The following is a 57,278-nucleotide window of genomic DNA, read 5'->3' on the forward strand; positions in this document are numbered from 1 at the left end:
ACCGTCGGACCCGCCTTCAAATTCGGCGGATCCAACGTCGCCTTCAACGGCCCCATCGACCGATTCGTCGTCACCATGGGCAACCGCATCATCGTCACCACCCAGGACGGCGGCGTATTCGGCCACGACATCAACGGCAACACCGTCGGACCCGCCTTCAAATTCGGCGGATCCAACGTCGCCTTCAACGGCCCCATCGACCGATTCGTCGTCACCATGGGCAACCGCATCATCGTCATCACGAAGGACGGCGGTGTGTTCGGGCACGACATCAACGGGAACACGGTCGGACCGCCCTTCGCCTTCGGCGGATCCAAGGTCGCGTTCAACGGAGCGTTCGACCGCTTCGTCGTCACCATGGGCAACCGCATCATGGTCATCACCCAGGACGGTGGCGTCTTCGGGCACGACATCAACGGCACCACCGTCGGACCGCCCTTCGCCTTCGGCGGATCCAAGGTCGCGTTCAACGGAGCCTTCGACCGATTCGTCGTGACGACGGGCAACCGCATCATCGTCACCACGCAGGACGGTGGCGCATGGGCGCATGACATCAACGGCACCACCGTGGGGCCGCCCTTCCCGATGAACTTCGTCCTCGCGCACTTCACCTTCGCGGGCGACATCTCCGCCGGGAACCGGCAGCGGACGCTCGACCGGCACAGGTTCGCGCTGACGCGCATCGCGGCGTGCGGAAACCTGTCGGCGGACGAGCGGACGAAGCTCCACGGAGCCTACGACCGCGCGATCCACCACACGACCCTCACCACGGCCGGCGTAAACGCGAGCGCGACGGTCGGAGGCTCGAGCCTCAACGTCAACTTCGGGGTGCTGTTCCCGCAGGGCGATGAGGAGATCTCCCAGACCCTCATCCACGAGATGATGCACTGCGCGGGTTTCACCCACCCCAAGCGGCGTGACGCTCCCGCGGGGAGCAGCTGTGCCTCGCCCAACCCGGCCGTGTTCGACTGCCCCGGCGACAACGGCGTGTACTTCGGCACGCCGCCCCTGCGTGCAGAGTTCTGCATCGCGGGTGACCAGAGTGATGTGCGCGCCCGGCTCAGGGACAAGGCGGCCACGGAGAGCTGTGTGATCGACGACGACGGAGTGGCCACCCTCCACACCGAAGCCTCGCGTCAGCCTCTCGGGGCGTCATAGCGTCCGCTTTGCGGGGGATCATCCGGTTATCCGTCCGGTTGTCCAGACGGATAACCGGCCGGACAACCGGCCGATTAGACTCTCCGCCCATGACGACCGCCCCACCGCACGAGCAAGCCGGTGCGAGGCGGTCGCTGGGGCCGCGGTTCGCGCGGTTGTGGGCGGCGTACGCGGTCAGTACGTACGGAACCTGGCTCGGGTTCGGCGCGTTTCCCCTGATCGCGGTCCTGGTGCTGGACTCCGGTCCGGCCCAGGTGGCGGCGCTGGCCGCCACGGGGCGGGCGGTGGGGGCGCTGGTGGCGGTGCCGCTGGGCCCCTGGGTGGAGTTCCGGCGGAAGCGGCCAGTCATGGTCGCCATGGACCTCACCCGGTTCGCGGCGCTGACGAGCGTCCCCGTCGCGTTCGCGCTCGGGTGGCTCGGATTCACCCAGCTCCTCGTCGTCTCGATCGTCGTCGCCGCGGCCGACATCGCCTTCAGGGCGGCCTCCGGCGCGTATCTGAAGGCGCTCGTGCCACCGGAGGACCTGCTCGTCGCGAACGGCCGGTTCGAGTCCACGATGTGGAGCGCGACCATGGTCGGGCCACCGCTCGGAGGCGCCGCGATCGGCGTGTTCGGCCCGGTGACGACCGTGCTGGCCGACGCGGTCAGCTATCTGCTCTCCGCCCTCGGCATCCGCTCGATCGGCGGCACGGAACCGGAGCCCCCGAAGGCGGCCGGACCGCGCCTGCGAGCGCGCGATCTGTTCGAGGGATGGCGTCACATCCTCACCCACCCCACGCTGCGCCCGCTCTTCCTCAACACGATCGTGGTCAACGGCCTGATCATGGCGCCCGAGCCGCTGCTCGCCCTGCTCCTGCTGCGCGAACTCGGCTTCTCGCCGTGGCAGTACGGTCTCGTCTTCGCGGCCCCCTGCCTCGGCGGCCTCGTCGGCGCCCGCCTCGCCCGCCGGCTCGTGGCCCGGTACGGGCAGCGCACGGTGCTCCTCACGGCCGGGACGCTGCGCGCGATCTGGCCCCTGGGGCTGGCGTTCGTCCAGCCGGGCGTCCCCGGGATGGTGCTCGTCATCACCCTCCAGTTCGGCCTGGTGACCTGCTGCGGCCTGTTCAACCCGGTTCTCGCCACCTATCGGCTTCAGCACGCCGACCCCGCACGGCTTGCCCGCACCCTGGCCGCCTGGTCGGTCAGCACGAGCGCCGCCATCGCCGCCCTGACCGCCGCGTGGGGTCTCCTCGCCGCCGTCACCGGCCCCCGCGTCGCGATCGCGGCGGCCGGCGCCCTCCTCCTGGCGACGCCTCTGCTGCTCCCGCGGTCCTCGACGCGCTGAAGCGCCTGATCCGCCCCGGACAGGTCACCCGTACGTGTGCGGGCGAGGCGTGGCGGGCGGCGCGCGGGTCCACAATGCGAGCGTGCAGAGTTGGTTGCAGCCCGGGACCGGCCCCTTCCTCGGGCGGGGCGACGAGGTCGCCGAACTCGTCTCCGTACTGGCGGATCACCGGCTGGTGACCCTGGTCGGGGTCGGCGGGGTCGGCAAGTCCCGCTTGGCGGCGCGGGTGGCGGAGGAAGCGTCCGCCGGCATGTTCGAGACCGTGTACTGGGCTCCGTTGTGGCCCTTGAGCGACCTGGCCCTGTTCGACGCCGTGGTCGCCGACGCGTGCGGGCTCGCCGACCATTCGCCGCGGGATCCGCTCGACGCGCTCTGCGCGTGGATCGGTGCGCGCCGCGTGCTGCTGGTCCTCGATTCGTGCGAGCACGTGGTCGCCGCCTGCGCCACGCTGGTGGCCGAGCTGCTCGCGCGCTGCCCGGGTGTGGCCGTGCTGGCCACGAGCCGGCAGCGGTTGGGGCGGCCCGAGGAGCGGGTGCATCAGGTGGACCCGCTCGATCCGGACACCGACGGGCTGGCCCTGTTCACGGCCGGGGCGGCCGCCGTCGGGGTGCGGTGGGCGGGTCCGGAGGACGTGGTCGTGGCCGTCGAGATCTGCCGGCGCCTCGAGGGCATCCCGCTCGCTCTGCGCCTGGCCGCCGCCCAGTTGCCGCAGCGTCCGGTACGGGTCATGGCGCGGGTGCTCCGCGAGCGGCTGGCGCTCGCGGCCCCCAAGGACGCGGGCGTACGGCCGGAACGGCACCGGACCCTGCGGACGACCATCGGGTGGAGCCACGAACTCTGCGAGCCGGTGGAGCGGTTGCTGTGGGCCCGGCTTTCCGTGTTCCGTGCCGAACCGACCCTGGAGGCGGTCGAGCGGGTGTGTGCGGGCGGTCCACTGACGCCGAAGGGGCTCACCGAGGCGCTCGCCGGTCTTGAGCGGAAGTGCCTGGTGTCCGTGGTCGACGGGCGGGTGCGGATGCTCGACACCGTCCGCGAATACGGGGCGATGTGGCTGGCGCAGCTCGGCGAGGACGACTCCGTGGCCGATCGGCACGCGCGGTACTTCGGCGAGCTGGTGGCCCGGGCGGAGGAGAACTGGTGGGGGCCGGGCCAGGGGGCGGCGTACGCGGCGGTGGCGTCCTCGCACGCGGACCTGTGCGCGGCGATGGAGCGGCTGCTCCTGGTGGAACCGGAGGGCGCGGTGCGCATGGTGGGCCGTGTGGGGTTCTTCTGGGCCTGCTGCGGCCGCCTGCACGAGGCGGGGCACTACCTGAACGAGTTCCTCCAACTGGTCCCGGCGTCACCCTGGGCGCGGGCGAAGGCGCTGTGGGCGCTCGGCGTGGTGCGCTCCCTGCAGGGGGACTACGAAGGGGCGGCGCGGCTCGGCCGGGAGGCGCGGGCCGCCGCGCGGGCCGCGGGCTCCGGTGCGCTGGTCGCGGACGCCGGCTATCTGCAGGGTCTGGTGATGCTGCTACGGGGACGGCCGCTCGCCGCCCTGCACATCGCGGACCGGGAGTTGGCCGCGCGTCCGGGCGACGAGGCGGCGACCGCGCGGTGCCGTCTGGTGCGGGTGTTCGGGCTGACGGGGTCGGGGCACCTGGGCGAGGCGAGGGCGGAGGCGGAGGCGTTGCGGGCCCGGTCGGTGGCGATCGGCGAGCATTGGACGCGCTCGTACACCGAGTACCAGCTCGCGGTGATCGCCCTGTACGAGGACCGCGCCGACGCCGCCGCGGAGCACGCGCGGGCGATGATCCAGGAGAAGCGGACGATCGGGGACGCCTTCGGGATCGCCCTCGGCCTCGACATCATGGCCGCGGCCCTGGCGGCGCGCGGCGACGGCGAGATCTCCGCGCAGGCCTTCGGGGCGGGCCAGTCGTTGTGGGAGAGCGTGGGACACCCCCAGCGCGGGACCCCGGAACTGGCCTCGCTCCGTGCCCGGTCCCAGCGTTCGGCCCGGCAGGCGGCGGGCGACGACGCGTACGACAAGGCGTACACGTGGGGCAGGTTCACGGACCCCGGGGAGACGGTGGAGACCCTCCTGAGCCTGGGCCATTGACAGCGTGCCCGTGTCGAAGGGCGCGACGGCCCCCGACACGGGCGCGGTGTCAGTGCTCGGCCGCCGGCGCGGGCGCGATCTGGCCCATGATTCCCATCAGGTCCGGGGCGACCCACTCCTCGGCGATCTTGTCGCCCTCGAAGCGGTAGATCTCGATGCTCCGGAAGCTCACCGCCCGGCCCGTCGCCGCGACGCCCTGGAAGGTGCCCCCGTGCGTGCCCTGGAAGCGGACCCGGACCACCACCTTGTCGTCGACGCCGAACATCTCCTCGACGGTGATCTTCAGGTCGGGGAACGCCTCCCACATGGCCTGGCTCCCCAGGCGCCAGATCTCCCGGCCGATCAGGGGGTCGGGCAGCCCGGGGAGGTTGGCGATGAAGTTCTCCGTCAGCAGCTCGACGGACGCGTCGAGATCGCCGCTCTCGACCGTCTTGTAGGCGGCGCGCATCAGGGCGAGGTTCTTCTCCGTGGTGGTGTGCGCGGTGGCGGTGTTCGTAGGTGGTGTTCATCTCTGATGACCTCTCCAGGGGGCTTCCCGACGGGCGAGCTGAGCGCTCCGGTCGGCTTGCGGCCCAGTAGAAACCCTGCCGTCGCGTCAAGGTCAAGGTGCGGCGGAGCCACGCCCTCAGGCCCAGCGGCAGCGTGCCGCTGGGCCTGAGGTGTGGTGATGGCTGTCAGTCTCTAGTCGACCAGTTCACGCTCCCGGCGCGGAGTCGCCACCCGCCCGGACGGGGCCATGCGGGAGAGCTTCTCGCCCTCGACGTCGAGGTTGGGAAGCAGCTTGTCGAGCCAGCGCGGCAGCCACCAGGCGCTCTTGCCGAGCAGGGCGAACAGGGCGGGCACGATCGTCATGCGGACGATGACGGCGTCGAAGAGGACCGCGGCGGCGAGGCCGAAGCCGATCATCTTGATGAAGTCGTTGTCCTCCACGATGAAGCCGGAGAAGACGCTGATCATGATCGCGGCGGCCGCGGCCACCACCCGGCCGCCGTAGCGGAAGCCGGTGACGACCGCCTCGGAGGGCCGCGCCCCGTGGACGTACGCCTCCCGCATGCGGGTCACGAGGAACACCTCGTAGTCCATGGCGAGACCGAAGACCACACCGATCATGAAGATCGGCATCGTGCTCATGATCGGGCTCGGCTGGTCGACGCCGAAGACATCGGCGAGCCAGCCCCACTGGAAGACCGCCACCACCGCGCCGAGCGCCGCCGTCACGGAGAGGAGGAAGCCGAGGGCGGCCTTGAGCGGGACGAGGATCGACCGGAAGACGACCATGAGCAGCAGGAACGCCAGGCCGACGACCAGGGCGAGGTAGGGCAGCAGCGCGTCGTTCAGGGTCTGCGAGAAGTCGATGAACATCGCGGTCTGACCGGTGACGAGCACCTCCGCGCCGGTGTCGGCCTGGAAACCGTCGGCGAGGCCGCGGATCGAGCGGACGAGGTCCTCGGTCGCGGCGTCGGTGGGACCGGTGGTCGGGACGACGTTGAGGATCGCGGTGTCGCCGGCCTCGTTGGGCGTGGCCGGGGTGACAACGGCGACGCCGTCCTGCGCGGCGAGGCGCTCGGCGACGGTCTTGGCGGCGGCGGGCGCGTCCGGGCCCTCCACGGTGATCATCAGCGGCCCGTTGAACCCGGCGCCGAAGGACTCCGAGAGCATGTCGTAGGCCTTGCGCTGGGTGGTGTCGGGCGCCATGGTGCCCTCGCCGGGCAGCCCGAGCTCCAGGCTGGCGGCGGGTACGGCGACCGCGCCGAGGCCGACGACGGCCAGGAGCAGGACGGCGATGGGGTGGCGCAGAACGTAACTGGCCCAGCGGGAGCCGAGGTTGGGCTTGCGGCGGGCGTCCTTCTCGGCACGCTTCGCGGCCCTGCGCTGCCGGCGGGGGCTGAGCGGCTTGCCGGAGAACCGTGCCCGGTCGCGGCGGGCGAGCACCTTGACGGGTGCGAGGCCGAGCAGGGCCGGTACGAGGGTGAGGGCAACGAGCACGGCGATGGCGACGGTGCCGGCGGCGGCCATGCCCATCTTGGTGAGCATCGGGATGTTCACGACGGCCAGGCCGGCGAGGGCCACGATGACGGTGAGTCCGGCGAAGACGACCGCGGAGCCCGCGGTGCCGACCGCCCGCCCCGCCGCGTCGGCGCGGTCGCGGCCCTCGGTGAGCTCGGCGCGGTAGCGGGAGACGATGAACAGGGCGTAGTCGATGCCGACGGCGAGGCCGAGCATCATCGCCAGGGTCGAGGTGGTGCTGGACAGACCGAGGGTGGAGCCGAGGGCGGTGATCGCGGAGATGCCGACGCCGACGCCGATGAGGGCCGTGAGCAGCGGCATTCCGGCGGCGATCACGGAACCGAAGGTGAGGACGAGGACGACCGCGGAGACGAGGATGCCGATCTTCTCGCCGGTGCCGCTCATCGCGGCCTCGATCTTGACGGCGTCGCCGCCGGCCTCGGCGGTCAGGCCGTCGGCGCGGGCCTTGGCCAGTGCGTCGTCGAGCGCGTCGTGCGCCCTGTCCCCGACCTCGGTGGCGGAGACCTTGTAGGTGGCGATGGCGTAGGCGGTGGTGCCGTCCTTGCTCACCGCCTGTGTCGTGAAGGGGTCGCTCACCGAGGCGACCTGCGGGGATGCCTTCAACTGCGTGACCAGCGCGGCGACCTTGTCCTTCTGCGCGGGGGCGGAGATCTTCTCGCCCTGCGGCGCGCGGACCACGATGCGCGCACTGGCGCCGTCGGCGCTGGCGGCCGGGAACTTCTCCTCGAGGAGGTCGAAGGCCTTCTGCGACTCCGTGCCCGGCATGGAGAAGGTGTCGGCGGGCGGCATCGGCGCGGAGGAGGCGGCGACGCCCGCACCGCAGAAGATCACCACCCACAGCAGGAGCATCAGCCATCGACGCCGGAAGGCGAGACGGCCGAGTTTGTAGAGGAAGGTAGCCACGGCTGGGACTCCTGTCGGTGGGCCGGAAAAGGAAGAGCGGTACGAAAGCGCTGCGAAGCGGTACGAAGTAGGCCGAGCGGGATCCGGTGACGCGAGGGACACCCTGGGAGATGACACCAACCGGGCGCCCCGATGGCGCCACGTTCGCCGCTGGAGTGGTGCCACCATGACATCACCGCGCCGCCACCGCAAGCCACCTTCCCGCTGCAGCGCCACCACGCCACGCCCCGGAAGCCGGGAAACAGCAGGTCAGCAGCCGATGCGCCACAAAGAATCCACCATGGCTCGCCATAGCGCCACGAGTGTGCCATCATGGCGTCATGGACCTCACCCCCTACGTCGACAACCTCCGGCACGAACTCGCCATCGCGGCGGACGCCGGAGGTGAAGAAGCCCGGGCCCTGGCCGAGCGGCTCACCGCACCTCTGGAGTCCGCCACGCGGCTGACCCTGCTCAACGCGCTGTCCGCGGCCATGGGTGAGGTCACCCGCGAGCTGGCACCCGGCTCGGTCGACGTGCGGCTGCGCGGACTCGACCCCGAGTTCGTCGTGACGCCGCCGCCCGCACCCGAGCCGTTCCAGGAGACACAGGCACCGGTCACGGCCCCCGCCGCGTCCGCGCCGCTCCAGGCACCCTCGGATGCCGACGACGGCACCATGGCGCGGATCAACTTCCGCCTCCCGGCCCACCTCAAGGCGCGCGCCGAGAGCGCCGCGACGGCGGAGGGCCTGTCGGTGAACGCCTGGCTGGTACGGGCGGTCTCCACCGCCCTCGACGGCCGGGAACGCGCGAATCCGCCGGGCCGCGGCAAGGACTCGGGCAGCCGGGGCTTCACCGGCTGGGTCCGCTAACACCAACAGGGCACCGGGTCCGGGCCCACCGGACCCCACCCGACTTCACCGGCGGGTCACCCACCCGCCGACGTCACTCATCACCCGCCCCACCAGCGGGAACACCCACCCGAACCAAGAGGACGGAACAGTCATGCCTACGTACGAGACCCCCGAGCCGATCTCCGCCGTCCTCGAACTGGAGGCCGGCACCGCCCGCATCACCGCGGGCAAGCGCACCGACACGGTCGTCGAGGTCCTGCCGCGCGACGGCTCCGAGGACAACGACGTCCGCGCCGTGCAGCAGACCCAGGTGACCTTCTCGGGCGGCCGTCTGACGGTGAAGACGCCCAAGAAGCGGTCCCCGTGGGGCAAGCCCGGCGCCGTCGAGGTGAGCATCGAACTGCCGGCCGGATCGGACGTCCGCGGCTCCACGGGCATGGGCGGCTTCCACTGCGAGGGCCGCCTCGGTCAGACGGTGCTCAAGACCGGCCTCGGCGACCTCCAGCTCGACGAGGTGGCGGGCGCCAACCTGAGGACCGACACCGGCCACATCCGCCTGACCCGCTCCACCGGGAACATCGAGGTCGTCGGCGCGGGCCGGATCGAGATCGACACGGTCGCCGGCGCGGCGATCGTCAAGAACTCCAACGGCTCGACGTCCATCGGCGAGGTCACCGGCGACCTGAAGACCAACGCGGCCAACGGCGACATCACCGTCCGCGTCGTGCACGGCAACGCCGGCGCCAAGTCCGCCAACGGCCGGATCGACGTCGGCGTCGCCCACGCCGACGTCGAGGCCTCCTGCGCCAACGGCGGCATCCGGGTCGGCGACGTCACGCGCGGCCGGATCGACCTGCGCACCACGGTCGGCGACCTCGAAGTGGGCATCCACGAGGGCACCGCCGCCTGGCTCGACGTGAACGCGAAGTACGGCACGGTACGCAACTCGCTCGGCTCCACCGCCGGACCCGAGGCCTCCGACGAGACCGTCGAGGTGCACGCCCGCACCGGGGCCGGCGACGTCATCATCACCCGCGCCTGAGTCCCGTACCCCGTACCGCTCTCCCCAACTCCCTTGAAAGGAAGCGGCATGACGACCACTCAGACATCCGTGCCGATCGCCGCACACAGGGCGGAAGCGGCGATCACCGCCGTCGGTCTGCGCAAGTCCTACGGCGACAAGGTCGTGCTCGACGGCATCGACCTGAACATCGCCGAAGGCACCGTCTTCGCCCTGCTCGGGCCGAACGGCGCCGGCAAGACCACCACCGTGGAGATCCTCTCCACCCTCATCGACGCCGACGCGGGCGAGGCCTGGGTCGCGGGCCGCCATCTGACCCGGGCCGCCGACGCGGTGCGCTCCGCGATCGGCGTCACCGGCCAGTTCTCGGCCGTCGACAACCTGCTGACCGCCGAGGAGAACCTGCTCCTCATGGCGGACCTGCACCATCTCGACCGCCGCGAAGGCAAGTTCCGGGCCAAGGACCTCCTTCGCCGCTTCGATCTGTCGGACGTGGCGGGCAAGACCGCCGTCACCTTCTCGGGCGGTATGCGCCGCAAGCTGGACCTGGCGATGACCCTGGTCGGCGACCCGCGGATCATCTTCCTCGACGAGCCCACCACCGGACTCGACCCGCGCAGTCGGCGCACCATGTGGGAGATCATCCGCGGTCTGGTCGCCGACGAGGGCGTGACCATCTTCCTCACCACCCAGTACCTCGAAGAGGCCGACCAACTCGCCGACCGAATAGCGGTGTTGGACCACGGCAGGCTGATCGCCGAGGGTACAGCCGACGAGCTGAAGCAGCGCATCCCCGGCGGTCACATCAAGGTCCGGTTCGCCGATGTCCTGAGCCTCGACACCGCCGCGGGCATCTTCGGCGTCGCCACCCGCGACGACGAGTCCCTGACCCTCCAGATCCCCAGCGACGGCTCCATCCCGAACCTGCGGGCCGTCCTCGACACCTTGGAGGCCACCGCCGTCGAGGCCGAGTCGCTGACCGTGCACACCCCGGACCTCGACGACGTCTTCCTGACGCTCACCGGCCAGCCCCGACCGGCCGACGCCGCCGCTTCGACCGCAGCTTCCACCGGCGCTTCGACCGTCGCTGCGACCGGCGCTTCGACCAAGGAGAACGTCTGATGGCCACCGTGTCCTTCGCCGCCAGGGACGCCAGGACGATGCTGCGGCGGAACCTCAAGAAGGCCATGCGCTACCCGTCCCTGACGCTCATGGTCGCCGTCATGCCGATCATGATGCTGCTGCTCTTCAACTACGCCTTCGGTTCCGCCCTGGGCGCCGGCATCAGCGGACTGCCCACCGGCAGCGGCGCGTACATCAACTACCTGGCGCCCGGCATCATCCTGATGGCCGCCACGTCCGGCGCGCTGACCACGGCGATCAGCGTGTGCGTCGACAAGACCGAGGGCATCGTCAACCGCTTCCGTACGATGCCGATCTCGCACGCCTCCTTCCTGACCGGCCATGTCGTGGGCAGCGTGATCCAGACGATGACCAGCATCGTGCTCGTCATCGGCGTCGCGCTCCTGCTGGGCTTCCGCCCGAACGCGACGCCCGTCGAGTGGATCGCCGCCGCCGGCCTGCTGACCCTGCTCACGCTCGCGCTCACCTGGCTCTCCGCCGGCATCGGCCTGGTCGCCAAGACCGTGGAGAGCGCGAGCAACATCCCGATGCCGCTGACGTTCCTGCCGTTCATCGGCAGCGCCATCGTGCCGACCGAATCGATGCCGACCGGCCTGCGCTGGTTCGCCGAGTACCAGCCCTTCACCCCGATCATCGAGACCCTGCGCGGCCTGTGGCTGGGCACCGAGATCGGCTCCAGCGCGGCCATCGGGCTCGCCTGGACGCTGGGGCTCTCCCTGGTCGGCTACGTGTGGGCCCGCCGCTCCTTCAGGACCGGCGGAAAGCGCTGACCGAGGCTCACCCCTCCTCAGCCCGCTTCCCCGACCACCCGCACCATCCCGAGCACGTCCGACGATCGTAGGAGGACCCATGTCCAACGACCCGACACATATCCGCCCGAACACCGACGCAATACCCACCCTCCCCACCGACCGGCGCACCGGCTGCCCCTTCGACCCGCCGGCCGAACTCACCTCGTTAAGCGACCGGCCGATCCGCCGCATGAAGTACGCGGACGGGCACATCGGCTGGCTCGTCACCGGCCACACCGCGGCCCGCGCGATCCTGGCCAACCCTCGCTTCAGCTCGCGGTACGAGCTCATGCACATGCCGATGCCGATGGAGGGCGCGCCGGAGCAGCTGCCCCCGGCGCAGGTCGGCGACATCGTGGGCCTGGACGCCCCGGAGCACACCCGCTACCGGCGCCTGCTCACCGGCAAGTTCACCGTCCGCAGGATGCGCCAACTCACCGAGCGGGTCGAGCAGTTCACCGCCGAGCGGCTCGACGCGATGGAGGAGGCGGGACCCGGGGTCGACCTCGTCGAGGCGTTCGCGCACCCCGTACCCGCGCTCGTGATCTGCGAGCTGCTGGGCGTACCGTACGCCGACCGGGAGCTCTTCCAGGGCCACGTGGCGACGATCTTCGACCAGACCGCGGGCCCCGAGGCCATGGGAGAGGCGTACATGGCGCTCCTCCAGTACCTGAACGAGCTGGTCCTCGCCAAGCGCGCCGAGCCCACCGACGACCTGCTCAGCGATCTGACCACCTCCGACCTCACGGACGAGGAGCTGGCCGGGATCGGCGGGCTGCTCCTCGCCGCCGGGCTCGACACCACCGCGAACATGCTGGGCCTCGGCACCTTCGCCCTGCTGAGCAACCCGGACCAACTCGCCGCTCTGCGCGCCGACCCGGGCCTCGCCGAGCAGGCCGTGGAGGAGCTGCTGCGCTACCTCAGCGTGGCCGACCCGCTGCCCCGCTCGGCCCTGGAGGACGTCGAGGTGGAGGGCCACCTCATCAAGGCGGGCGAGACGGTGACCATCTCCGTCCATGGCACCAACCGCGACCCGCACAAGTTCCCCGAGCCCGACCGGCTCGACATCCACCGCAAGGCCACCGGCCACATCGCCTTCGGGCACGGCGCCCATCAGTGCCTGGGGCAGCAGCTGGCCCGCGTCGAGATGACCGTCGCGTTCCCGGCGCTCTTCGCCCGCTTCCCGACCCTGCGGCTCGCGGTACCGGCGGAGGAGGTTCAACTGCGCGACCGCTCCAACATCTACGGTGTCATCAGCCTGCCCGTCACCTGGGACAAGGAGTAGCCGCATGACCGACACCCGAGAGCCGCTGCACCTCAGCGTCGACCGCGACCGCTGCGCAGGCGCCGGGATGTGCGCCCTGACGGCCCCCGAGGTCTTCGACCAGGACGACGACGAGGGCCTGGTGGTACTCCTCCACCCCGTCCCGGCCCCCGAACAGCGCGCCGCCGCCCGCATGGCCGTGGGCCTCTGCCCCGCCGAAGCCATCACCCTCACCACCCAGGACCCGAAGGACGCGTAGCCACGCGCGCCCTCCCCCGGACCGAGAACCCGCACCGCACAACGGTGGGGGCTCTCGTGTTGTACGGGCGCCAGAAGACTCCCGCGCGCATGTGGTCCATCAGGTCGTCAGCCGCCGGCGCAGCCAAGGGCTGCGGGCGGCCGGCAGCCGGGCCAGGGTCCGCTCGAACACCCGCACGTCGTGACCGAACAGGCTGTGCGCGCGCGGCAAAGGCGGTTCGTCGCGGAGGACGCCGTGGGGCATGCCGCCCGATGCGGGGTTGGGCAGGTGCGGCTCGGGGAGGACGAGCCACCGCCAGACACCGAACGACACCGGCACCAGGTGAGCCGAGGCGCCGGCTCGGCCGGCCGGAGCGGCCAGGTCGGCCGGGGTCCAGGTCTCCCCCGTCTGCGGATGGACGGGCACCAGCAGGATGTCGGCGTCCGCGTCAGGAGCGGGCAGTCCAGGCCCGGCGAGAACGGCGCGCAGGTGCGGTGGGCCCACGGGAAGCAGCGCGTCGAGGGCACGCTGGAACACCTCGTTGGTCAGACCGTCAGGAACCTGCACGGGCCGGCCCTCCGATGCGACCAGCAGGTGGGCCAACGCCCGCCCGGCGGCCGCCTCCCAACGCGGGCTCCAGGACCACCAGTACTGCAACCCGGCCGGCAGTCCCCACGAGGTGATCGGCTCGAACGGAGGCGTGCCCTCCCACTCCGCCATCAGCTCCGCCCAGGAGAGCGGTACGGCCTCCTCGGCACCGTCGACGGGGAGGCGGCGCACGGCGTCCGGGGCGAGCCACACCGCCTGCCAGAGCGAACAGTCGTCGATCCGGCTCGCGACCGGCAGCCCGCAGGCCTCGCAGGCCATGTTGGGACCGTCGGCCCCGTCGAGGCCGCAGCAGTAGCCGCCCGCCTGCTCCGGGATCAACACGGTTCCGCGCACATCACCGGGGGCGATCACGATCGCGCCGGGCGCGCCGTAGGAGAGGGCGAAGACCGGCGCGTAGAACCCTCGGGCGAGCGCCTCGTCCGGATCGACGTCCTCCCATCGCCGCCACGGCGGCCCCCAGGGCTCCGGGTCGACGGCGAACGTTCCGGGGTCCATGAGGACGGGGAGTTGAAGCCCGTTCCCGAATTTCTGATGAGCATGAGCCGGCAGGGCGACTTGGGACAGCGGGGCGGTCAGCTCGGCGCCGCACCCCACACACACGAAAACGAACAAACGTCCTCCGTCTGGGAAACAGAGGCATCATCACCACTCAACGGCGACGGGTGCCAATCATTTTCCCGCCACCGATCGACGTCGGCCACGACCGCCGCTCCTTGACCTCAGTGGCATCAGCAACTACGTTGCGCTCAGCGTCGGACCCAACGACCGAGAGGAGGCGACCGGCAGATGAACACCAGCTCTGACCTGGCTCGCCTCGCCCACATCACCGTCTGGGTCACGGGTCGCATCGCGCACGGCTGCTGACACGCCGGCCGCCGAAGCCGTTCCCATGCGCCCTTCCGCGGCGCGTTCCGGGCTTCTCTTCACCGCCCCCTGCTCTTCGCACGCCACCGGCGCGCGCCCCTGCCGCGCGCCGCTTCGCGCGCCCGTTCCTGCCACGTGGCGCCGCTGAACACAGAAAGCTGCCTGAAATTGGCGAATCTGGCGAATACTGTTGAATCGACCGATCATGCCCCGGAACGAGGGTCTGACATGGAAACGGCGCGGATCACCGTCAACGGGAACGAGGCACCGATCTCCCCGGCCGCACCCCACACCACCGTGCTGGATTTCCTGCGCGAGCGTGGCCTCACCGGTACGAAGGAGGGCTGCGCCGAGGGTGAGTGCGGGGCCTGTTCGGTCCTGGTGGCCCGTCCGGGGGTGAACAAGCCCACCGACTGGGTGGCCGTCAACGCCTGCCTCGTCCCGGTCGCCTCGCTCGACGGTCAGGAGATCGTCACCTCCGAAGGCCTCGCCACCCCCGGCCCGCCCGGCACGCCGCCCACCCTGCATCCGGTGCAGGAGGAGATGGCGGTCCGCGGCGGCTCCCAATGCGGGTACTGCACACCGGGGTTCATCTGCAGCATGGCCGCCGAGTACTACCGCCCCGACCGCTGCGCGCACGCGGAGTCGGCGGCCGACTCGAGTGCCGTATCTGCCGACCACACCGACCCCGAGCACGGCCCGAACGGCTTCGATCTCCACGCGCTCAGCGGAAACCTGTGCCGCTGCACCGGCTACCGCCCGATCCGCGACGCCGCGTTCGCCGTCGGTCAGCCGACCGATGAGGACCCGCTGGCGCGGCGGCGCGAGCAGTCCCCGCCCGCGCCGGCCGTCACCGAGTACACCCAGGACGGCCGCGCCTTCCACCGGAAGGAAACCCTGGCCGAGACACTACGGTTGCTGCACGAGCGGCCCGACGCGGTGGTGGTCGCGGGCTCCACCGACTGGGGCGTGGAGGTGAACATCCGCTCCCGCAGGGCGGATTGTGTCGTCGCCGTCGACCGGCTGCCCGAACTGCGGGAGCTGCGAGTCGAGTCCGACCACATCGAGATCGGCGCCGCGCTCACGCTCACCGAGATCGAGCGCCGCCTCGACGGCAGCGTGCCCCTGCTCGCCGAGCTGTTCCCCCAGTTCGCGTCCCGCCTCATCCGCAACGGCGCGACCCTCGGCGGCAACCTGGGTACGGGCTCCCCCATCGGCGACAGCCCACCCGTCCTGCTCGCGCTGGAGGCGGCGGTGGTGCTCGCCGGCGTCGACGGTGAGCGCGAGGTCCCGCTGGCGGAGTACTTCACCGGCTACCGGCAGAGCGTGCGCCGTCCCGGCGAGCTGATCCGCGCGGTGCGCGTCCCGCTGCCGCTGTCGCCGGTGGTGGCCTTCCACAAGATCGCCAAGCGGCGTTTCGACGACATCTCCAGCGTCGCGGTCGCCTTCGCGCTCGACATCGAGGACGGGACCGTCCGCAAGGCGCGGATCGGCCTCGGCGGCGTGGCCGCCACCCCGATCCGTGCCCTCGCCGCCGAGGAGGCCCTGGAGGGCGAGGCGTGGACGGCGGAGACCGTCGAGACCGCGGCGCAGCTGCTGCGGGCGGCGGGGACGCCGATGAACGACCATCGCGCCAGCGCCGGTTATCGCTCCGCGATGCTCGGCCAGAGCCTGCTGAAACTGTACGCGCAGACCACCGAGGCGGTGTCGTCATGAGCCAGTTGTCCGCTCGACCCGAGAAGCCGGTCGTCGGTGTCTCGATGCCGCACGAGAGTGCCGCTCTGCATGTCACCGGCACCGCGCTCTACACCGACGACCTGGTGCACCGCACCAAGGACGTGCTACACGCCCACCCGGTCCAGGTCATGAAGCCCCACGGCAGGATCACCGCGCTGCGCACCGAGCCCGCGCTCGCCGTACCGGGCGTGGTCCGCGTGCTGACCGGTGCCGACGTGCCCGGCGTCAACGACGCCGGGATGAAGCACGACGAGCCGCTCTTCCCCGACGAGGTCATGTTCCACGGCCACGCGGTCGCCTGGGTGCTCGGCGAGACCCTGGAGGCGGCACGGCTCGGCGCGGCAGCCGTCGAGGTGGAGCTCGACGAGAAGCCCTCCGTGATCACGCTGGAGGAGGCCATCGCGGCGGAGAGCTTCCACGGCGCCCGGCCCACGATGGTGACCGGTGACGTCGACGCCGGCTTCGCCGAGTCCGCCCACGTCTTCACCGGCACGTTCCAGTTCTCCGACCAGGAGCACTTCTACCTGGAGACGCACGCGGCGCTGGCCTACGTCGACGAGGCCGAGCAGATGTTCGTCCAGAGCAGCACCCAGCACCCCTCGGAGACCCAGGAGATCGTCGCGCACGTCCTCGGTCTGCACAGCCACGAGGTCACCGTGCAGTGCCTGCGGATGGGCGGCGGCTTCGGCGGCAAGGAGATGCAGCCGCACGGCTTCGCGGCCGTCGCCGCGCTCGGCGCCAAGCTGACGGGCCGGCCGGTCCGGGTCCGGCTCAACCGGACGCAGGACCTGACCATGTCGGGCAAGCGGCACGGGTTCCGCGCCGAGTGGAAGATCGGCTTCGACGCCGACGGCCGCATCCAGGCCCTGGAGGCCACCCTGACCGCGGACGGCGGCTGGAGCCTGGACCTGTCGGAGCCCGTGGTCGCCCGGGCGCTCTGCCACATCGACAACACGTACTGGATCCCCAACGCGCGCGTGACCGGCCGCATCGCCAGGACCAACAAGGTCTCCAACACGGCCTTCCGCGGCTTCGGCGGGCCGCAGGGCATGCTGGTGATCGAGGACATCATGGGCCGCTGCGCCCCGCTGCTCGGCCTGGACCCGATGGAGCTGCGGAAGCGGAACTTCTACCGGCCGGGGCTCGGCCAGTCGACGCCGTACGGACAACTGGTCACCCAGCCGGAGCGGATCACCGCCGTCTGGCGGCAGGTCGAGGAGAACGGCGGCATCGCCGACCGCAAGCGCGAGATCGCCGCCTTCAACTCCGCCCACCCGCACACCAAGCGGGCGCTGGCGATCACCGGTATCAAGTTCGGCATCTCCTTCAACCTCACCGCCTTCAACCAGGGCGGCGCGCTGGTGCTGATCTACAAGGACGGCTCGGTCCTGATCAACCACGGCGGCACCGAGATGGGCCAGGGCCTGCACACCAAGATGCTGCAGGTGGCGGCGACCACGCTGGGGATCCCGCTGCACAAGGTGCGGCTGGCCCCGACCCGTACCGACAAGGTGCCCAACACCTCCGCCACCGCCGCGAGCGCGGGTACGGATCTCAACGGCGCGGCGGTGAAGAACGCCTGCGAGCAGTTGCGCGAGCGGCTGCTGCGGGTGGCCGCCACCCAGCTGGGCGCGAACGCCTCGGACGTACGCATCGTCGAGGGCGTCGCGCGCACCCTGGGCAGCGACACGGAGCTGGCCTGGGACGATCTGGTGCGCACCGCGTACTTCCAGCGGGTCCAGTTGTCGGCGGCCGGTTTCTACCGGACCGAGGGGCTGCACTGGGACGCGAAGGCGTTCAAGGGCTCGCCGTTCAAGTACTTCTCGTACGGCGCCGCGGCGGCCGAGGTCGAGGTGGACGGCTTCACCGGCGCGTACCGCATCCGTCGGGTGGACATCGTGCACGACGTCGGCGACAGCCTGTCCCCGATGATCGACATCGGTCAGGTGGAGGGCGGTTTCGTGCAGGGCGCGGGCTGGCTGACGCTTGAGGACCTGCGCTGGGACGCCGGTGAGGGGCCGAACCGGGGTCGGCTGCTGACGCAGGCGGCGAGCACGTACAAGCTGCCGAGCTTCTCGGAGATGCCCGAGGAGTTCCACGTGACGCTGCTCCAGAACGCCACCGAGGAGGGTGCGGTCTACGGTTCCAAGGCAGTGGGTGAGCCCCCGCTGATGCTGGCGTTCTCGGTACGCGAGGCGCTGCGGCAGGCCGCCGCCGCGTTCGGGCCGAGCGGGGTCGCTGTCGAACTGGCCTCGCCCGCGACGCCGGAGGCGGTGTACTGGGCGATCGAGGCGGCTCGCGCGGGCGTCGCACCGCGGCGGGCCGAAGTGCTGAGCGGTGCCTGACATGACATGGGTCGCCGCGGTCGCACGGCTGCGAGCACGCCGGGAGTCCGGCGTACTGGTGACCGTCGCGACCGTGCGCGGCCATGCCCCGCGCGACGCCGGCGCGAAGCTCGTGGTGGGGCTGACCGAGACATGGGGCTCGATCGGTGGCGGCAATGTGGAGGCCGTCGCGATCGATCGGGCCCGGCAGATGATCTCCGTCCCCAAGCCCGCGCCGGAGCCGGAACTGATCGACTTCGCCCTGAACGACAAGGTGACCAACCGGCACGGCGTGCAGTGCTGCGGCGGTACGGTCTCGGTGCTGCTCGAACCGCTGCCGGTGGTACGAGCGGTGGCAATCTTCGGCGTCGGCCACGTCGGCCTGGAATTGGCGCGGATCCTGGCACGCCAGGACCTCGACCTCCATCTGATCGACAGCCGCGCCGACATCCTCACCAAGGAGCGCCTCGACGTCCTGGCGGACGCCGTCGCGCAGGTGCACGTCCACCACACCCCGTTGCTGCCCGAGGAGGTCCTGGAGGACCTGCCGCCCGGCACCCACGTCCTGATCATGACCCACGACCACGCGGAGGACGCCGCCCTGTGCGACGCGGCCCTGCGGACCACCCACTTGGGCTCGATCGGCCTCATCGGCTCGGCGGCCAAGTGGACCCGCTTCCGCAAACGCCTCGCCACGGAGGGCGGCCACGCGGACTCCACCATCGACCGCATCAAGACCCCGATCGGCCTCCCGGACATCACGGGCAAGGAGCCCGCGACGATCGCGGTGAGCGTCGCCGCGGACCTGCTCCGCACGTTCGAATCGGACGGGGGCTGAGGACGAGGAACCCGGGTCAGGGACTCACCAGGTCTGGCCGGCCTGCTCGCGGACCGTGCGGTTGATCCGATTGAAGAAGTTGGTCATCGCGATCTCCAGGGTGATCGCGCCCAGTTGCTCCTCACTGAAGTGCTCGGCGGCGTCCCAGATCTCAGCACCTGTCCGCCCCTCCGCCGCCACTTTTCTCATGCGCCGACGGCAATATCCGCCAGTTGGCTGAGCCATGGCCAAAAAGCTAAATGCTGCCGGGCATCAAGACCTTCAACTCAGCCACCGGGCCCCGAATTGGCCTGGACTGACAAGGCCATCGCAGAGCGCTTCAAGCTACCTTTCCTGTCGATCCAGCGAGCACGCGCACGATTTCCACGTCCATCAACCGCAAAGGAATGAGGGCCTCATGAAATCAAGGCTGGCCACAGCGGCCGTTCTCGGCGTCGCCGCTATCGGAATGACCCTCACCGCGCCCGCCGCGCACGCGGCCTCCCCCTCCCCCACGTCCGCCGCGACCTGCCAGAACTGGACCGTGAGCAGCGGGCAGGGCAAGGGTTCCGGCACGCACTGCTCCGACGGTGTCGTGTCCGGCTGGGTGGAGGACACCAAGGCCGACGGACGCTGTCCGTACGTGATCCTGAACACCAGCGGCGGCGCCATCCACAGTCCGTGGGTCGGACCCAAGGGGGCGAAGAAGAACTTCTCCTTCTCGGGAATCTGGGGCACGGTGACGTACTCCATGGGCTACGTCAACTGCTGAACCACCCCGGCATTCCGAAGACTCCGGGGCTTGGGTTCCGACGAACCCAAGCCCCGGAGCACCACCTCCGAATTCCGCTACGAAGCAGGCCCCTTGCGCGTCGCTCAGCCGCCGCTCGACGAGCGGGCCCGTAGCTGCGGGAGTACGAAGAGCCGGTGCCGTGGGGCGTCCGGTTGGTCGAGTCTCCGTACCAGCAACTCCACGGCGGACGCGCCCACTTCGTACTTGGCGGGGGCGACCGCGCTCAGCGGGATGTCGGCGAGGCCCGCCACCTCGTCGTCGTACGCGACGATCGCGACGTCGCCCGGCACCTGGATCGACCGCGCACGCAACCGCCGCAGCAGCGCGAGCGCCTCGTTGTCGGGGTGGGCGATGACCGCGTCGACGCGGCCCTCCGCCACGGCGTCGAGGAGCTCCTCGATCGGGCCGTCGTACCCCCGGTCCCCGGGGCCCGTGTCGGGGATGTCCAGGACGGGCGCCGGGACGGGGGCTTCGAGGCCCGCCGCGCGTACCCCCGCTTCGAAGCCCTCGATGATCCACGGCGCGGTCGGGCTCGCCCCGCGGACGAGCAGGACGAGGCGGCGACGGCCCGCGTCCGCGAGGTGCCGTACGGCGAGGCGCGCTCCATGGACGTGGTCGGAGACGACATGGTCGATCCCGGCCGACTCGTCCGCGTCCGGGCGGCGCTCCACGATCACGACCGGGACGGGCAGCTCCTCGTACCAGCCGCGCGGCCCCGACGGGACCACGAGCAGCCCGTCGATCCCGTCGCCGATCATCCGCTCGACCTGCGCGCGCTCCTCGTCGGCGTCGTACCCCGAGATGTCGAGGATCAGGCGGACGTTGCGAGCCGCGGCGGCTTCCCGCGCGCCCTTGATGACCTCGGGGTAGTAGTAGTCCGCCGCCGGCACGATCAGGCCGACGACCCGCTCCCGGCCCGGGCGCCCAGGCGCCTGACCAGCCGTCTCGGCGGGAGCCGTCTCCGCCCAGGTCTCGGGGAGCATGGCCCCGCCGTGCACCCGCGCGACGAGGCCACGGTCGGCGAGGATCTCGACATCCCGGCGGACCGTGACCGGAGACACCCCCAACTCGGCCGCGAAGTCGCTGACTCGAAGCGAACCCTCCTCCCGCAGCCTGCGCAGGATGGCCTGGTGCCTGTGTTCCGCGTGCACTGCCCCGCTCCCCTCCTAGGACACCCCAGTTCAGGCGCAGTGTAGCGAGCAACCCCCAAGCCCATCGATCGATTCTGATTGTTTCTGTCTGTACGGACAACGTGAGGCTGTTTCTGTCCAAACCGTTGCCTTGTTGATTTTCAGCGTGTTAGAAACCCCACGCTTACGAGCCAGCGACAGCGCCGAGGCAACGACGCGCTCCTCCCGTAAAGGTCGTCTCCCATGCCATCTCCCTGGCGCCGCCGCACCTTCCTCCACGCCGCCGGTGGAGGCGCGCTCGCCCTCGGACTCTCCGGAACGCTCGCCCGTCCGGCCGCCGCCATGCCCCAGCAAGTCCTCGCGTCCGACGCCGAGTTCGACGTGCTGCGCGCCAAGTGGCGTGACCTCATCCTCGGTACGGGCTTCAGCCCCACGGCAGAGCCGTACCGGACCATCCTCACCACCCTCGGCACCACCGCGGCCGGCTTCGCCGCGACCATGGCCCCGGCGAGCGGTTCACTCTGGCCCGGCCGTTCCTGGACCGACCCCGAGCCGGACCTCGACGCCGAGTCGTACGCCTTCTCGGCGACCATGAACGACAGTTACAACCGGCTGCGCACCATGGCCGAGGCGTACTCCCAGCCGGGCACCGGACTGACCGGGGACACCGGCCTCCGCGACGCGATCCTCACCGGCCTCGACCACCTCCGCGCCGAGGTCTACAACGAGACCACCACGCGCTACGGCAACTGGTACAACTGGCAGATCGGCGCCCCGCAGGCCCTGATGGACACCTGCGTGCTGATGTACGAGCACCTGTCGGCGGAGCAGATCGCCGGCTACTGCCGGGCCGTGGACGCCTTCCTACCGGACTCGGTCTTCGACTCGTACACCGGAACCAGTACGGGTGCCAACCGGGTCGACCTGTGCCGCGGGGTCATCCTGCGCGGGATCGTCGGCAAGGACGCGGCCAAGATCGCGCGGGCGTCGCAGGCACTGGCCCCGGTGTTCCCGTACGTCACCTCGGGCGACGGTTTCTACGACGACGGCTCGTTCGTCCAGCACCGCAACGTCCCCTACATCGGCGGCTACGGCGCGGTGCTCCACGACGGTGTGGGCCGACTGCTCGCGCTGCTGCGCGGGTCGAGCTGGGAGGTGACGGGCGCCGGCACACAGCTCTTCCTCGACACGATCGAGAAGGCCGTCGCCCCCTTCATCTACAACGGCCTGATGATGGACAACGTCAGCAGCCGGGGCATCAGCCGCATCGGCACCAACGAACACCAGCGCGCGCACGGCCTGATGGCGACCATCCTGCTGCTCGGCCAGGGCGCGAGCCCCGAGGAGAACGCCCGCTGGCGCGCGATGGTCAAGGGCTGGCTGCAGCGCGACTACTACTACCCCGCGCTGAAGAACCCCGGCCTGAGCCTCATCAGGGCCTCACTCCTGCAGGCCCTGCAGGACGACACCTCTGTGAAGGCCGCCCCCGAGCCCGTCGAACACCGGCTGTTCCACAACATGGCGCGGGCGACCCACCGCCGTCGCGACTGGGCGGCCTCCGTCTCCATGGCCTCGAACCGCATCGCCCACTACGAGTTCGGGAACGGCGAGCACGCCCGCGGCTACCACACCGGCGCCGGCTGGCTCTCCTGGTGGGGCAGCGACTTCGGCCTGGAGCAGTACTCGGACGCCTACTGGCCCACGGTCGACCCGTACCGCCTGCCCGGCATCACCGCGTCGCGCAAGCCGCTGGCCGACGGCGAGGGCGGCAACTGGGGGCAGCCGATGCCGGACGCCGCCTGGGTCGGCGGCACCACCGACGGCGAGTACGCCGCCGTCGGCCAGCACCTCAAGGGCATCTCCAGCACCATGGTCGCGAGGAAGTCCTGGTTCTTCCTCGACGACTCCGTCGTCTGCCTCGGCGCCGGCATCACCTCGGCCGACGGCCACGCCGTCGAGACGACCGTCGACAACCGCGCACTCGGCGCCACCGGCGCCCCGGTCCTCACCGTCGACGGCAAGGCACAGTCGCAGGCGCAGGGTTGGACGGGCACCTTCGAGGACGCCGAGTGGGCTCACATCGCCGGGCAGGCGGGCTACGTCTTCCCCGGTGGGGCCAAGCTTCACGCCGTGCGCGAGGAACGCACCGGCTCCTGGCGGGACATCAACACCGGTGGCTCCCCCGACCCGATCACCCGCCGCTACCTGACCCTGTTCACCGACCACGGCGTCGACCCGACCGACGGCGACTACGCCTACGTCCTTCTGCCCGGGGCCAGCGCGCGGGCGACCGCTCAACGCGCATGCGACAGGGGTTGGTTGAGGATCCTCGCCAACTCGGCTGACCAGCAGGGCGTACGTGTACCGAAGTCGGGCTTCATGGCCGTCAACTTCTGGGCAGCGGGCACCGTCGACAAGCTCCGCGCCAGTGCCCCCGCCTCCGTCCTCGTGCGGGAGCACCGCAACGGCACGGCGACCATCGTCGTCTCGGACCCGGCGCGGCAGGCCACGTCCCTGGACGTCGTCTGGAACCGGCGCGTGAGCAAGGTGCTCTCGAAGCCCGCCACGGTCACCGCCACCACGACCGGCTCGTCGCTCAAGCTCACCTTCGGCGACCTCACCGGCCAGGCCGGCGCCCCTCAGAAGATCACCGTCCGCCTCGGCTGACCCCCAGACCGCGAGGTGCCCGCCCCGGCCGGGGCGGGCACCTCGCGCGGAAACCCGCTCCCCCCACCCCACCGGAGGAATCCATGCGTCTCAGCAACGTCCACGGTGTCGCCCGCTCCGCGCTCCCCCTCGCCGCGGCGCTCTCCCTCGTCCTCGCGACTCCGGCGCACGCCGCGGTCGAATGGGACGGCGACGCGGACAACGGCGGCACCGCCGTGTTCGCCTCGATCCTGTGCGACTCCCCTTCGTACGTGTACCAGCCGGACTGGAACGACGGTCGCGGGAAGATCTTCGGCTTCACCAAGGCAGCGGGCTCCGAGCGGTGCGAGGGGCACGGCATCGCCGGCCGTACCCTCACGTCCGGCCGGACGTACTGGTTCGGCTGGGAGTCCATGACCAAGACGGGCAACGCCCAGACCGTGTTCCAGTGGAAGTCCTGGGGAACCGGCGACGAGCACGACCAGAACTACCCGGTGCTCATGAAGGTCGAGGACAGCCGGCTGAAGATCTGGTACGTCGCCCCGGGCGAACAGTGGATCTCCGCCGGCAGCGTCGCCTGGACGCCGGGCACCTGGAACAAGATCGAGCTCGGCATCAACGCCCAGACCTCGACGAGCGGTTCCTTCGCCCTGTACGTCAACGGCCAGCTGGTCGTCGACCGTCAGAACGCGCGGACCTGGGACCTCAAGGGCAACGTTCCGCGCTGGGGCTCGTACGGCTCCACCATCTTCGACGTCGAGTCGGTCCACTGGGTCGACGGTCTGAAGATGGGAACGACGCGCGCCGACGTCGACTGACGCACCGTACGGGCGCTCCGCACGACGCCGCCCGGGTCAGCCGTGCTTCTTCGCGTAGGCGCGGGCGTAGGCGTCCGCGGCGACGAGTGAGTCCATCACCATGTCGGGCGTGAGGGCGAAGGGCATGTTGTGCGTCGTCTCGCCCTCGGCGGTGGCCGCGCTGGCGATGGCGAGGAGCTCGTCGCGGCCCGCGTCGACGAGGCCGATCTCGGCGAGGGTGGTGGGCAGACCGACCTCACGGCTGAAGCGGAGGAAGGTGTCGATCTCCTCGGTCGGGGAGCCCTCCATGACGAGTTGGGCCAGCGTGCCCATGTTGACCTTCTCGCCGTGCATGAAGGCGCCGGTGTTCGGCGACGCGGTGAAGCCATTGTGGATGCCATGCGCGGCGGCCAGGCCACAGCTCTCGAACCCGAGCCCGGAGAGCAGGGTGTTCGCCTCGGTGATCTTCTCCAGGGCGGGGGTCACGACGTGCTGTTCGGCCGCGAGCTTGGCCTGGACGCCGTACTCCATGAGGGTCTCCCAGCACAGCCGGGCGAGGCTGAGGGCGGCGTCGGTGGCCAGTCCTCCGGCCATGGCGACACTCCGGGCCTGGACGCAGGCGCGGGCCTCGTACCAGGTGGCCAGGGCGTCACCCATCCCGGAGACGATGAAGCGGCTCGGGGCGTTGGCGATGTACGTGGTGTCGACGAGGACGAGGTTCGGGTTGCGGTGCAGCCCGAAGAAGTACCGGTCGAACGCTCCGTCCTCGGTGTAGATGACCGCGTGCGCGCTGGTCGGCGCGTCGGTGGACGCCACCGTGGGTGCGCTGACGGACGGGATGCCGTCGCAGATGAAGCCCACCGACTTCGCGGTGTCGACGGTCATGCCGCCACCGATCCCGATCACGACGTTCGCGCCGACCTCGCGGACCCGGGCCACGATCCGGTCGATCTCCACCTGCGTGCACCGGCCGCCGAAGGTCTCCCGCGTCATCCGGACGCCCGCGCCGGCGAGGGACTTCTCCGCGGTCTCCCCGGCGAAGCCCCACACGCCGTCGTCGGCGAGGACCAGCGCGTGGTCGCCCAGTTGGGCCACGTGCTGCCCCAACTCCCGCATGGCCCCCGCGCCCTGGACGTACTTGGGCGGGCTGATCAGGACGCGCGTGGTGACGGTGTTCAAGGGAGACCTCCTGTGGGGGCCAGGCGCTTGCTCGCCCTTCTTCCTGCTGTCCGGAGGAATCAGGGAAAGAAATGAGACGGGCATCCGGAGGATTCACGGAGCCTTCGAACGGAGTATGGCACAGGAAATTCGAGCACCGAATACGATGGCGAAGGGGAATGCGGGCGAGAATGCCAAGGGCCCTGCGAGATGAGGACCTTCGCCCAGGGCCAGGAGGGACCAACGCCTCGTTCCTCAGGCGCACCGAGCGGGTGAGACTCGGAGCGACACATCTCTTTTCGATATTTCCGTCATCAGTTCTGCCGCGGACGCCAAAAGCCGCCGTGCAGAACTCCGCCGCGCCGCCGCGTCCTCGCGGCAATTTAGCTACGAATAAAGCCGCACGAGGGAGACACCCGCCTTGAAGAAGCTCATCAACACTCCTCAAAGTGTGGTCTCCGACGCACTACGGGGCATGGCGGCGACGCATCGCGAGCTGAATGTGGACGCGGTGGCCGGGATCGTCACCCGGGCCGGCGGGAAGGTTCCGGGCAAGGTCGGCATCCTGTCCGGCGGCGGCAGCGGGCACGAGCCGCTGCACGCGGGGTTCGTCGGCCACGGCATGCTGGACGCCGCCGTCGCGGGCCCGGTCTTCACCTCACCGGTCCCGGACCGCATCCATGAAGGCATCACCGCCGTCGACTCCGGCGCCGGTGTGCTGGTCGTCGTCAAGAACTACACGGGCGACATCCTGAACTTCGGTATGGCCACGGAGGACGCCGACGACGAGGGCATCGCGGTCGAGACCGTCGTCGTGGACGACGACGTGGCCGTCGCCCGCGGTGAGGGCGCGGGCCGCCGAGGCACGGGCGCGACGCTCTTCGTGGAGAAGCTGGCCGGCGCCCTCGCCGAGACTGGTGCACCGCTCGCGGAGGTCGCCGCACTGGCCCGCAGGACCAATGAGCGCAGCCGCAGCTTCGGCGTTGCCCTCACCTCATGCACCACACCCGCCAACGGTGCCCCCAACTTCGAACTGGGCGCGGACGAGATCGAGATCGGCGTCGGCATCCACGGCGAGCCGGGCCGCCGCCGCGCTCGCCTGACGACCGCGGCCGAGACGGCCGAGATCATGCTCGACGCGATCCTCGAAGACCTCCCCGAGGCGGACGGCGACCCGGTGATCCTCCTCGTCAACGGCCTGGGCGCCACCCCGCCGGTCGAGCTCTACGTCGTACGCGCCGAGGTCGAGCGGATTCTCACCGCGTGTGGCATCCGCACGGCCCGCTCGCTGGTCGGCAACTACGTGACCAGTCTCGACATGGCCGGCTGCACCCTGACCCTGTGCCGCGCGGACGAGTCGATGCTCGACCTCTGGGACTCACCGGTGCAGACGCCTTCGCTGCGCTGGGGCGTCTGAACCCCCGCCATCCGGCCCCCTCCCCTCACCCGCAGGCCCCCCATCAGGAAGAACGATCCCGTGACGGCTGCTACCCCCACCCCCGACCCCGCTCTCGATGTCACGTACTTCCGCCGCTGGCTGACCGCGGCCTCCCAGCTCTTCGAGCGGGACGAGGCACGTCTGACCGCCCTGGACGCGGCGATCGGTGACGGCGACCACGGCGCGAACATGGTGCGAGGCTTCGCCGCGGCCCGCGCCGCCGCCGACGAGTCCCCGGCAGCGACTCCCGGTGAGCTCCTGGGCCAGGCCGGCACCACCCTCACCAACACCGTGGGCGGCGCGTCCGGCCCTCTCTTCGGCATGGCGCTGCGCCGTACCGGCAAGCGGTTCGGCTCCGAGATCGACGTCCCCGCCGAGCAGTTCGCGTTCTCGCTGCGTGCGGGAGCCGAGGCCGTGAGCAAGCTCGGCGGCGCGGGTGTCGGTGATGCGACCCTGCTGGACGCCCTGCTCCCGGCGCTCGACGCCCTCGACGGCGAGCTCGCGGCCGGTAGCCCTCTGACCAAGGCCCTGCGGACGGCGCGCGCGGCGGCCGAGCGAGGCGCCGAGGCCACCGGCCCGATGCAGGCCCGCAAGGGCAGGGCCAGCTACCTCGGCGAGCGCTCCATCGGCCACGAGGACGCGGGCGCCAACTCCGTCGTACTCCTCTTCGACGCCCTCACCATGGCGGCGGACCCCTCGTGGGAGCCGGCCCCGGCGACCACCGCGGCGCCGCAGGAGTCCGTCGAGACGGCTCAGAGCACACCCCGGTCGGGCGGTGGGCGCGTCGGTGTCGTACTCGTCTCGCACAGCCGTGAAGTGGCCGAATCCACAGCCGAGTTGGCCAAGGCCATGGTCGGCTCCGGCGACATCGCCCCGGTTCTGGCGGCCGGCGGCACGGACGACGGCCGGATCGGGACCAGCGCGGAACGCATCCACGCCGCGGCCGTGAAGGCCGACGAGGGCCAGGGTGTCGCGATCCTCTGCGACATGGGCAGCGCGGTGCTCACCGTCCAGGCGCTGCTCGGTGAGGGCGACGAGCGCACGATGCCCGCCGACTCCCGGATCGTGGACGCGCCCTTCGTCGAGGGAGCTGTCGGCGTCGTCGTCACCGCTTCGGTGGGCGGGGACATCGACATGGTCGTGGCGGCCGGCGAGGACGCGCGCAACTACCGCAAGGCTTGAAAGGCCGAAAGGCCCTGCCCGGCGGAGGGTGTTGACGCTGGCCCCCGGTTCGCGGCCCCGCGAGAATGCGGGCCATGACCGATGACTCAGCGCATCCCGCCGTCCGCGTCGAGCGTGAGGGGCCAGTGACGACCGTCGTGTTGTCACGGCCCTCCGCCCGCAACGCCGTGGACGGACCGACAGCCCGCCAACTGGCCGACGCCTTCCGCGCGTTCGACGCGGACCCCGACGCCTCGGTCGCCGTTCTGTGGGGCGAGGGCGGGACGTTCTGCGCGGGCGCCGACCTCAAGGCGATCGGCACCGAGCGCGGCAACCGGGTGGAGCCGGACGGCGACGGCCCGATGGGCCCAACCCGGTTGCACCTCTCCAAGCCGGTCATCGCGGCCGTCGCCGGTCACGCCGTGGCCGGCGGGCTGGAGCTCGCCCTGTGGTGCGACCTCCGCGTGGCCGAGGAGGACGCGGTCTTCGGGGTGTTCTGCCGCCGATGGGGCGTCCCCCTGATCGACGGCGGCACGGTCCGGCTCCCCCGGCTTATCGGCGAGAGCCGCGCGATGGACCTCATCCTGACCGGTCGAGCCGTACCGGCGGCCGAGGCGTACGCCATGGGCCTCGCCAACCGCCTCGTCCCACCGGGCCGGGCCCGGGCGGCGGCGGAAGAGCTCGCCCGGGAGATCGCCGCCTTCCCCCAGCTGTGCCTGCGGCACGACCGGCTGTCCGTACGGGAGCAGCACGGCCTGCCCGAGCCCGAGGCCCTCGCGGCGGAGCTGCGGCACGGGATGGTGCCCCTGTCGGCGGGCGAGACGATCTCGGGAGCCGCCCGCTTCACCGCGGGCCAGGGAAGGCACGGCTCCTTCGGCGACTGACGGCCTCCTCGCCGGGCCGACGGACCGAGGCCCTTTTGCTAATGGAATCCATTTTCATATACGTTCTCGGGGACAGCACCGCCCTCGCCACACCCAGGAGCTCCCATGGCCGTCCCCAAGCGGAAGATGTCCCGCAGCAACACCCGTCACCGCCGCGCGCAGTGGAAGGCCACCACCCCGCAGCTGGTGCCGATCACCGTCGACGGCTCCGTCTATCAGGTGCCGCAGCGCCTGGTGAAGGCGTACGAGCGCGGTCTCCTGCACCCCGAGGGCTGAGCCCACGCCCCGCACGAACGACGAACGGCTGCCCGGCCTGGGAGACGTACGGCATCGACGACGTCTGTGCACACGAACCCGCGGACTCAACGGCGGCCTGATTCAACGGGCTTGCGCGGCAAGGAGGTGGGCAGCGGCTCTGCTCCGCGAGTGGCCCACAGCGTCACGCCGATGTAGAGCATCTGCTCCGGGATGCGCTGCCACAGGGGCGAGGCGGGCTCGCCCGCGAACGGGATCTCGGCGACGGCGGCGTGGATGTTCGCCGGCAGCATGACGACGAACAGCAGCGCCAAGCAGTAGCCGGCGGCGCGGCGGGTCCGGCCGATGATCAACCCGACCGCGCCGAGGAACTCCAGCACGCCGGTGAGGTAGACCATCGCCGAGGCGAACGGTACGGCCGACGGGACCATGGCGGCGAGGTCGGCATGGTTCGGCATGACGGTGACGCTCGCCGGGACGAAGTGAGCACTGGCGGTCATGAACAGCATGACCGCGACCGCATGGGCCGCCGCCGCGGGCCAAGTCGCGAAGCGCCGTACGCCGAGTGCGCCGAGGCCACGCAGCAGGGCCAGCGAGGTGAGGAGAACGGGCAGGGTCATCTTCGCGCTCCGGGGATCTAGTCATTGTCAAGTTCTTGGGTCGAGCGTAAGCCCGGTGCGGTATCTTGTCAATGACAAGTTGAGAGGATCGCGCCTGTGCCCAAGAGCGGATACCACCATGGAGATCTCCGCCGGACGATCGTCGCCGCCGCCGTCGCGGCGATCGACGAGTCCGGCCTCGACGGGTGGAGCCTGCGCGAGCTCGCTCGCCGCGCGGGGGTCTCCCACGCGGCGCCCGCCCACCACTTCGGCGACAAGACCGGCGTCCTGACCGCCATCGCCACCGATGGGTTCACGCTGCTCGGCGACGCCCTCGAAGCCGCGGAGTCGGACTTCCTCGCCGCGGGCCTGTCCTACGTGGACTTCGCCGTCAACCATCCGGTCCACTTCGCGGTGATGTTCCAGCCCAGCCTGTACCGTGCGGACGACGAGGCCCTCCAGCAGGCGGAAACCCGCGCCGGTGACGCGCTCCGCAAGGGGGCCGGCGCGGCGGCCGCCACCTCGAACGATGCCCCCGAGCACACCACGCTCGCCGCGTGGTCCATCGCGCACGGCTTCGCGAATCTGTGGATCAGCGGGGCGCTACGACCGGCACCGGGCGCCGACGCCGTCGACGCGGCCCGCCCGGTGCTGCGGATGCTCCTCAAACGGTCGTCGTGAAGCAGCCCTCTCAGGTGGTGAAGCGGCGCCGGATGTCCGGGCGTTCGGCGAGGTGCTGGGGGTAGCCGGGGCCGAGGCGCGGGCGTGTGTCGTCGGCCGTCATCGGCTCCTTGCAGGAGGCGCAGACGACCTCGGCGTCGCCCTCGTGCCCGCAGCGGTCGTGGTGAAAGACCACCGGCGGCCCCTGCTCGCCGCTGAGCCAGCGGTTGCCCCAGGTGTTCATGGCGGCGAGCACGCCGAAGAAGTCGCGGCCCTTCTCCGTGAGGACGTAGTCGTAGCGCACCGGCTCGTGCTGGTAGGCCTGCTTCTCCATGAGGCCTTCGTCGACCAGGCGGCGGAGCCGGTCGGTCAGGGTGTTGCGGGCGATGCCGAGCTCCTGCTGGAACGCGTCGAACCGCTTGATCCCGTAGAAGGCCTCCCGCAGGACGAGCGGCGTCCACCAGTCCCCGAGCATGTCCATGGTGCGCGCGACGGAGCACGGCCAGTTCGCGAAAGAGGTCCGCCTCATGAGCTCAGCATAAGGTCTCATGAGGGGACTCAGCAGGTCGCCCGCGTTCCTGGACGCGCCCGCCGCGCGCGAGCCCTCGGACTCTCGGGCTCAGGCCCTAGCGCTATCGGGCCCCTCGCCATCCATCTCTCGTACCAGGTCGAGCGCACGGCCCAGAGTGGTCAGCCGGTCTTCCAGCGTCTCGCCGGCGGGGTAGAAGCGGATGGTGTCGACGCCGGCTTCGCGCCACACCCGCAGCCGGTTTCGCACCATGTCCTCGGTGCCGATGAGCGTCGTACCCAGGACCATCTCGTCGGTGACCAGATCCGCCGCCCCGTCCCGGTCGCCGGCCTGCCAGCGTTCGCGGACCTCGGCGGCGACGTCGGCCCAACCCTGGCGGCTGTAGGCGTTGTTGTAGAAGTTGGTGCTCGCGGAGCCCATGCCTCCGAGGCTGAAGGCCAGTTCCTTCTTCCGGCCGGCCACCATCGCCCGCAGCGCGTCCTCGTCCTCGGCGAAGGCCACCTCGGCGCCCTGGCAGATGTCGAGGTCCGCGCGTGAGCGGCCGGAAGCGGTGAGGCCCGCGTCCAGGTGGTCGAAGTAGGCCTCTTTGGCGCCCTCGGGCACGAAGCTCGTACCCAGCCAGCCGTCGGCGATCTCGCCGGTCAGGTGCAGCATCTTCGGCGAGAGGGTCGCCAGATGGATCGGGATGGGGTGCTCGGAGCGTACGGCCACGCGCATGGGCTTGGCCTCTCCGCCGGGCAGCGGGATCGTGAACTCCCGCCCGGAGTACGAGACTTTCTCCCCCGCTGCGGCCTGCCGGACGATCTCGACGGTTTCCCGCATCCGTGACAGCGGCCGGTCGAAAGGCACGCCGTGCAGCCCTTCGATCACCTGCGGGCCGGACGGGCCGAGTCCAAGGAGGAAGCGTCCCTGGGAGATGTGCGACAGGGTGATCGCCGCGCGGGCGATGGCCATCGGTGTACGGGTGGCGAGCTGGATGATCCCCGAACCGAGGAGCATGCGCTCCGTCTTGGCGGCGAGGTACCCCAACGGCGAAGGCGCTTCCGCGCCCCAGGCCTCCGCCACCCAGCAGATGTCCAGGCCCAGCTTCTCCGCCTCGGTGACGAAGTCCACCGTCTCCTGCCAGTCGGCCCCGGACGCCTCGATCGTGGTCGACGTACGCATCACACATCCGCCTTTCCGGACTCTTCCGCGAGCTTCTTGATCGCCGTGAGGGTGACGCCGATGTTGGTCTCGAACTCGCGCATCCGCACGAAGACGATCTTCTGTTCCTTCTCCGGCATGCTGTCGATGGCGACGGACAGTCCGGAGCGGCCCGGCCCCAGCTGCATCCACTGCCGCAACAGCGTTCCGCCGTCCTCGGGTTGGAGGGTGAACCGCCAGATCGCCGCGGGTTGTTCGGGGTCCTCGACCGCCCAGGCGAACACCCTGGGCGGCTCGCACTGCACGACGTGGGAGGTGGTGGCCCATTCCCCCAGCGCCTCGTGCCTGCTGCGGCCCACGAAGCGGGCCCCCGGGGCGGGTCGTGTCCCGCCGTCCAGCCACTGCACCGACTGCAGCTCCGCGCTCAGACGCGGCATCAACTCGATGTCGGAGACCAGCTCCCATACCCGTTCGGGCGGGGCGGCGATCCAGATCGGCACCTCGACCGTCGGCTTGTCCGCGTAGCGTGCGCCTGTCCACTCCATGGGCTTGTCGCCTCCTACGTTCCGTAGTTGAAGTCACGTCGCGAGCAACCGCGCTGCAGGGCAGGCGAGTTCGTGCGGCTCGCCGGTGGGCACGCGGCGCATCGGACGAAATCCACGGCGCCCAGCATCGACTAGTGAGTCTATCTACGCAACTATTCTGGTCATTGACTTACGGCAGACATGGGAGGACCGCGAACGGGGGCGACGCGGCGCGCGTCGCCCCCGTGTGCCCACCGGTTTCAGCGCGGGCTGCTCACCGAGCCTGCGGACGCGCCCTCGGCGCGGACGGCCTCGGCGTCGGCGCCGCTGTGCCGTTCGGCCCACGTCTCCAGCGCTGCCCGGCAGGCGTGGTCGAGGTGGTGGACCCCGGAGAGGTCCAGGACCACGCGTCGGTCGGTCGGCAGGGCTTCCAGGCTGTCGAGTATCTGCGGCAGCCGCAGGAAGGTGACCGTCCCCTGGAGCCGTACGCGGACCGCGCCGCGTCCGTCGTCGCTGTGCTCGATCCGCAGGTGCGAGGCCTCCCAGGCGGCCTTCGCGACCGACAGGACGAGGCCGATCAGGACGCCCTCGAACATGCCGACCGCGACGATCGCCGTCGCCGTCGCCACGAGGACGAGGGCCTCGCCCCGGTGACGGTGCCAGAGCGTCATGACGCCCTTGAACGGGATGAGCTTCCAGCCCGCGTGCACGAGGATCCCGGCCAGCGCGGCCAACGGGATGTACGCGAGGACGGCGGGCAGCAGGGCGACGAAGAGCAACAGCCAGACACCGTGGAGGACTCGGGACGCCTTCGTCCGGGCGCCGGCCTCGACATTGGCCGAGCTGCGCACGATGACCGCGGTGAGCGGCAGGGCACCGAGCAGGCCGCAGAGCGCGTTGCCCGAGCCCTGGGCGACGAGTTCCTTGTCGTAGTCCGTCCGCGGTCCCGAGTGGAGCCGGTCGACCGCCGCCGCGCTGAACAGCGACTCGGCGGAGGCGATCAGGGCGAACGCGAGGACCGTGCCGAGGAGGGCGGGATCGGCGAGCGACGAGAGGGCCTCGACGCCCGGCAGATGGACGGCCTCCAGTACGCCGCTCACCCGCACGGTCTCCATCGGAAGGCCGAACACGGCGGTCGCGAGGGCGGCCAGCAGGACCGCCACGAGGGCCCCGGGCACCGCCCGCGCCCGGCGCGGCAACCGCCGCCAGCCGACGATGACGAGAACGGTGCCGGTCCCGAGGGCGAGCGACACAAGGGCCGTACGGCTGCCCAGCGCCCCGACCAGGGCGCCCGGCAGGCCGGTCAGTTTGTCGAGACCGGAAGCCGGGGCGGGCAGGCCCGCCGCGGCGTAGAGCTGGCCGGCGATGATGATCAGGCCGATGCCCGCAAGCATGCCCTCGACGACGGAGAGGGAGATCGCACGGAACCAGCGCCCCCACCGGAGCAGGCCCATGGCGATCTGCAGCAGGCCGGCCACCAGCACGATGACTCCGAGCGCGGGCAGGCCAAAGGCCCGCACGGCCTCGAGAACGAGCACGGTGAGCCCGGCGGCGGGTCCGGAGACCTGAAGGCTGCTGCCCCGCATGAGGCCGGTGACGATTCCGCCGACGATGCCGGTGATGAGGCCCAGTTCGGCGGGGACACCGGACGCGACGGCGACGCCGAGGCAGAGCGGGAGGGCGACGAGGAAGACGACGAGCGAGGCGGCGAAGTCCTGCCGCAGGAAGGGGAACGAGAAGGAGGGGAAGGAGCGCGGCATCCGGACGTCCCTCCTCACTGCGCGGACCAGCTGCGCAGCCGGCGCAGTGGGGTGGTGGCATCGGTCGGGGACTGGCCCGCGGTGGGCGGGGCGAACTCCTCAGGGCGCTGTCCGAATCGGCGGGCGTTGTCGATGAGGGGCTGCATGAATGTTTCCTCCTGGCGCGCCGTGGGGGCGCGTCGGGCTGACAGGTCGGCGCGGAGTGGTGCCGCCTGTCAGCAGAGGAACACCTGGAGGGCGGAGGGTTCGTGGGCGGCGAGGGGTCTCGGCCGAGTGTCCGGACCACCGGCCGAGGGATGCGTGACCGGCGGTGCGGTGCGCGCGACGAGCGGCGGCGGGCCGGGAGGGCCCACGGGCGCGGTGACGGCCCGGCGCCGGTCACGATGGAGGACGGAGCCCCTGGGCGCATCGACCTCGCCGCCCCCGGCATGCACGGACTCGTACGCCACGGCCGACGCGGCCTGCTGAACGCGAGGCTGCTGGAGCTGGGGCACCACGGGCCCGGCGACGGAGGTGGGCAGGACACACGTGCCGCAGAGGAGCGCGAGGACGAGAAGGAGCGTCGCGCGCAGGGCCACGGACACGCGGGAGGAAGACATCGCGAACACACCTCCCTCCGGTCGCGCCATCACCCAACTTCACCAAAGCAAGCCCAAGGGCGAGTCAACGAAGAGTAATGCGCCCATGTGGAGGGCACGCCGCAACACCCGTGGCATACGAAGGTTTTCGAATGGAATCAGCCTGATGTTGACGCGAACGGCAGCGTCGGAAGGGGTCCACACCCCGAGAGTCCGTCAGGTCGAGCCCTGCGTGGCCCGCTCTCACAGCCGTCGATAGAGGCCACCACGTAGCCGTACGCCGCGCGGCGCGACACTACGAAATCGGAGGCCTCAAGGCTGCCAAGAATGGGCTCGGTAGCGCGAATACTGGCACCTCGGGCGCTCTCCGACCGGCGTTCACGAGCCCCAGGCCGTCCGACTCCTGACAGTCCACCACCCGCCCACCCACGGCCCCGACAAGTAGGCCCCTGACCTGGTGCTTTCCGCCCAACTCTCTAGGCTGGAGGCTGCGCTGGACACCCGTTGGAGGGGGACTTCATGAGTGACGCCACGAATCCGTACACGGCCGCCCACATTCAGGTGTGGGAGGGGCTGGAGGCCATCCGGAAACGCCCAGGGATGTACGTGGGCTCGACCAGTGAGTGGGGGCTGCACAACCAGGTGTATGAGGTCTCCGACTGGGCGGTGAACGAGGTTCTCGCCGGTCGTGCCGACCACGTCGACGTCGCGCTGGAACCCGACGGCTGGGTGCGGGTCGCCATCGACGGACCCGGGGTTCCTGTCGAGGCCGCCGGGCATGCGGGTGGACCTGCTCTCGAAGAGCTGCTGACTCAAATGCACGCCGGGCCGCGGCGCGACGGCCACCGTTTCGTGGAGGTAGGCCTCTGCGGCATGGGCCCCTTCGTCGCCAACGCCTTGTCGAGCCGCCTGACGGCGGAGGTCCGGCGCGAGGGGGTGCGCTGGGTACAGCACTTCGACTGCGGCACTCCGGCCGGCCCACCGTCGGCCGAGGGGCCCACGACGGGAACCGGAACCGTCATTGCGTTCCGGCCCGACGCCGACATCTTCGGTACGGCGGAGTGCTCGTTCGAGGCGCTGGCGGAGCGCTTCAGAACGCTGGCGTTCCTGAACCGCGGCCTCAGCATCTCCCTGACCGACCGTCGCCCTCCAAGGGAGCCACGATCGGAGCGATTCCTCTTCCCGGGCGGCGCCAAGGACTTCGTCGCCTTCATCGCCGCGCAGGCCGGGACAGCCGATTCGACGGACGTCTTCGGCTTCGAGCACGAGGATCCTCGGATCCCCGGGTCTGTCGAGGTCGCCCTGATGTGGAGCCGCACCCTCACAGGCGGCATCCAGAGCTTCGCGAACAGCAAGCCCACGCCCGGGGGTGGGACGCACGTGGTGGGCTTCAGAGAGGGGGTTGCTGCGGCGATCAACACCTTCGTACGAGGGAGGCAGCTGCTGCCTGAGACGGACACCGATCTCAGCCCTGACCGGATCTTCGACGGCCTCACCGCGGTCGTCTCGGTGAAACTCGACCGTCCCGAGTTCGAAGGCGCCACACGCGCCATCTTGGGCAATGCCGAAGTGCGCGCATCCATCGCGTCGGCCGTCCAGAAACACCTGATCACGTGGTTGGCAGAGAACCCACGTCTGGCCTCGGCCGTCGTAGGCCGGATCGCCGCCGATCCATGGCCAGGGCCGGCTGGGGCTTGAGCCTCGGTGGCGAGGTGGGGACCCGTACCCGTCTTCTGCCTGGCGGGCCATCTGCTCACGCGGACCCGCCCTGGTCCTCCCCGATACCTAGCGGCCCACAGTGCTCCAGTCGGCGGGTGCCGGCGGCACCGAGCGGCCTGCGGCGTGTTCGCGGAGGCGCCGGGTCAGTTCCGGCAGGTCAGAGGCCGGAAAGCTCACCTGGAGCAGTTGCTGGCGGAATCGCGAGGGGAGATCCTCGTCGAACATGGCCGCGTCCATCGGCTTGATCGTCACGTCCCATGCGTCCGGGGCTGCCCAGTGCGTCATCCGCACGTAGAACGCATCCCGCGGACCGGCGTTCGCGACGGCGGAGAGAAACGCGAGTCCGTCGTCGACCGGGAAGTCGATGAGCATCCATCCACGCCGGGAGTCCACCCACTCCGCCATGTGCGGTAGCTTCTCCGGCCAGTCCGCGTTGCTCTCCGCGAGATCCTGACAGCAGGTCAAGGTGTCGAACCCGCACTCCCAGATCGCCTGGATCGTGGGTGCGAGCTGCTCGTCGATCTGGGCTTGGCGGCCACCCACCCGGACAGGAACGGTGCGGTGCGTGCCTTGGTAAGAGGTCATCGCAGGAGCATAGAAGCGGGGTACGACAGAAAGGCAGGCGCCGCCCGGGCCTTCGGGCCGAGCACGTCGACGCGATTCCCGGCTTCGCCGTGCGCCGGACCGTCGTGGTCGAAGCCACCCACCAGGGGCGGTGAAAATCCAGTGGTGGATCCACTCCCCGAGCGTCACGCTGAGCGGCATCGCCGTGTTGAGGAGGATGCGATGGGTGGGCCTGCGGTAGGGCTGTGGCTGACGGAGCAGCGTAGTGCCCTCGATGCCCTCCCGTGGCTGGAGAGCTTCTGCGACGTGCGAGCGGGGAACGACGAATCGCTTGAGTTCGACGTCATTCGGCCCGCCGCAATCGGACTTGAGCTGCTGGACGACCCACTCGGACCGTTCCATCTTGGTCCGGCATCTCTGGAGGACTACCAAGAGCTGGGGTTCCCTGGGCTCGCCAGCCCACCCATTGTTGAACTGACCCTGTTCTCCTATTGCTCAGGGCGGCAGAACCACCTGGCCCTTGGGCACCTCGCCCTGGCTCTGGCGAACCGCTTCGACGCGCTGATCGACTTCGGCGGCCTGCTCGGGTACCGCTTCTCCCTCCACGACGTCGATGCCGAGGAGGAGGCCGTACGCCTCGCGGAGGCCCGGGCTCTGGTGTCCTCGCTGCCGGGCCGCGTCTGGGAGATGCCCTACGCCGCATACGGCGGCGGCAGTTGGTACAGCCACGTCGGCGACCGGGACTTCCTGAGGGCTTGGCTCGGCCACCCCGACTTCCACATGATCAAGTAGGAACGGCGGCCTCCCTCTGCAGCGACTTCAACCGCGAGCACCCACCAGCCACTCCACGACATCCGACGCCGTGTACTCCTCGCCGCTCGGGCTGAGGTCGTTCAGGAAGTCGAGGTCCTGGCCGAGGGTGACGACCGGGGGTTCCACCGTGCCGCCGGGGCGGCGTTGGCCGAGGCCGATCGTGGCGAGGAGGCCGTTGCACAGGCAGAGCTTGCCGTCGGTGGCCGCGGAATGGCCGCCCTTGCGGACGTAGGCGGCCTCGGGCTCGGCCGGGCAGCGGTAGCCGATGCCGCCCTTGGGGGTGCGGTAGGGCGTACGGAGGTAGGCGAGGTCGCAGACGCGGCGGCGGTTCTCGGCCACCGTGGGTTCGGAGAGGGTGCCCGGCAGATCGGCCACCTTGAAGGGGAAAGCCGTCGGGGACGCGGACGGGTTGTTCCGCACCTTCAACGTGCCCTGCCGCGCACGGGACGTGACCTCCGTACGCAGTTCGGCCGTCATGCCGGAGTCCTCGCACAGGGCGAACGCGCTGCCGACCTGTACCCCCGCCGCACCGGCCGCGCGCGCAGCGGCAAGCCGCTCGGGGTGCGCGACGCCACCCGCGAGCCAGTACGGGATGCCGAGCGCGCTCATCTTGGCGAGGTCGGGCATGTCGCGCGGGCCGTAGATCGGGTTGCCGTCGTCGTCCAGCGTGAGCGCGCCACGCGGCGGGGCGCTGTGGCCGCCGGCCCCGTGGGTCTCGATGACGAACCCGTCGGGCTTGGTGGCCTCGTCACGGGCGAGGTACGAGGCGAGGACGGGCAGCGAGACGATGGCGAGCACGTCGGGACGCTTCAGCCCGGCCACGACGTCCGCGCCCAGGCTGCCGGCCACCACGTCCGCGCCGAGGCCGCCGACCGGTGTCGGTCGCGCGCCTATCTCCACCTCTTGAACCCGGCCCTCCCCGGCCTGACGCCCCTTGCCCGTACCCCCGCACTTGCACGGCCCCTCGCCCCCGCCGCACTCGGACTCGGACTCGGACTCGGCCGCCGGAGCGGGCAGTTCCGTCTGCAGCAGCGCTCGCGGGTCGAAGTGGTGCTCGTACGCCGCCTCGTCCCCGTCGACCGCGATCTTCACCGTCACGGGCTCGGCACGGGACAGCCGAGTGGCGAGGTCGGGTATGTGCCCGGGAACACCAGCGCCTACGAGCACATGGTCGACTCCGGCAAGTATGGCGCCGAACAACGCCGGTGCGAGGGCGAGTTGGATCTTCTCCAGGTAGTTCACGCCGACGAGTCCGTCGTGCCCCTCCTTGGCGAGCCATACCTCGACGAAGTTGCCGATCACGGTGAGCAGGTCCGCCGGCTCACCGCGTTCGACGCGCAGCATCGGCTCCGTGAGGAAACGTTCCCCGTCGGGGAGGCCGCCGGGTACGTAGTAGCGCTCCAGGACGGCGGCCGCGAGGGCGGGCACCGGGAAGGCGGCCAGCGCGCGGCGGACGTCCCCGTCGGCGTCGCCGAACTGGAGCCTGCGGGCGAGGACGGTGCCGAGCGCGGTGCCGGAAACGACGCCGAGCTGTCCCGTACGGGAGACGGCCCGCGCGAGCTGCCAGCCGGACACACCCACCCCCATGCCGCCTTGGATGACCTGGGGCAGTGCTGCGTTCGTCGTCGGCATGGGGCTCTCATCGCTCTCGCCTCGTAACCTACGGAACCGTAGGTTCTCCATGTCCTCATTGTTCGGCATATCGGAGAGGACCGCGGGCGTCGAACGGCCCCACTGGACGGGACCAATGACCTGCGGGACCACCAAGGGCTCTAGAGCGTGCCTCTTCACGGACTTCCACCACACAGGGATCGTCCGCGATGAAGCAGAGGTAATCGTCTTTGCAGCCCGAAGCTCCTCCGCATCGATGCCGTCCAGGGCTCCGGCCCAGTGATCCAGGCGGGCCGACCGGGTGCCCAATGTGTCGGTTGTACGCTCCGGCGCAGAGTTTCCGCTGGTCAAAGTGCACGTTGGGGTGTTCGGCTCACCAAACGTCGTGTCCTCGTTCGTAGCGGTTGGATATGTTGCAGGCATGGTGAAGACAGGCGATGGAGACGTTTGGGCTCCGCTCGAGCTGCTGGCCCAGCGGGTCCGCGACGAACTTGCCACGGCCGGGCTGCCCGTGGTCGAACCTGGTCTCGCACCCGAGATCTCTGTCGGCGCCCTGGTCACGGTGGACACCTGGAACCATCCGTTGCACGGTCAGGACCCCGAAGTCGTAGTGAGCTGGCAGGTGAGCCTTCACCTGCGGAACACCGCCATTGAAGATTTGAAGCTGGGGCTGGGAGTGACGGCGGCGATCCGGCAGTCCGGTGAGGCCAAAGTCGCGATGGCCGCTGCGGTAATCGCCATCCTGTCAGCGGCCGGGTTCACCGCAAAGGACCACGACAACGACATGAGCCCCTTCGATGTACGGGTCCTCGCTGGGCCTTCGGATGTCCCATATCGCATCAATGACTAACCGGGCAGGCGAGTCCAGTGACTGCCCGAACCATCAAGGAGACACCCTCTAGCCGTACGCGACCACCGCCATCAGCAGCAGTACGGACAGCACCACCTCCACGGCCCCCACCACCGCCGGCCTCATCCTGCCGAGCCGCGGCATCAGCAGCGCCCTGGCGAGGCAGACGGCGAAGAAGGCCGTGAGCCAGGGGGAGAAGTAGAACCAGGCCACCGCCAGCGCCACAACGTGGAACAGTGCCGACGCCCATCCGTACGCACGGCTGTCGCGCTCGCGGATCATCGTCTTCACGTACCAGACCGTGCCGGTGAAGTAGAGGAGACAGGCGAGCGCGGGCAGGCCTGCTTGTACCCACGTACCCCCGCCCAGCAGCACCGCGACCGGGAGTACTCCGCACGCGGGGACCACCGCGACGAGGCCGTTGACCAGGGCTCGCTCGCGGTTGGCCCGTGCGTAGCAGCAGTTGACCGCGAGGAGCGGCAGCGCGCAGGCGGTGGCGAGCAGTAGCCACGGGGCGTGGACGACGAGTGCCGCGGCGAGAGGGAGTAGGGCCGCTGTGAAGACCAGGGCGGGGCGCGCATGGCGGCCGGCGGCCCGGGGGTTGCGGGAGTGGCGGCGCAGGCGCAGCCACTGCTGGGCGTGGAAGAGGGCCATGTACGTCAGCAGCCATGCGGCCAGCAGCACGGCGTGCCAGGGGCTCGGCTCTGCCAGCAGCATCCCCGCGAGCAGCGGCACGAGCAGCATCGCCCAGGCGCCGTGCTGTTGCGGGAGCCATCGGCGCAGGGCACGCGAAGCCATCCGGTCCATCCCCTCAAGTGCGGTGTCGATGCGCCGTCCCGAAACGGTCGTACGGTCGCCGCCTTTCAGGCTGGCTGCTCAGCCGTACGGCGTGCAGGTGCTGTGGGCCCGCCGCCGAGGGGCGAAGGTCCTGCCGGTGAGGTGACCGGGGTCCCACCAGGTGGCCTTCGTACGTCCTCGGGACCGGAAGGTTGCTCCATTGGGCCCGGGATGACGGGACCAATGGCGGCAAAACCCCTCACATACCCCTCATAGGCTCACCAGGTCGTGGCCTTGCGGCGCTCATGCCCCGTCGAGCACGACCCAGGCGCATTCGCACATGCTCAAGAGGAGTCCCGTTGCAGAAGAAGCAGGGCGGTGACCCCGCCGACCTCCTGATCAAGGCCGGACGGTTCTTCAGCCGCGACACGGTCTCGGACGACCTGCGGACCGTGACGCGCACCGGCGGCCGTGAAGCGGAGTCGTTCTACCGGGACCGCTGGAGCCACGACAAGGTCGTGCACTCGACGCATGGTGTGAACTGCACCGGCTCGTGCCGGTGGAAGGTGTACGTCAAGGACGGCATCATCACCTGGGAGACGCAGGCCACGGACTATCCGAGCGTCGGCCCGGACAGCCCCGAGTACGAGCCCCGCGGCTGCCCGCGCGGCGCCTCCTTCTCCTGGTACACGTACTCGCCGACCCGCGTGCGCTACCCGTACGTCCGCGGCGCCCTGCTGGAGATGTACCGCGAGGCGAAAAAGCGCCTGAAGGACCCCGTGCTCGCGTGGGCGGACATCCAGAACGACCCCGAGCGGCGCCGCCGTTACCAGAAGGCGCGCGGCAAGGGCGGCCTGGTGCGGGCGACTTGGGACGAGGCCGTGGAGATCGTCGCGGCCGCGCACGTCCACACCATCAAGCAGCACGGGCCCGACCGCGTCGCCGGCTTCTCACCGATCCCGGCGATGTCGATGGCCTCGCACGCGGCCGGCGCCCGCTTCCACTCGCTGATCGGCGCGCCGATGCTGTCGTTCTACGACTGGTATGCCGACCTGCCGGTCGCCTCACCTCAGGTGTTCGGCGACCAGACCGACGTACCGGAGTCGGGTGACTGGTGGGACGCCGCGTATCTGATGATGTGGGGCTCCAACGTTCCCGTCACGCGGACCCCGGACGCCCACTGGATGACCGAGGCGCGCTACCGCGGCCAGAAGGTCGTCGCCGTGTCCCCGGACTACGCGGACAACACCAAGTTCGCCGACGAGTGGATGCACCCGCACCCCGGGACCGACGGCGCGCTCGCGCTGGCGATGGGGCATGTGGTCCTCAAGGAGTTCTTCGTCGACCGGCAGACGCCGTTCTTCACCGACTATGTGCGCCGGTTCACCGACCTGCCGTTCCTCGTCACCCTCAAGGAGTCGGACTCCGGCCTCCTCCCGGACAAGTTCCTCACCGCCGCCGACCTCGGCCAGGACGTCGAGAACGCCGCGTGGAAGCCGGTCCTCCTCGACGACGCCACAGGGGATCCGACGGTCCCCAACGGGACGCTCGGTCACCGCTGGAGCGACGGCGACAAGCCCGAATGGAACCTCGACCTGGGCGATGTCGTGCCGAGGCTGAGTCTGTACGAGGCCGGCAGCGACGGCACCGAAGGTGACCGCGCCGAAGTCGTCCTGCCCCGCTTCGAGGAGGGCGCGCCCGGCACCGTGACGCGTGGCGTGCCCGTGCGCCGCGTCGGTGGCCGGCTCGTCACGACCGTGTTCGACCTGATGCTCGCCCAGTACGCGGTCGGGCGCCCGGGCCTTCCGGGGCAGTGGCCCACCTCGTACGAGGACGCGACGACGCCCGGCACCCCCGGCTGGCAGGAGACGCTGACCTCCGTGCCCGCGGCCCAGGCCGTGCGCGTGGCGCGCGAGTTCGCCGACACCGCGGAGCGCTCGAACGGCCGCTGCATGATCCTGATGGGCGCCGGCACCAATCACTGGTTCCACTCCGAGACCATCTACCGCGCCTTCCTGGCCCTCCTCACCCTCACCGGCTGCCAGGGGCGCAACGGCGGCGGCTGGGGCCACTACGTGGGCCAGGAGAAGTGCCGCCCCGTCACCGGCTGGGCCACTCTCGCGGCCGCCTCCGACTGGTCGCGTCCGCCGCGTCAGATGATCGGCGCGGGCTGGTTCTACCTGCACACCGGGCAGTGGCGCTACGACACCCTGCCCGCCGAGTCGCTCGCCGCGCAGACGGGTGAGGGGCGGTTCGCCGGGATGACCGGTGCGGACTGCCTGGCCGCTTCGGCGCGCATGGGCTGGATGCCCTCGTACCCCACCTTCGACCGCAACCCCCTGGAACTCGGCGCGGGTGAGGACCCCGTCGCGGACGCCGTGCGGGAGCTCAAGGCGGGCACGCTGAAGGTCGCCGCCGAGGACCCGGACGCCCCGGAGAACTGGCCGCGCGTGATGACCGTGTGGCGGGCCAATCTGTTCGGCTCCAGCTCCAAGGGCAACGAGTACTTCCTCAAGCACCTGCTCGGGACGCACTCCAACCTGCCTGCGGACGGCCCTCGTTGCAGCCCGCGCGACATCCGGTGGCGGGACGAGGACGTCGAGGGCAAGCTCGACCTGCTGCTCTCACTCGACTTCCGGATGACGTCGACGACCCTGCTTTCGGACGTGATCCTGCCGGCGGCCACCTGGTACGAGAAGCACGACCTGTCGTCCACCGACATGCACCCCTTCCTGCACGCGTTCACGCCGGCCATCGACCCGCCGTGGCAGGCCCGTACGGACTACGACGCCTTCCTGACGATCGCCCGGCGCTTCAGCGACCTGGCACGCGAGCACCTCGGCGTACGCAAGGACCTGGTCGCCACCGCCCTCCAACACGACACCGCGGGCGGCGAGATGGCACAGCCCGGTGGCGTAGCCCGTGACTGGGCGCGCGGCGAGTGCGAACCGGTGCCCGGCCGCACCATGTACAACCTGACCGTCGTGGAGCGCGACTACGGCGCGATCGGCGAGAAGTTCGCGGCGCTCGGCCCGCTCGTCGACACCCTCGGCGTGACGACGAAGGCGGTCACCTTCGACGTCGGCGATGAAGTCGCCCATCTGCGCGCGAAGAACGGCGCGGTACGCGGCGGTGTCGCCGACGGGCGGCCGCGCCTGGACACGGCGCAGCGCGCCTGCGAGGCGATCCTGAGCCTGTCCGGCACCTCCAACGGTCGCCTCGCCACCCAGGGCTTCCACACCCTGGAGGCCCGTACCGGACAGGAGATGGCGCACCTGGCCGCCGAGCACGAGGGCAAGCGCATCACCTTCGCCGACACCCAGGCCGCTCCGGTGCCGGTCATCACCTCACCGGAGTGGTCCGGCAGCGAGTCCGGAGGCCGTCGCTACACCGCCTTCACCATCAACACCGAGCACCTCAAGCCCTGGCACACCCTCACCGGCCGGCAGCACTTCTTCCTCGACCACGACTGGCTGCACGAGGTCGGCGAGGCCCTGCCCGTGTACAAGCCACCGCTGAACATGCACCGCCTGTACGGAGAGCCCGAGCTCGGCTCGGTGACCGACGGGCGTGAGGTGGCGGTGCGGTTCCTCACCCCGCACAACAAGTGGGCCATTCACTCCCAGTACCAGGACAACCTCTACATGATGACCCTGGGTCGCGGCGGTCAGACCGTCTGGATGTCGCCGCAGGACGCCGAGGCGATCGGGGTCCGGGACAACGAGTGGGTGGAGGCCGTCAACCGCAACGGTGTCGTCGCGGCCCGCGCGATCGTGTCCCACAAGATGCCGCCCGGCACGGTCTACATGAACCACGCCCAGGAGCGCACGGTCGGTGTGCCGAAGACGGAGAAGACGGGCCGCCGCGGCGGCATCCACAACTCCCTCACCCGAATCATGATCAAGCCCACCCATCTCATCGGCGGCTACGCCCAGTTGACGTGGGCCTTCAACTACCTGGGCCCGACCGGGAACCAGCGTGACGAGGTCACCGTGATCCGCCGTCGCAGCCAGGAGGTCGACTACTGATGCGTGTCCTCGCACAGATCGCGATGGTCATGAACCTCGACAAGTGCATCGGCTGCCATACCTGTTCCGTCACCTGCAAGCAGGCGTGGACCAACCGGCGCGGCACCGAGTACGTGTGGTTCAACAACGTCGAGACCCTGCCCGGCCAGGGCTATCCGCGCCGCTGGCAGGACCAGGAACGGTGGAAGGGCGGCTGGGAGCGCACCCGCTCCGGCCGGCTGCGGCTGAAGGCGGGCGGCCGTCTGAAGCGGCTCGGCACGATCTTCGCCAACCCGGATCTGCCGACGGTCGACGACTACTACGAGCCGTGGACGTACGAGTACAAGAATCTGACCGACGCCCCGGCGGGCGACGACATGCCGGTGGCGCGCCCGTACTCGCAGACGACGGGCCTGCCGATGGACACCATCGAGTGGGGCCCCAACTGGGACGACAACCTCGGTGGCGCCCCCGAGCACGGGCCGAAGGACCCGCTGGTGGAGCAGGTGCGCGACCAGGTCGGCGAGCGGATCCGGTTCGAGTTCGAGCAGAGCTTCATGTTCTACCTGCCGCGGATCTGCGAGCACTGCCTCAACCCGGCGTGCGTCTCCGCCTGCCCGTCGGGCGCGATGTACAAGCGCGAGGAGGACGGCATCGTCCTGGTGGAGCAGGACCAGTGCCGCGGCTGGCGGATGTGCGTGAGCTCGTGCCCGTACAAGAAGGTCTACTTCAACCACGCCACCGGCAAGGCCGAGAAGTGCACGTTCTGCTTCCCGCGCATCGAACTGGGCATGCCCACCATCTGCTCCGAGACGTGCGTGGGCCGCATGCGCTACCTGGGTGTGATGCTGTACGACGCCGACAAGGTCGCCGAGGCCGCGGCCGTCGAGGACGAACACGACCTGTACCCGGCCCAGTTGGAGTGCTTCCTCGACCCGAACGACCCGGCGGTCGCCGAGGCGGCGCGGGCGAGCGGGATCACCGACGAGTGGCTCGACGCCGCCCGCCGCTCCCCCGTCTTCGACCTGATCCGCACCTATCAGGTGGCGCTGCCGCTGCACCCCGAGTACCGCACCATGCCCATGGTCTGGTACGTCCCGCCGCTGTCCCCGGTCGTGGAGGCGGTGGCCGCGACCGGTCACGACGGCGAGGACGCGGGCAATCTGTTCGGCGCGATCGACAACCTGCGCATCCCCGTCGAGTACCTGGCCGCACTCCTCACGGCGGGTGACACGTACCCGGTCGACGCGGTGCTGCGGCGGATGGCCGCGATGCGGGCCCATATGCGCAGCCGGAACCTGGGTGAGGAGCCGGATCCGGCGATCGCCGACGCGGCACGGCTGACGGGCCAGGAACTGGAGGACATGTTCCGGCTGCTCGCCGTCGCCAAGTACGAGGACCGCTACGTGGTCCCCTCGGCGGCGCGGGCGGACGCGGACGCGCTGGCCGACTCGCATCCCCTCGACGGCTCGCAGCCACTCGACGGCGACTGCCCCGTGGCGTCCGCCCCCGGGCAGCCCGTCCTGCTCAACCTTTCCAGGACCCGGAGGTCCTCATGACACCGCACGCACGGATCCGGCTCGCGGCCGCCCGGCTGCTGGTCCACCCCGACGAGCAGCTGTACGGGGAACTGCCCCTCCTGCGGAAGCTCACCGCGCAGGTGGAGATCCCCGAGCTGACGCGGTTCCTGGCCTTCGTGGAGGGCGAGCGGCCCCTGGACCTCGCCGCGCACTACACCTCGGTCTTCGACACCCGCAACCGCCGGTGTCTGTACATGACGTGGTGGACCGACGGCGACACCCGCAACCGCGGCCTGTCGCTGGTACGCGTCCAGCGCACCTACCGCGACCACGGCCACCGCTTCGACGGCGGTGAACTGCCCGACTTCCTGCCCGTGATGCTGGAGTTCGCGGCCCTGGAGGAGGAGGCGGGCACCGCACTCCTCGAGGATCACCGGGCCGGTCTCGAACTGCTCCGGCTCGCCCTGACCGACCACGGCACGCCGTACGCACTCCTCCTCCAGGCGGTCAGCGCCACCCTCCCCGGACCCACACCCGCCACCCGTGAGGAGGCCAAGGCCCTGGCCCGCAAGGGGCCTCCCCGCGAGAGCGTCGGCCTCGAACCCCTCGGCCCCGGCGTCGACCTGCCCTGGCCCAAGCTGCCCGAAAGGACCTCGGCATGATGGACCTGCTGCTGTGGGGCGTCCTGCCCTACACCGTCCTCGTCCTGCTCGTCGCGGGCCTGGTGTGGCGGGGACGCCACGACCGGTTCGGCATCACCACCCACTCCTCGCAACTGCACGAGTCACGGCTGCTGCGGATCGGCTCGCCGCTGTTCCACTTCGGCATGGCGTTCGTCGTGGTCGGCCATGTCGTGGGCCTGCTGATCCCGCAGAGCTGGACCGACGCCGTCGGCGTCGACGACCACCTGTACCACCTCCTCGCCGTGAGCACCGGCACGCTGGCGGGCGTCGCGGCGATCGCCGGCATCGGCATCCTCGTGTACCGCCGCCTCAGCGTGCCGGCCGTGCGCCGCGCGACGCTGCGCAGCGACCACCTGATGTACACGGTCCTGATCGGTGCGATGCTGCTCGGCCTGACCGCGACCGTCCTCAACTCGGTGGGGGCGACCGGGGAGTACAACTACCGCGAGGGCATCTCGGTCTGGTTCCGCTCCCTATTCGTCCTCCGGCCGGACTACGCGCTGATGGCCGGCACCCCTCTCGCCTTCAAGCTGCACATCCTCTTCGGCTTCGCACTCATCACCCTCATCCCGTACTCGCGCCTGGTCCACATGTTCACGGCCCCGGTGCGCTACCTGTTCCGGCCGTACGTCGTCTACCGCCGCCGCGACCCGCGGCAGCAGGCCCAGCGGCCGAAGCGGCGGGGCTGGGAGCGCGTCTCATGAGCCGCGCCATCCGCTCACCGCGCCACAGCATCGCGGAGCGACCCTTCATCGTCATCTGGGAGACCACCCGGGCGTGCCCCCTCGCCTGCCACCACTGCCGTGCCAGCGCCCAGCCGGCCCGCGACCCGCGCGAACTCGACGGCCCCGACGCGCGTGCCCTCATGCGCCAGGTCGCCGAATTCGGCCGCCCCTCGCCCCTGTTCGTGATCACGGGAGGTGACCCGTTCCAGCGGGAGGACCTCAACGATCTGATCTCCTACGGCACTTCGCTCGGGCTTCGCGTCGCCGTGTCCCCCTCGGGGACACCCACCTTGACCCGCGCCAACCTCACCGCCGTCCGCGACGCGGGCGCCGTCGCCCTGTCCTTGTCGGTCGACGGCTCCACCGCAGCGCGGCACGACGCCTTCCGCGGTGTCGACGGCGTGTTCCAGTGGACGGTCGACGCGTGGCGCGCGGCCCGGGAACTGGGCCTGAAGGTCCAGATCAACACCACCCTCACCCGGCACAGCCTCGACGATCTGGCCGACATCGCGGCCCTCGTACGCCGCGAGGGCGCCATGCTGTGGTCGGGATTCCTCCTCGTGCCCACCGGCCGCGGCGCCGGCCTGGACGCGCTGACCCCGCAGGAGGTCGAGGACGCCCTGCACTTCCTCTACGACTGCGGATCCGTCATCGCGACGAAAACAACCGAGGCCCATCACTTCCGGCGCGTCGTGCTCCAGCGCACCCTGCACGAGCGGTGCGGAACCCGGCCCGCACTCGGCCCGCTGCACCGCCGGCTCACCGCGCGCGCCGACGAACTGCGCCTCTTCGACGGACCGCACCGCGGCGTCCGCAGGCCGCCCATGGACGTGTCGTCGGGGCGCGGCTTCGTCTTCGTCTCCCACACCGGTGAGGTGCACCCGAGCGGCTTCCTCCCCGTGTCGGCCGGAAACGTCAAGGACCGCTCCCTCACCGAGCTCTACCGCACCTCCGACCTGTTCACCTCCCTGCGCGAGGTGGGGAACCTGCGGGGTGCCTGCGGGCAGTGCGAGTTCAACCGGCTGTGCGGCGGCTCCCGTTCGCGCGCGCACGCCGTGCACGGCGACCTGTTCGCCACCGACCCCTGGTGCGCCTACGAACCCGGCACGTTCCCCCACCGGACCGAACTGCAGGAGGTGCTCGCGGCATGCGCACCGTGACCGTCATCGGCGGAGGCATCAGCGGTCTCGCAGCGGCCTGGGCCCTGCGCGACACCGCCCGCGTGGTCGTGCTCGACACCGCGCCCCAGGTCGGCGGCAAGCTCCGTACCGGAAATGTCGCAGGCGTCCCCGTCGACCTCGGCGCGGAGTCGATGACGGCGATGCGGCCCGAGGCGGTGCGCCTCGCCGAGGACGTCGGCCTCGCCGACGCGCTGTGCACACCACGGCCCGCGCCGGTCACCATCTGGAGCAGGGGCGCCCTGCGCACCATGCCAGCCGGGCACGTGATGGGGATCCCGACCCGGCTCGACGAACTCGCGGCCTCCGGCCTGCTGTCCGACGACGGGATGGCGCGACTGCGTCGCGCCGAGGACCTCGTACCCCCGACGACGTCGACGGATGTGACCGTGGGCGAATACCTGAAGCCCGTACTGGGTGAGGAGGCGGTGGAGCGGCTGATCGCGCCACTGCTCGGCGGCATCCACGCGGGTGATGTGAACCGTCTGTCGCTCGCCTCGGTGATGCCCCAGCTGGCCGCGATAGCCCAGGACGGTGAGCCGCTGCTCGCCGCACTGCGCCGCAAGGTTTCCACGAGCGGGAACGCACCGCGTCCCGCGCCGGTACGGGGCATGGCCGGCGGCCTGGGCCACTTCGCGCAGGAGGTCGCGCGGGCCTCGGGCGCCACGGTCCTGACCGGCACCGCGGCCCTGGCGCTGGACACCGAGCCGCGGGGAGCGGGCGGTTGGCGTACGCACGCGGCGACGGCCGACGGTCTCCTCACCATCGACTCGGACGCCGTGGTCCTGGCCCTGCCGGCCCACGGGGCCGCGCCTCTGCTCCGGCCGCACGCCCCTCTCGCCGCCGAAGCCCTGGCCGGGATCGATCACGCGACGAGCGCGGTGGTCACCCTCGCGTTCAGCCGGGACGGGACGACTCCGGGCGCCCTCACCGAGCGCAACGGATTCCTCGTACCCCCAGGCGAGGGAGGCGCCGTCAAGGGCGCCACGTTCCTGTCCACGAAGTGGAGCTGGCAGTCCGACGCGGCTCCGGACGTGTTCCTTCTGCGCGCGTCGCTGGGCCGGGCGGGCAACGACACGGTGTCGTCACTCACCGACCGGCAGCTGATCCGGGCCACCTTGGCGGACCTGACCGCGGCGATCGGCCCGCTCGGCGGCCCCCTCGCGACAGAGGTGACCCGTTGGGACAGGGGCCTCCCCCAGTACCACGTGGGCCACCGCGAACGGGTCCGCCGCATACGGGGCGGTCTCGCCGGGCATCCGGACCTGGCCGTGTGCGGCGCCGCCTACGACGGGGTCGGCGTCTCGGCCTGCGTCGCGAGCGGCTTCACGGCGGCGCGGGCGGTGATGGGCGGGCTCTGAGCGCGTCGGAAACGCGGCAGGCCCCGCCCCTCCGTGCGTCGGAAACGCGGCAGGCCCCGCCCCTCCGTGAGGAGGGCGGGGCCTTGCGGGTGCTGCGGGTGCTGCGGGTGCTGCCGGCGCTGCGTGTGCTGCCGGGCGCAGCGTGTGCTGTGGTGGCTGGGAGTCGGTGGGGTGACTCTTAGTACCAGCCGTTGGCCTGCCAGAAGGCCCAGGCGGCGTTGGGGGAGCCGTAGCGCTCGTTCATGTAGTTGAGGCCCCACTTGATCTGGGTGGCGGGGTTGGTCTTCCAGTCCTTGCCGGCCGTGGACATCTTGGAGGCCGGGAGGGCCTGGACGAGGCCGTAGGCGCCGCTGGAGGAGTTGGTGGCGGAGGGGTTCCAGCCGGACTCGTGGTTGACGATCTTGCTGAACGACGCGTACTGCGAAGCCGGGACGATCTTCTTCGCAATCTCCTGCGGCGTCGCGGCCGAGGCCGTGGACGTCGTGCCGAGCACCGCACCCGAGGCGCCCAGCAGCACGGCTGCGGAGACGGCGAAGGTCTTCTTGCGGGACGAGACACGAGCGGAGAGCGAGCGGAACACGAAGCGACCTAACGTCGGGGACAAGGGGCGCGCCGGGCGATTTCGGCAAGACGGAACCAGAACCGGGGAACCCGGAGACTGGGGGAATCCGCCTGACCGAGGAACTGCGCTGGAGCGCTGCTGCCTGGCGACGTCCACCAGACAAGCAGGGCCGAACGGGCGACGCAACGACCCCCGGTACGAAGCGGAGTCGGACCCGCGACGAAGGTCACGGGGCGGGGGATGGGACGTTTCCGCAGGTCGACGACGGGTGTGTGGGGATTTAGGAGGGTATGCGCTCTCTCCTATGCCGCCTCGTACGTGACCTAGGTCCTGTGGGGCGCCTCACCCCAGAGGGACCCCTCAGGCACCGGTCCGTCACACCGCGCTCGGGTCCTGATACACCGCGTCGAGGGCCAGATACGCGCCCCCTCGGGCCGCCGCCGTGAACCCCAGGGTGGAGAGCAGGACCTCGCAGCCGCCGGCGTCCGGCGCCATCACCCGGTCGCGGACCACGTGTCGCACGCGGTCGAGCATGAGGTCGCCGATGTGCGTGAAGTAGCCGCCGAGTACCACCACGCCGGGGTTCAGCACGTCGGCGAGGACCGCGATGCCCAGACCCAGATCGTCCGCGACGCGGTCGAGCGCCTCCAGGGTGCGCGGGTCGCCGTCCTCGGCGCGGCGGTGGAGTTCGGCGAGCCGGGTCTCCAACTCGACGGCCGGGTCGCGGATTTCGTCGCCGTCGTCGGCGGCGAGGCGGAGGATGGCGTCGAGTCCGACCAGCGTCTCCCAGCATCCGTATCGTCCGCACACGCAGACGCGAGGCTCGGAGCCGAGAGGGCCGAGAGACTCGAGAGGGCTGAGAGACCCGGGAGTGCCGCGCGGGCCGAGCGGCATGTGGCCGACCTCGCCGGCGAAGCCGCGGCGGCCGCGCAGCAGACGGCCGTCGCTGATGATGCCGGCGCCGATACCGCGTTCGCCGGTGATGCAGACCATGTCGTGCACACCCCCACCCGCACCCAACTCCTGCCCGGCCACGTCCTGCCCGGCCATGTCCTGGACCCGTACGTACTCCGCCATCGCGCCGGCCTTCGCGTCGTTCTCGACGGCGACGTTCTCGGCGGTGAGACGGGGCGGGGCCGGTGCCAGGCGGGCGAGCAGCTCCTCGGCGACCGGGACGTTCCGCCAGCCGAGGGCGGGTGCGTACGCGACGGCGCCCAGGCTCGGGTCCACCACTCCCGGTACGGCCAGCGTGAGGCCGATCGGTCGCTTGCCGTCCTGTTCCAGGGCGGCCAGGCAGGCCTGGACGGACCGCGCCGCACGGTCGAGCACCGCGTCGGTTCCGGCACGGGCGACGTCGACCGGGCTGCGGTGCTCGTACGCGATGTCGCCGGTCAGGCTGAGGGCGAGGACGTACACGTAACTCGTACTGATCTCCACGCCGATCCCGCAGATGTCCCGGCCGTCGAGGTGGACCAGGGTGCCGGGGCGGCCGACGGCGCCTTCCCGCTGCGCGGGCCCCTCGCTGACGAGGCCCAGGGTGACGAGTTCGGCGACCAGGTTGGTGATGGTCGGCTTCGGCAGCCCCGTGTCGCCGGCGAGTTGGGCGCGTGAACGCGGCCCCGCGTCGCGCAGGATCCGCAGCACCACACCGAGGTTGGTGCGCCGGAGGGACCGCCGGTCGCGCGGCTGCGCGGGCCCGGACAGGGCGGCGTTCGCAGGCGCCGCCGTTCGCGGGTCAGCCTTCACTCGTTCCTCGTTCCTCGTCTCTCGCCGGGCGGGACGGCTCTCATGATGGCAAGTCTCCGGCATCGGCCTCCCGGAGCCTCGACGGTCTCCCCCAGCCTCTCCCGGAGCCTTGACACCCCCTATTAGTTCGGATTTTATTCAAACTAATTCGAGGACCCGCGGGCGCGCCCTCTCGGGCGGTCCAGCCGGAGAGGAGTCTCTGTTGTCGGCTCGTTCCAGGATCAGAATCGCCGGTGCTCTCGTCGCGGCGGCCGTGGCGCTGACCGGCTCGGCGGCGGCCATGCCGGCCTCCGCCGCCGATCCCACGTACTCGGTCACCATCGGGTCCAAGGGCTCGTGGACCCACCCTGACGACACCCCCGCCGCCACGTACATCGACAAGGACGGCTCCTTCTACTACCAGTCCGCGCACGCCCTGTACGCCCAGAACGACCCCCGCACCTGGACGTTCTACCGGGGCAAGGACTTCGACGGCGCCAAGCGCGACGCCGCGCTGAGCGAGGCGGTCAACCCGGCCAACGCCCTGGACCGAAACGACGACACCACGTGGCGGTGCAACAACAGCCCCACCGGCCGGGAGTCCACGTACGCGGCCGCCGGCTCGCACTACTCACAGCGGAACTACTGCGACCTGATGGGTGTGTGGGTGGACCCGGACTCGGGCGACTGGTACGGCCTGGTCCACAACGAGTTCACCCCGGACCCCTTCGGGGACAACCTGCACTACGACGCGATCGACTACGCCGTCTCCAAGGACCAGGGGAAGACCTGGGACATCAAGGACCACGTCCTCACCTCGCCGTACAGCACCGAGCGAGGGGACGACGAGGCCTTCCCCCACGACACGTACCACTACGGCAACGGGGACGCCCGGCTGTTCGTGGACACCGCATCGGGCTACTTCTACGTCTACTACAACTCCCGCGCCATCCCGAAGGGCGGCGTCCCCGGCGGCTGGACCGACGGCAGCCGGGGCCATGTGGCCCGCGCCCCCATGTCCGCGAAGATGGCCCCGAGTTCCTGGCGCAAGTGGTACGACGGCGCCTGGTCCCAGCCGGGAGTCGGCGGTCTGGAGAGCAACATGGAGCCGGTCGACGCCGACAACCCGACGGGCTACACCCCCGTCGAGAAGGACTACGACCCGGCCACCCCAGGCAGCGTCGCCGAGCAGCAGGCGGCGGGCGAACTGCCCGCCAAGTCCGACCTGTTGACCATGAGTGTGGTCTACAACGCCCACCTCGGCCTGTACTTCGGTGAGCCCGAGGCCGTACACCAGGACGGCTCGGAGGCTCAGCGCTTCTACGTCACCGACGACCTCTCCACCCAGAAGTGGCGGCTGATCGGCGACTCGGGCGACTACCGGTCGGGCTCCTGGTACCGCTGGATGCTGGACTCCGTGAACAAGACCGGCTCCACCATCGTCGGCAAGACCTTCCGCAGCTACTGCTCGTTCTTCTGCTCCAACGGGGCGGACGGCGAGTACTACAACACCACCGTCGAGACCAGCGCCCCGGCCGCACCGGTCGTCTCGGGGTCGGCCTACACGATCGCCAGCGGCAACGGCCGCGTCCTCGCCCAGGCCACCGGGAGCCGGGCGACCACCTCGTTGCCCACGGGTGACGGGTCAAGCCGCAGCAAGTGGATCTTCTCCTCCAACGGCGACGGTTCGTACCGCATCGCCAACGCCGGCAGCCGGGAGCTCCTCGGTGTGGACTCCACCCGCGACAGCGGCCGTGCCTGGGGCGCGCAGCCGACGGTGGCCGCGGCACGGCCCGGCGGCCCGACCGTCGGCCAGCAGTGGTTCGTCATCCCCGGAAAGACCGTCGACGGCGCGTCCACCGGTACGTTCCGCCTGGTCAACCGCTACAGCGGACTCGTGATCGGCATGTCGGGAGTCTCAGGCCGACTCGTCGAGACCACGCCCACGCGGGCCTGGACCGACACGACCGGTGGCCAGGTCGGCGGCGCGAGGACGGCTGCCGAGCAGACCCTGACGCTCACGCCGACGGGCCGGGCTGCCCGACCGTAAACCCGTGTCGGCCGGACGGCGGACCGTCTCGCCGCTGTCCGGCCGACACGACTCCCGCACCGCCACTACCGGAGAGCCGCGCCATGAGCCGATACCACCTGCGCTACCAGGTGATGCCCGATCAGGACCCCACCGCACTCGCGGACTTCTGCGTGAAGCACTCCGTCGACGAGGTCGTACTGATCATCGGGTCGGAGGAGCTGTACGCAGGACACCTGGCGGGCGTGGAAGAGGACCGCTGGTACGCCGCCACGCGCGCGGCACGGGAGGTCCTGGCCGACCGGGGCATCGGGGTCAGCCTGAACCCCTGGGTCACGTCCGGGCACGCCGATCGGGGCCGCGTCCAGGACCTGGGGTTCGCGCCGCTCGTCTCCCCCACCGGCGAGGTCTCGACGGCGGCGGCCTCCTTCGCCTGCCCGGTCTGGCGCGCCTGGATCGCCGCCCACTACGGACGCTTCGCCGAGCTCGGGTTCCGGGTGATGTGGCTGGAGGACGACTTCCGCTTCCACAATCACTCCCCCTTGACCTGGGGCGGCGGCTTCGAGCCGGAAATGCTGGCTCGGCTCGGTCTGGACGTGACGCGGGAGGAACTCGTCGCCGCCGTCACCGCGCCCGGCGAGCCGCACCCGTGGCGGGCGTTGCTCCAGCGGACCTGGCGGACGGCGCAGCTCGAGGTCGTCGATCTCGTGCGCGAGGCGATCGCCGGCCGTTCCACGCTCGGCCTGATGAGTTCAGGGCTCGGCATAGCCTCGGTCGAAGGACGCGACTGGAACCAGCTCTTCGAGCGCATCGGCGCCCACCGCCCGCACTTCGCCCCGTACAGCGACAGCCCCGCCGCCGGCCTGGCCCGCTCGGTGGCCATGCTGGAACTCCAGAACGGGCTACGGGCCCCGTCGGTGGAAGTGGCGCCCGAGATCGAGAACTGGCCCCACACCGGGTGGACGAAGTCCGACACCCAGACCTGGTCGGAGATGGTCACGGCGACCCTGTCCGGGGCGGACGCCCTGCTTCTCGACGTGTTCCCGTTCGTCACGGGTGATCCGGCGCGCTATCCCCGGATCGGGCGGATGCTCGCGAACTCCCGGGCGGCGCTGGACTTCTGTGCCACCGATCGCCCGCGGTCGGTCGGCATAGGCATTCCCTGGCAGCAGGACACAGCCGCTTGCGTACACGGTGACGGCACGATGCAGGGACTGGAGTCCGACCCCCTAAGGGCCTCGGAGTATCTCCTCCCGTACGGCGTGCCGATCCAGGCGGGCGTCGCAGAGGTGAACGCCCTGTTCGGCACGGTCGCGTGGGGCGTGCCCGATGCCTCGGTGGAGCAATTGCTGCTCGGCGGGCTCCTGCTGGACGGAACGGCCGCGGCGATCCTGGACCGGCGCGGGTTCGGTGAGCTGCTGGGCGTCACCCTCCACGAGGAGGTGGCCCGGGACACGCCGTTGCCCGCCCCGTACAGCATGGAACGGATCCTGGACGGCGGAGCGCTCCTCAGCGTGAACGTACAGCCGTCGGTGGTCCGGATGACCGCCATGCCCGGGGCGGAGACATGGACGGAGATCCTCACCCCGCGCGGTGAGCCCTGGGGAGCGGGGCGGGTCGCCTACGCGAACTCCCTAGGGGGCAGGGTGGTCACGATGGCGGCCTGCCGCCCCGAGACCCTCGGCCGCTGCGACGACGGCCGACGACTCGCCCACCGGGTCCTGCGCTTCCTGGGCGCCCACATGCCCTTCGTGACGGGCGGCCCCCACCTGATCCCCCAGTACGCCCGCCTCGGCCCCCGCCACCGCCTGGCCGTCGCCAACGGCTCGGCCGACCCCTCCCGTCCACGCGTGACGATCGAGGACGTGACGGGCGACATCACGGCGACCCTCCTGTCCCCGCTGTCCACCCCCAGGCCGGTCGAGGCGGTACGGGAGGACCACGTCATC

The 57,278-nt window shown here is 70.7% G+C and carries 47 protein-coding genes and 3 pseudogenes (1 of these 50 cut by a window edge); 32 read left to right on the plus strand and 18 right to left on the minus strand.

What is annotated here, in order from left to right; genetic code table 11:
* The 3 genes from ACWCO8_RS05600 to ACWCO8_RS05610 form a co-directional block, all read left to right on the plus strand.
* Positions 1–1,158, plus strand: a 1,158-nt coding sequence (locus ACWCO8_RS05600) for a hypothetical protein (protein WP_451031067.1), incomplete at its 5' end; no start/stop codon positions are given.
* Positions 1,159–1,247: 89 nt separating this feature from the next.
* On the plus strand, positions 1,248–2,483 hold the full coding sequence (locus ACWCO8_RS05605; RefSeq protein WP_451031068.1) for an MFS transporter: 1,236 nt from the start codon (positions 1,248–1,250) through the stop codon (positions 2,481–2,483).
* A gap of 82 nt (positions 2,484–2,565) precedes the next feature.
* Positions 2,566–4,578 carry an ATP-binding protein gene (locus ACWCO8_RS05610; protein ID WP_451031069.1) on the plus strand — a complete coding sequence of 671 codons (2,013 nt, stop codon included), beginning with the start codon at positions 2,566–2,568 and terminating at the stop codon, positions 4,576–4,578.
* Positions 4,579–4,627: 49 nt separating this feature from the next.
* On the opposite strand, the gene ACWCO8_RS05615 is transcribed toward ACWCO8_RS05610, so the two are convergent.
* Positions 4,628–5,026, minus strand: coding sequence for an ester cyclase (locus ACWCO8_RS05615; protein WP_451031070.1), 399 nt, complete (start codon positions 5,024–5,026; stop codon positions 4,628–4,630).
* A gap of 233 nt (positions 5,027–5,259) precedes the next feature.
* Positions 5,260–7,509 carry an MMPL family transporter gene (locus ACWCO8_RS05620; RefSeq protein ID WP_451031071.1) on the minus strand — a complete coding sequence of 750 codons (2,250 nt, stop codon included), beginning with the start codon at positions 7,507–7,509 and terminating at the stop codon, positions 5,260–5,262.
* A 320-nt stretch (positions 7,510–7,829) separates the two neighbouring features.
* On the opposite strand from ACWCO8_RS05620, the gene ACWCO8_RS05625 reads away from it, so the two are divergent.
* The 6 genes from ACWCO8_RS05625 (at position 7,830) to ACWCO8_RS05650 (ending at position 12,820) form a co-directional block, all read left to right on the plus strand.
* Complete coding sequence (locus tag ACWCO8_RS05625; RefSeq protein WP_451031072.1) at positions 7,830–8,360, plus strand: toxin-antitoxin system HicB family antitoxin; 531 nt, start codon at positions 7,830–7,832, stop codon at positions 8,358–8,360.
* A gap of 133 nt (positions 8,361–8,493) precedes the next feature.
* Positions 8,494–9,384, plus strand: a complete 891-nt coding sequence (locus tag ACWCO8_RS05630) for a DUF4097 family beta strand repeat-containing protein (RefSeq protein WP_451031073.1) — start codon at positions 8,494–8,496, stop codon at positions 9,382–9,384.
* 48 nt (positions 9,385–9,432) lie between these two features.
* Complete coding sequence (locus ACWCO8_RS05635; protein WP_451031074.1) at positions 9,433–10,485, plus strand: ATP-binding cassette domain-containing protein; 1,053 nt, start codon at positions 9,433–9,435, stop codon at positions 10,483–10,485.
* Positions 10,485–11,276 carry an ABC transporter permease gene (locus tag ACWCO8_RS05640; protein ID WP_451031075.1) on the plus strand — a complete coding sequence of 264 codons (792 nt, stop codon included), beginning with the start codon at positions 10,485–10,487 and terminating at the stop codon, positions 11,274–11,276. Before ACWCO8_RS05635 ends, ACWCO8_RS05640 begins: the two co-directional genes overlap by 1 nt.
* 79 nt (positions 11,277–11,355) lie before the next feature.
* Positions 11,356–12,582: a cytochrome P450 gene (locus tag ACWCO8_RS05645; RefSeq protein WP_451031076.1), complete on the plus strand. Its 1,227-nt coding sequence runs from the start codon at positions 11,356–11,358 to the stop codon at positions 12,580–12,582.
* Positions 12,583–12,586: 4 nt separating this feature from the next.
* A complete protein-coding gene (locus ACWCO8_RS05650) occupies positions 12,587–12,820 on the plus strand; it encodes a ferredoxin (protein WP_451031077.1) in 234 nt (77 codons plus the stop codon).
* Between the two features lie 99 nt (positions 12,821–12,919).
* On the opposite strand, the gene ACWCO8_RS05655 is transcribed toward ACWCO8_RS05650, so the two are convergent.
* The gene (locus tag ACWCO8_RS05655) at positions 12,920–14,020 is read right to left on the minus strand and encodes a hypothetical protein (RefSeq protein ID WP_451031078.1); all 1,101 of its coding nucleotides are present in this window, start codon (positions 14,018–14,020) and stop codon (positions 12,920–12,922) included.
* Between the two features lie 480 nt (positions 14,021–14,500).
* On the opposite strand from ACWCO8_RS05655, the gene ACWCO8_RS05660 reads away from it, so the two are divergent.
* Genes ACWCO8_RS05660 through xdhC form a run of 3 tightly spaced genes read left to right on the plus strand, consistent with a single transcriptional unit; the run spans position 14,501 to position 19,171 of the window.
* The gene (locus ACWCO8_RS05660) at positions 14,501–15,988 is read left to right on the plus strand and encodes a xanthine dehydrogenase small subunit (RefSeq protein WP_451031079.1); all 1,488 of its coding nucleotides are present in this window, start codon (positions 14,501–14,503) and stop codon (positions 15,986–15,988) included.
* Entirely contained in the window at positions 15,985–18,354 is a 2,370-nt protein-coding gene (gene xdhB / locus ACWCO8_RS05665; protein ID WP_451031080.1) for a xanthine dehydrogenase molybdopterin binding subunit, read from the plus strand. The genes ACWCO8_RS05660 and xdhB overlap by 4 nt, the downstream gene beginning before the upstream one ends.
* A gap of 1 nt (position 18,355) precedes the next feature.
* The gene (gene xdhC, locus ACWCO8_RS05670; protein WP_451031081.1) at positions 18,356–19,171 is read left to right on the plus strand and encodes a xanthine dehydrogenase accessory protein XdhC; all 816 of its coding nucleotides are present in this window, start codon (positions 18,356–18,358) and stop codon (positions 19,169–19,171) included.
* 24 nt (positions 19,172–19,195) lie between these two features.
* Here xdhC and ACWCO8_RS05675 read toward each other — a convergent pair.
* Positions 19,196–19,324 (minus strand): annotated as a pseudogene (locus tag ACWCO8_RS05675) (carboxymuconolactone decarboxylase family protein); the annotation flags it as partial.
* A 244-nt stretch (positions 19,325–19,568) separates the two neighbouring features.
* Here ACWCO8_RS05675 and ACWCO8_RS05680 point away from each other — a divergent pair.
* Positions 19,569–19,922, plus strand: a complete 354-nt coding sequence (locus tag ACWCO8_RS05680) for a hypothetical protein (RefSeq protein WP_451031082.1) — start codon at positions 19,569–19,571, stop codon at positions 19,920–19,922.
* Positions 19,923–20,026: 104 nt separating this feature from the next.
* Here the strand turns inward: ACWCO8_RS05680 and ACWCO8_RS05685 are convergent, their stop codons facing one another.
* Positions 20,027–21,094, minus strand: a complete 1,068-nt coding sequence (locus tag ACWCO8_RS05685; RefSeq protein WP_451031083.1) for a LacI family DNA-binding transcriptional regulator — start codon at positions 21,092–21,094, stop codon at positions 20,027–20,029.
* A gap of 222 nt (positions 21,095–21,316) precedes the next feature.
* Here ACWCO8_RS05685 and ACWCO8_RS05690 point away from each other — a divergent pair, with 222 nt between their 5' ends.
* Both ACWCO8_RS05690 and ACWCO8_RS05695 read left to right on the plus strand, forming a co-directional pair.
* On the plus strand, positions 21,317–23,740 hold the full coding sequence (locus ACWCO8_RS05690) for a polysaccharide lyase 8 family protein (RefSeq protein WP_451031084.1): 2,424 nt from the start codon (positions 21,317–21,319) through the stop codon (positions 23,738–23,740).
* Between the two features lie 83 nt (positions 23,741–23,823).
* Positions 23,824–24,537: a heparin lyase I family protein gene (locus tag ACWCO8_RS05695; RefSeq protein ID WP_451031085.1), complete on the plus strand. Its 714-nt coding sequence runs from the start codon at positions 23,824–23,826 to the stop codon at positions 24,535–24,537.
* Positions 24,538–24,573: 36 nt separating this feature from the next.
* Here the strand turns inward: ACWCO8_RS05695 and ACWCO8_RS05700 are convergent, their stop codons facing one another.
* Complete coding sequence (locus tag ACWCO8_RS05700) at positions 24,574–25,695, minus strand: glycerol dehydrogenase (protein ID WP_451031086.1); 1,122 nt, start codon at positions 25,693–25,695, stop codon at positions 24,574–24,576.
* A gap of 400 nt (positions 25,696–26,095) precedes the next feature.
* On the opposite strand from ACWCO8_RS05700, the gene dhaK reads away from it, so the two are divergent.
* The 5 genes and pseudogenes from dhaK to rpmF all read left to right on the plus strand — a co-directional run bounded on the left by dhaK (position 26,096) and on the right by rpmF (position 29,433).
* Positions 26,096–27,091, plus strand: a complete 996-nt coding sequence (gene dhaK / locus ACWCO8_RS05705; protein WP_451031087.1) for a dihydroxyacetone kinase subunit DhaK — start codon at positions 26,096–26,098, stop codon at positions 27,089–27,091.
* Positions 27,092–27,151: 60 nt separating this feature from the next.
* Positions 27,152–27,802, plus strand: a pseudogene (dhaL, locus tag ACWCO8_RS05710) (dihydroxyacetone kinase subunit DhaL); the annotation flags it as partial.
* Positions 27,794–28,294: a dihydroxyacetone kinase phosphoryl donor subunit DhaM gene (gene dhaM, locus ACWCO8_RS05715; RefSeq protein WP_451031432.1), complete on the plus strand. Its 501-nt coding sequence runs from the start codon at positions 27,794–27,796 to the stop codon at positions 28,292–28,294. The pseudogene dhaL and the gene dhaM, both read left to right, overlap by 9 nt.
* 74 nt (positions 28,295–28,368) lie before the next feature.
* Complete coding sequence (locus ACWCO8_RS05720) at positions 28,369–29,157, plus strand: crotonase/enoyl-CoA hydratase family protein (RefSeq protein ID WP_451031088.1); 789 nt, start codon at positions 28,369–28,371, stop codon at positions 29,155–29,157.
* A 105-nt stretch (positions 29,158–29,262) separates the two neighbouring features.
* Positions 29,263–29,433: a 50S ribosomal protein L32 gene (rpmF, locus tag ACWCO8_RS05725; RefSeq protein WP_183068845.1), complete on the plus strand. Its 171-nt coding sequence runs from the start codon at positions 29,263–29,265 to the stop codon at positions 29,431–29,433.
* A gap of 86 nt (positions 29,434–29,519) precedes the next feature.
* Here the strand turns inward: rpmF and ACWCO8_RS05730 are convergent, their stop codons facing one another.
* Positions 29,520–30,032 (minus strand): DoxX family protein, encoded by a 513-nt coding sequence (locus ACWCO8_RS05730; protein ID WP_451031089.1) that lies wholly within the window; start codon positions 30,030–30,032, stop codon positions 29,520–29,522.
* Positions 30,033–30,128: 96 nt separating this feature from the next.
* On the opposite strand from ACWCO8_RS05730, the gene ACWCO8_RS05735 reads away from it, so the two are divergent.
* Complete coding sequence (locus ACWCO8_RS05735) at positions 30,129–30,692, plus strand: TetR/AcrR family transcriptional regulator (RefSeq protein WP_451031090.1); 564 nt, start codon at positions 30,129–30,131, stop codon at positions 30,690–30,692.
* A gap of 10 nt (positions 30,693–30,702) precedes the next feature.
* Here the strand turns inward: ACWCO8_RS05735 and ACWCO8_RS05740 are convergent, their stop codons facing one another.
* From ACWCO8_RS05740 to ACWCO8_RS05765, 6 genes and pseudogenes are all read right to left on the minus strand, one after another.
* Entirely contained in the window at positions 30,703–31,200 is a 498-nt protein-coding gene (locus ACWCO8_RS05740) for a winged helix-turn-helix transcriptional regulator (protein WP_451031091.1), read from the minus strand.
* 90 nt (positions 31,201–31,290) lie between these two features.
* Positions 31,291–32,364, minus strand: coding sequence for an LLM class flavin-dependent oxidoreductase (locus ACWCO8_RS05745; protein WP_451031092.1), 1,074 nt, complete (start codon positions 32,362–32,364; stop codon positions 31,291–31,293).
* Positions 32,364–32,888, minus strand: coding sequence for an SRPBCC family protein (locus ACWCO8_RS05750; RefSeq protein ID WP_451031093.1), 525 nt, complete (start codon positions 32,886–32,888; stop codon positions 32,364–32,366). The genes ACWCO8_RS05745 and ACWCO8_RS05750 overlap by 1 nt, the downstream gene beginning before the upstream one ends.
* Positions 32,889–33,127: 239 nt before the next feature.
* Positions 33,128–34,627, minus strand: coding sequence for a SulP family inorganic anion transporter (locus ACWCO8_RS05755; RefSeq protein ID WP_451031094.1), 1,500 nt, complete (start codon positions 34,625–34,627; stop codon positions 33,128–33,130).
* Positions 34,628–34,692: 65 nt separating this feature from the next.
* Positions 34,693–34,773, minus strand: a pseudogene (locus ACWCO8_RS05760) (carbonic anhydrase); the annotation flags it as partial.
* Between the two features lie 69 nt (positions 34,774–34,842).
* A complete protein-coding gene (locus ACWCO8_RS05765; RefSeq protein WP_451031095.1) occupies positions 34,843–35,226 on the minus strand; it encodes a hypothetical protein in 384 nt (127 codons plus the stop codon).
* Positions 35,227–35,724: 498 nt separating this feature from the next.
* Between ACWCO8_RS05765 and ACWCO8_RS05770 the strand changes: the two genes are divergently transcribed.
* Positions 35,725–36,903 (plus strand): DNA gyrase subunit B, encoded by a 1,179-nt coding sequence (locus ACWCO8_RS05770; RefSeq protein WP_451031096.1) that lies wholly within the window; start codon positions 35,725–35,727, stop codon positions 36,901–36,903.
* Positions 36,904–36,990: 87 nt separating this feature from the next.
* Here ACWCO8_RS05770 and ACWCO8_RS05775 read toward each other — a convergent pair whose 3' ends face one another.
* Positions 36,991–37,509 carry a hypothetical protein gene (locus ACWCO8_RS05775; RefSeq protein ID WP_451031097.1) on the minus strand — a complete coding sequence of 173 codons (519 nt, stop codon included), beginning with the start codon at positions 37,507–37,509 and terminating at the stop codon, positions 36,991–36,993.
* A 144-nt stretch (positions 37,510–37,653) separates the two neighbouring features.
* Between ACWCO8_RS05775 and ACWCO8_RS05780 the strand changes: the two genes are divergently transcribed.
* A complete protein-coding gene (locus tag ACWCO8_RS05780) occupies positions 37,654–38,280 on the plus strand; it encodes a DUF6368 family protein (RefSeq protein ID WP_451031098.1) in 627 nt (208 codons plus the stop codon).
* Between the two features lie 27 nt (positions 38,281–38,307).
* Here the strand turns inward: ACWCO8_RS05780 and ACWCO8_RS05785 are convergent, their stop codons facing one another.
* Entirely contained in the window at positions 38,308–39,933 is a 1,626-nt protein-coding gene (locus tag ACWCO8_RS05785) for a nitronate monooxygenase (protein ID WP_451031099.1), read from the minus strand.
* A gap of 400 nt (positions 39,934–40,333) precedes the next feature.
* On the opposite strand from ACWCO8_RS05785, the gene ACWCO8_RS05790 reads away from it, so the two are divergent.
* Positions 40,334–40,762, plus strand: coding sequence for a hypothetical protein (locus tag ACWCO8_RS05790; protein WP_451031100.1), 429 nt, complete (start codon positions 40,334–40,336; stop codon positions 40,760–40,762).
* Positions 40,763–40,810: 48 nt separating this feature from the next.
* On the opposite strand, the gene ACWCO8_RS05795 is transcribed toward ACWCO8_RS05790, so the two are convergent.
* Positions 40,811–41,560 carry a YwiC-like family protein gene (locus tag ACWCO8_RS05795; RefSeq protein WP_451031101.1) on the minus strand — a complete coding sequence of 250 codons (750 nt, stop codon included), beginning with the start codon at positions 41,558–41,560 and terminating at the stop codon, positions 40,811–40,813.
* A gap of 338 nt (positions 41,561–41,898) precedes the next feature.
* Between ACWCO8_RS05795 and ACWCO8_RS05800 the strand changes: the two genes are divergently transcribed.
* The 6 genes from ACWCO8_RS05800 to hemG are packed head-to-tail and all read left to right on the plus strand — an operon-like array spanning position 41,899 to position 51,013.
* Positions 41,899–45,567: a nitrate reductase subunit alpha gene (locus ACWCO8_RS05800; RefSeq protein WP_451031102.1), complete on the plus strand. Its 3,669-nt coding sequence runs from the start codon at positions 41,899–41,901 to the stop codon at positions 45,565–45,567.
* Complete coding sequence (gene narH / locus ACWCO8_RS05805) at positions 45,567–47,105, plus strand: nitrate reductase subunit beta (RefSeq protein WP_451031103.1); 1,539 nt, start codon at positions 45,567–45,569, stop codon at positions 47,103–47,105. The genes ACWCO8_RS05800 and narH overlap by 1 nt, the downstream gene beginning before the upstream one ends.
* Positions 47,102–47,728, plus strand: coding sequence for a nitrate reductase molybdenum cofactor assembly chaperone (gene narJ / locus ACWCO8_RS05810; RefSeq protein ID WP_451031104.1), 627 nt, complete (start codon positions 47,102–47,104; stop codon positions 47,726–47,728). Before narH ends, narJ begins: the two co-directional genes overlap by 4 nt.
* A complete protein-coding gene (gene narI / locus ACWCO8_RS05815) occupies positions 47,728–48,453 on the plus strand; it encodes a respiratory nitrate reductase subunit gamma (protein WP_451031433.1) in 726 nt (241 codons plus the stop codon). The genes narJ and narI overlap by 1 nt, the downstream gene beginning before the upstream one ends.
* A complete protein-coding gene (locus ACWCO8_RS05820; RefSeq protein ID WP_451031105.1) occupies positions 48,450–49,634 on the plus strand; it encodes a TIGR04053 family radical SAM/SPASM domain-containing protein in 1,185 nt (394 codons plus the stop codon). Before narI ends, ACWCO8_RS05820 begins: the two co-directional genes overlap by 4 nt.
* Positions 49,622–51,013 carry a protoporphyrinogen oxidase gene (gene hemG, locus ACWCO8_RS05825; RefSeq protein ID WP_451031106.1) on the plus strand — a complete coding sequence of 464 codons (1,392 nt, stop codon included), beginning with the start codon at positions 49,622–49,624 and terminating at the stop codon, positions 51,011–51,013. The genes ACWCO8_RS05820 and hemG overlap by 13 nt, the downstream gene beginning before the upstream one ends.
* A gap of 178 nt (positions 51,014–51,191) precedes the next feature.
* Here hemG and ACWCO8_RS05830 read toward each other — a convergent pair whose 3' ends face one another.
* Both ACWCO8_RS05830 and ACWCO8_RS05835 read right to left on the minus strand, forming a co-directional pair.
* On the minus strand, positions 51,192–51,593 hold the full coding sequence (locus ACWCO8_RS05830) for an aggregation-promoting factor C-terminal-like domain-containing protein (RefSeq protein ID WP_451031107.1): 402 nt from the start codon (positions 51,591–51,593) through the stop codon (positions 51,192–51,194).
* Between the two features lie 357 nt (positions 51,594–51,950).
* A complete protein-coding gene (locus tag ACWCO8_RS05835; protein WP_451031108.1) occupies positions 51,951–53,321 on the minus strand; it encodes an ROK family protein in 1,371 nt (456 codons plus the stop codon).
* 202 nt (positions 53,322–53,523) lie between these two features.
* On the opposite strand from ACWCO8_RS05835, the gene ACWCO8_RS05840 reads away from it, so the two are divergent.
* Positions 53,524–55,350 carry an RICIN domain-containing protein gene (locus ACWCO8_RS05840; protein WP_451031109.1) on the plus strand — a complete coding sequence of 609 codons (1,827 nt, stop codon included), beginning with the start codon at positions 53,524–53,526 and terminating at the stop codon, positions 55,348–55,350.
* Positions 55,351–55,433: 83 nt separating this feature from the next.
* Positions 55,434–57,278, plus strand: the 5' portion of a protein-coding gene (locus ACWCO8_RS05845; RefSeq protein ID WP_451031110.1) for a hypothetical protein. It continues 54 nt past the right edge of the window; 1,845 of the gene's 1,899 nt are visible here — the first part of the coding sequence; it begins with the start codon at positions 55,434–55,436; the stop codon falls past the right edge of the window.

This window comes from Streptomyces sp. NPDC001927 (genome assembly GCF_053594455.1).

What these genes read in the sequence shown, in the direction of transcription:
- rpmF (WP_183068845.1), top strand. Translation starts at nt 29,263, where the DNA reads ATGGCCGTCCCCAAGCGGAAGATGTCCCGCAGCAACACCCGTCACCGC.
- ACWCO8_RS05785 (WP_451031099.1), bottom strand. Translation starts at nt 39,933, where the DNA reads ATGCCGACGACGAACGCAGCACTGCCCCAGGTCATCCAAGGCGGCATG.
- narH (WP_451031103.1), top strand. Translation starts at nt 45,567, where the DNA reads ATGCGTGTCCTCGCACAGATCGCGATGGTCATGAACCTCGACAAGTGC.
- ACWCO8_RS05645 (WP_451031076.1), top strand. Translation starts at nt 11,356, where the DNA reads ATGTCCAACGACCCGACACATATCCGCCCGAACACCGACGCAATACCC.
- xdhC (WP_451031081.1), top strand. Translation starts at nt 18,356, where the DNA reads ATGACATGGGTCGCCGCGGTCGCACGGCTGCGAGCACGCCGGGAGTCC.
- ACWCO8_RS05765 (WP_451031095.1), bottom strand. Translation starts at nt 35,226, where the DNA reads ATGTCTTCCTCCCGCGTGTCCGTGGCCCTGCGCGCGACGCTCCTTCTC.
- narJ (WP_451031104.1), top strand. Translation starts at nt 47,102, where the DNA reads ATGACACCGCACGCACGGATCCGGCTCGCGGCCGCCCGGCTGCTGGTC.
- ACWCO8_RS05790 (WP_451031100.1), top strand. Translation starts at nt 40,334, where the DNA reads ATGGTGAAGACAGGCGATGGAGACGTTTGGGCTCCGCTCGAGCTGCTG.
- ACWCO8_RS05695 (WP_451031085.1), top strand. Translation starts at nt 23,824, where the DNA reads ATGCGTCTCAGCAACGTCCACGGTGTCGCCCGCTCCGCGCTCCCCCTC.
- ACWCO8_RS05640 (WP_451031075.1), top strand. Translation starts at nt 10,485, where the DNA reads ATGGCCACCGTGTCCTTCGCCGCCAGGGACGCCAGGACGATGCTGCGG.
- ACWCO8_RS05630 (WP_451031073.1), top strand. Translation starts at nt 8,494, where the DNA reads ATGCCTACGTACGAGACCCCCGAGCCGATCTCCGCCGTCCTCGAACTG.
- ACWCO8_RS05680 (WP_451031082.1), top strand. Translation starts at nt 19,569, where the DNA reads ATGAAATCAAGGCTGGCCACAGCGGCCGTTCTCGGCGTCGCCGCTATC.
- ACWCO8_RS05795 (WP_451031101.1), bottom strand. Translation starts at nt 41,560, where the DNA reads ATGGCTTCGCGTGCCCTGCGCCGATGGCTCCCGCAACAGCACGGCGCC.
- ACWCO8_RS05740 (WP_451031091.1), bottom strand. Translation starts at nt 31,200, where the DNA reads ATGAGGCGGACCTCTTTCGCGAACTGGCCGTGCTCCGTCGCGCGCACC.
- ACWCO8_RS05605 (WP_451031068.1), top strand. Translation starts at nt 1,248, where the DNA reads ATGACGACCGCCCCACCGCACGAGCAAGCCGGTGCGAGGCGGTCGCTG.
- xdhB (WP_451031080.1), top strand. Translation starts at nt 15,985, where the DNA reads ATGAGCCAGTTGTCCGCTCGACCCGAGAAGCCGGTCGTCGGTGTCTCG.
- ACWCO8_RS05625 (WP_451031072.1), top strand. Translation starts at nt 7,830, where the DNA reads ATGGACCTCACCCCCTACGTCGACAACCTCCGGCACGAACTCGCCATC.
- ACWCO8_RS05660 (WP_451031079.1), top strand. Translation starts at nt 14,501, where the DNA reads ATGGAAACGGCGCGGATCACCGTCAACGGGAACGAGGCACCGATCTCC.
- ACWCO8_RS05720 (WP_451031088.1), top strand. Translation starts at nt 28,369, where the DNA reads ATGACCGATGACTCAGCGCATCCCGCCGTCCGCGTCGAGCGTGAGGGG.
- ACWCO8_RS05635 (WP_451031074.1), top strand. Translation starts at nt 9,433, where the DNA reads ATGACGACCACTCAGACATCCGTGCCGATCGCCGCACACAGGGCGGAA.
- ACWCO8_RS05770 (WP_451031096.1), top strand. Translation starts at nt 35,725, where the DNA reads ATGAGTGACGCCACGAATCCGTACACGGCCGCCCACATTCAGGTGTGG.
- ACWCO8_RS05750 (WP_451031093.1), bottom strand. Translation starts at nt 32,888, where the DNA reads ATGGAGTGGACAGGCGCACGCTACGCGGACAAGCCGACGGTCGAGGTG.
- ACWCO8_RS05730 (WP_451031089.1), bottom strand. Translation starts at nt 30,032, where the DNA reads ATGACCCTGCCCGTTCTCCTCACCTCGCTGGCCCTGCTGCGTGGCCTC.
- dhaM (WP_451031432.1), top strand. Translation starts at nt 27,794, where the DNA reads ATGGCGGCGGACCCCTCGTGGGAGCCGGCCCCGGCGACCACCGCGGCG.
- ACWCO8_RS05820 (WP_451031105.1), top strand. Translation starts at nt 48,450, where the DNA reads ATGAGCCGCGCCATCCGCTCACCGCGCCACAGCATCGCGGAGCGACCC.
- ACWCO8_RS05615 (WP_451031070.1), bottom strand. Translation starts at nt 5,026, where the DNA reads ATGCGCGCCGCCTACAAGACGGTCGAGAGCGGCGATCTCGACGCGTCC.
- narI (WP_451031433.1), top strand. Translation starts at nt 47,728, where the DNA reads ATGGACCTGCTGCTGTGGGGCGTCCTGCCCTACACCGTCCTCGTCCTG.
- ACWCO8_RS05745 (WP_451031092.1), bottom strand. Translation starts at nt 32,364, where the DNA reads ATGCGTACGTCGACCACGATCGAGGCGTCCGGGGCCGACTGGCAGGAG.
- ACWCO8_RS05755 (WP_451031094.1), bottom strand. Translation starts at nt 34,627, where the DNA reads ATGCCGCGCTCCTTCCCCTCCTTCTCGTTCCCCTTCCTGCGGCAGGAC.
- ACWCO8_RS05690 (WP_451031084.1), top strand. Translation starts at nt 21,317, where the DNA reads ATGCCATCTCCCTGGCGCCGCCGCACCTTCCTCCACGCCGCCGGTGGA.
- ACWCO8_RS05775 (WP_451031097.1), bottom strand. Translation starts at nt 37,509, where the DNA reads ATGACCTCTTACCAAGGCACGCACCGCACCGTTCCTGTCCGGGTGGGT.
- hemG (WP_451031106.1), top strand. Translation starts at nt 49,622, where the DNA reads ATGCGCACCGTGACCGTCATCGGCGGAGGCATCAGCGGTCTCGCAGCG.
- ACWCO8_RS05650 (WP_451031077.1), top strand. Translation starts at nt 12,587, where the DNA reads ATGACCGACACCCGAGAGCCGCTGCACCTCAGCGTCGACCGCGACCGC.